The sequence below is a fragment of the Streptococcus sp. IsoGale021 genome (assembly GCF_031142795.1).
In the GTDB taxonomy this organism is placed as follows: Bacteria; Bacillota; Bacilli; order Lactobacillales; family Streptococcaceae; genus Streptococcus; species Streptococcus hominis.
This window is the reverse complement of sequence record NZ_JAKZJH010000003.1, coordinates 173015-214934: the sequence shown is the minus strand read 5'-3', so window position 1 is coordinate 214934 and position 41920 is coordinate 173015. Positions and strand designations below refer to the sequence as shown.

The window sequence follows — 41920 nt, the reverse complement described above, 5'->3', positions numbered from 1 at the left end:
TAATAAAGCTATCTTAAAAAAACAAGGAGACTTATCATGAATGATTATTTACACTTTTTAGATGAGCGTGCATCCGTTCGGCAGTTTGATCCTAATACCATTTTATCAAACGATCTTATTAAGGAAATGCTAAAGCATGCTAGCTATGCTCCATCCAGCAATAATTTCCAGCCTTGGCGAGTTGTAGTTGTAAAAAACAAAGAAAAGCAAAGAGAGTTAAAGAGACTGTCAGCATATCAGCCACAAGTTGAGACAGCTTCAGCGGTATTTCTTCTGTTTGGGGATAAAGAGTCCTATAATTTAGAGCGATGGCAGGCTTTTCATTTGAAAGAAGGAGTCATTACAGAGGATAATGCTGTTGAACGCACTAATAGGATTCGTCAGTATTTTTCTCTTCACCCTGAAGACAAGGAGATTGAGGGATTGCGATTGGATGTTGGTCTATTTGCTATGAATCTCATGCAGGTGGTGCGAGCTTTTGGCTATGATAGCGTACCTATGCGGGGGGTTGATTTTGAGGCAATCAAAATCTATCTCAAAGTACCAAATGATTGGGAACCAATTTTGATGCTGCCAGTGGGAAAGGCCTTACAGGCGGGTTATCCACATGTGAGAAAGTCTGTTGAAGAATTTGCCGAAATCATTGAATAGAATAATGTTGTGAGTAATAAAAACATAATATATATTCAAAGATGACTAACTCAAATATGTGTAAGGCTAGCTTTTGGATTTGTCCGGTTGCTTTATAGATGATAATGCTACAAGATTATTTAATTTCATTATCTTGCAATAATAAATAGACAAAGAGATATGATATCGATAATTGAGAGTATAGGTAATTTAGCTAAGAGTGAAAAAATATTTAGCAAGTTCGACCTATTTACGATAACTTTACAAATTTATTCTATTGAATTAATAAAATGAGACTCCAATCCCTCTAATTTATTTCTTTCAATATAGAGACAAACTACTTTTTCAAGTAATCAAGCTTGCTCAATGTTTAAAAATAGCAACGGAACTCTAAATGGAGTATTCATTATTATTATAAAAAGAAAAACTGAAGAAAAGTCCCTGAAACAGACTCTTCATCAGTTTAAGCTGGAAATTATCTTTCCAGCCTTTTTGCTTATCTTGAACGTTGTTTTCCAGCGTTACGATTTTTCTTTTTATTTTGTTTTCTATTTTCAATAACGGCCTGTGCTTGAGGTGTCACATCTTTTTTACGACCAGAATTTTTAATGGCTTTAGGCGGATTATTTTTATATTCTTCAGCTACGCATTTTCTGAGCTGAGGACGGATGTAATGATTGATAATCAATTGTTGGATAATCATGATGAAACCACCGACTACCCAGTAAAGTGTAACACCTGCTGGAGCTGTGAACGAGAAGATGACAATCATGAGCGGGCTCATGTACATCATTTTCTTCATTTGCTCTTTTTGAACCTCATCAACGCCGACAAGGGTCAAAGCAGATTGAATGAAATACAAAATTCCGACGATAATGGTGAGAAGAATGCTGGCTTTTCCGAGTGGAATTCCTAGGAATACACTCTTAGCCACTCCTTCAGTGTATTGAGCAGAGAAATAAAGGGCAGAGAAAAATGGTAATTGAATCAGGAGAGGAAGGCATCCGATACCTCCGAGCATATTGACACCATTTTCTTTTTGAGCAGCCATGAGTGCTTGCTGAGCAGCCAGTTTTTCTTCTTGTGTTTCCGCATTCTTCATGCGTTCTTGGATCGGCTCAAAAATAGGCTTCAAGTAATTCATCTTTTCAGATTGGTAAGTTGATTTCCAAGACTGATAGAGTCCAAGTGGAAGGATAATCAAGCGCACAATCAAGGTGACGATGATAATGGCCATACCAAAACCAAGTCCCATATTATTAGCAAAATACTGAATGGCAAGGCTCATTGGTCTTCCAATAATATCCCAGACAAATCCAGCAGGCTTGCCATCTTTGACTTGCACACATCCTGAGAGTAGCAGAAGCATAGACAGCCCTAACCCTGAGAATAAAATACGATTTAATTTTTTCACGTTTTTGTTTCCTTTTTCTAAAAAATAATACCTTTCTATTCTACTGTTTTTTTCCTAAATATACAATAGTTCTTGGGACCTAATTTGCAATTTTAAAATCTGAATAGGAATCAAAATTAGCCATTGTGACATCTAAATAGCTGACTTTTGAAAATGGCGTTGGTCCTTTGCGGATTTCTTGGATAAATTTTGCCATGAGTGCAGAATTCTCCGCTTGTGCTAAGATCTCTACAGTTCCGTCTTCATTATTCCAGACACGTCCAGTGATGCCACCGATTTCTGTGGCAAGTGTGTAAACACCCCAACGAAAGCCAACTCCTTGCACGCGACCTTGTGCAATCATTCTTACTTTTTGCATGTGAACCTCCTTTTTGTGATATAATAGTTCTATGAATATTATAACCTCAAAAGCTAATAATGTGGTAAAAAACACCAAGAAATTACTTCAAAAAAAGTATCGGAAAGACTCATACTTAATTGAGGGATGGCATTTATTTGAAGAAGCAGTCCAAGCACAGGCTGAGTTTCGGAATATCTTTGTTTTAGAAGAATTTGTTGATAGAGTGCAAGATTTTCCTCAAGTTCATGTAGTGACGGCAGATATTTTAGCGGATTTGGCTGATTCTAAAACACCACAAGGCATCGTGGCAGAGATTGCTTTTGAGGAAGCGCCGATTCCTGCAGTTCTCAAAGGGAAATATCTCTTTTTAGAAGATGTGCAGGATCCGGGGAATGTGGGCACGATTATCCGAACAGCTGATGCGGCTGGCTATGACGGGGTATTTATTTCGCAGCATTCGGCAGATATTTATAATTTGAAAACCCTACGCTCCATGCAGGGCAGTCATTTTCATTTGCCTGTTTACCGAGTAAAAACAGCAGATTTTCTTGAGCTTGCTAAACAAGTACAATTACCGATATTAGCAACGACGCTTTCAAAAGATTCGATGGATTATCGAGAGTTAGCACCACTGTCGGATTTTGCTCTTGTGTTGGGAAATGAAGGACAGGGTATTAGTCATGAAATGGCAGAAGCAGCTGATAACCTCATTCATATTTCGATGAAAGGACGAGCTGAGAGTTTAAATGTCGCCGTGGCAGCAGGCATTCTCATCTTCGCTTTAAGCTAAAATTTAGAAATGTATTTATAATTAGAAGCACATGGAGGTGGTTCTATGCTTTATAAAGAAGATAAAGAGTATATGGAGCATGTTGGACAATTGATTGCTCAACCACGCGTCCAGAAATTAAAAACCATAACACACCATATTTATTCCAATCGCTTGGAGCATTCGATTCATGTTAGTTATACGAGTTATAAAATTGCGAAAAAATTAGGTTGGGATGCAAAAAGTACCGCACGTGGTGGACTTCTGCACGATATGTTTTATTATGATTGGCGGGAAACGAAATTTAATAAAAGCCATGCTTGGGTACACCCTCGCTTAGCAGTACGAAATGCACGGAAAGTAACCAATTTAAATAAAGTAGAAGAAGACATCATTCTCAAACACATGTGGGGAGCAACATTGGCGCCGCCACGGTATAAAGAAGGCTATATTGTCACTATGGTGGATAAATACTGGGCAATCAAGGAAGCCATGGCGCCAGTTCGGAAAAGAATTGCTAAAAGAAGACTTTTTCATCGAAAAATGTTAAAATCGTAACATATCATAATAAAGGAGAGAGCTTATGAACAATACAGTTATTCAAGAAAATAGTGGTATCAATAGTTTTTACGCTAAAGTTTATTCATTAGTCGGTATGGGGATTGGCATTTCTGCCCTTGTCTCGGCTTTAATGTTAACAATATTTCAAGATGTGATTTATTCAGTAATAATAGCGAATAGTTGGATTTTTTACTTAGCTATTTTTGCTGAGTTGGTTCTTGTATGGGCAGCTTCAGGGATGTCTGCTAAAAACAATCCAGCTGCATTGCCAACTTTTCTAGTTTATTCGGCTTTAAATGGCTTTACGATTAGTTTAGTATTGGCTCTTTACACACAAGCAACGGTTTTAGCAGCCTTCGTTACTTCTTCAGCGATGTTTTTTGCTATGGCATTGATTGGGAAATTTACCAAAAAAGATCTTTCTGGCTTGGGTAGAGCCTTTATTGCAGGTCTGATTGGAGTTATCATCGCTAGTTTGGTGAATATTTTCCTTAGAAGTTCTGGACTAGATTTCATCATTAGCATTATTAGTGTGATTATCTTCTCTGGATTGATTGCTTGGGATAATCAAAGAATCCGCTATGTCTATGAGCAATCAGGCGGAAATGTAGCGGCTGGTTGGGCAGTTTCACTCGCCTTAAGCCTTTACCTTGATTTTATCAATCTGTTCCTCAGTATTCTTCGTATTTTTGGAAGAGATAATTAAAAGTAAGAATTAGAAGTTGGACTGGTTTCAGCTTCTTTTTTTATGATATAATAAAGCAAATGAAAAGAAAGTATGAGGCTTGCTATGAAAGAACCATTTCTCAGTCGCGAAAAGTTAGCTGAAATCACTGCTCAATTTCCAACTCCATTTCATTTGTATGATGAGAAAGGAATTCGTGAGACAGCTCGCGCGCTTCAGGAAGCCTTTTCTTGGAATCAAGGATTTAAAGAGTATTTTGCAGTAAAGGCAACTCCGAATCCGGCTATTTTGAAAATCTTGAAAGATGAAGGCTGTGGAGTAGATTGCGCCAGCTATGTAGAACTTTTGATGAGCCAAAAAGTAGGCTTTTCAGGAAATGACATGATGTTTTCGTCCAATGACACGCCTGCAAAAGAAATGCAATTTGCGCGTGAATTGGGAGCTACTATCAATCTTGATGCTTATGAAGATGTTGCATTTTTACAGGAAGTGGCGAGCATTCCAGAAGTTATTTCTTGTCGCTATAATCCAGGCGGTGTGTTTGAATTGGGAACAGATATTATGGATTCTCCAGAAGAAGCAAAATTCGGGATGACCAAAGAGCAGCTTATTCAAGCTTTTAAAGATTTAAAAAAGTTGGGCGTTAAAAAATTTGGGATTCATGCCTTATTGGCTTCTAACACTGTTACGAATCATTATTATCCTGAATTAGCCCATCAGCTATTTGAATTAGCCGTTGAGATTGTGGCTGAGACCAATGTGGACTTGGATTTTATCAATCTTTCAGGCGGAGTAGGCGTTCCTTACCGTCCAGAAGAAAAAGCAAATGACATTTTAGCGATTGGACAAGGAGTTCGTCGAGTTTATGAGGAAATTTTAACACCTGCAGGCTTAGGAAAGGTTAAAATTTTTACGGAACTGGGACGTTTTATGCTGGCCCCTCATGGATTATTGGTGACGAAAGTATTGCATAAAAAGAAGACTTACCGCACTTACATTGGTGTAGATTCTTCAGCAGTGAACCTGCTGCGTCCCGCCATGTATGGTGCTTATCATCATATTACAAATATGGATCACCCAGACGGACAGACAGAAATAGTGGATGTGGTCGGCAGTCTTTGCGAAAACAATGATAAATTTGCCATTCAGCGCAAACTGCCGATTACCAATATTGGAGATACCTTAGCGATTCACGATACAGGAGCGCACGGTTTTTCAATGGGCTATCAGTATAATGCCAAACTTCGTTCAGCTGAGATTTTACTGGAAGAAGACGGCAGTGTGCGAATGATTCGGCGTGCTGAAATACCGGAGGATTACTTCGCAACTTTGTATGGCTTTGATTTTGAAAAATAGACAATTTTTGATATAATAAGAAGATGTAAAAAGGGAAAAGAGGATTACATATTTATGAATTTACTATTAGCTATTTTGTTGATTATTCTGGCTTTCTTTGGTGGTATGCTCGCTGGAATGTACCTTGTCCGCAAACAAATTGAAAAAGAATTTGCAGACAATCCACGTTTGAATATTGATGCGGTTCGTACAATGCTATCTGCAAATGGACAAAAGCCAAATGAAGCAAAGGTACAACAAGTGTATCGTCAAATTAAAAATCAACAAAAAGCAGCACTTGAAAATGCTAAAAAGAAAAAATAAGTTGTTAAAAACAGTATAAAATTTGATTTTTAAAGAGATAAACGAATGGGGATTTGGGACTTGCACCCAGTCCCTTCTTTAGAAAGAAGAACTTATGGATAATCGACCAATTGGTTTTTTAGACTCAGGCGTGGGCGGTTTGACAGTTGTTCGCGAGCTGATGCGGCAGCTTCCACATGAGGAAGTGATTTATATCGGTGATTCTGCGCGTGCGCCTTATGGACCAAGACCAGCAGATCAGATTCGCGAGTATACATGGCAATTAGTGAAATTTCTTTTAACCCAAAATGTCAAAATGATTGTTCTTGCCTGCAATACAGCTACTGCTGTGGTTTGGGAAGAAATCAAAGAAAAATTGGATATTCCAGTTTTGGGAGTGATTTTACCGGGAGCTAGCGCAGCAATTAAAGCTTCTCAACATGGGACGATTGGCATTATTGGAACGCCAATGACGATTCAATCAGATATTTATCGGCAAAAAATCGAGCGTCTCTTACCAGAAGTGGAGGTGACAAGTCTTTCTTGTCCCAAGTTTGTACCACTGGTAGAATCTAACGAGCTGTCGTCTAGCATTACGAAAAAAGTGGTCTATGAGAGCTTGATGCCGTTAAAAGGCAAGGTAGATACTTTAGTGCTAGGCTGTACGCATTATCCTTTGCTAAAACCAATCATTCAAAATGTAATGGGACCAACTGTGAAATTGATTGATAGTGGAGCAGAGTGTGTGCGGGACATTTCTGTCTTGCTTAATTATTTTGAAATCAATCACAGCAGAGAAGGAGAACTTCCTCAACACCGCTTTTTTACCACAGCAAATGCAAAAAGTTTTGCTGAAATTGCAGAAACGTGGTTAAACAAAGAAATAAATGTGGAGAATGTGACCTTATGAGTAGCAAAATTTATGAGTATAAAGATACCCAAGATTGGTATGTTGGAGAATGGTCTTCTCGTGGCGGAACTTTCCATTTTAAGGATGTTGATTCGGAAGAACTCAGTCGCATGGAAGAAGAGCTCCGTCAATTAGTAGTTGAAGAGCAGTCTTTTTCTGTTGCAGTGATTCAATATAACTCCATGATGTCTTTTGTTCAATTTGTCTTGCAAATGATTAACGAGAACCAAGATTCACAGTTTCAGGCACAATTTCATAAAGGTGCTATTCTGATTACGGAAAAGGGACAGTTAGTTTTAGTGCATTTGCCTAAAAATGGGGTTCAGCTGAATGATTTCTTTTCTCAGAAAGATTTGTCAGGTTTGACAGTCGGAGATACAATCTTAGTCGCTACTCGCAATGAAGGAAAAACTGCTGAATTTCGTAAAATATTTGAAAAATTAGGCTACAAAATTGAAAACCTGAATGACTACCCTGATTTGCCAGAGGTAGCAGAGACAGGAATGACTTTTGAAGAAAATGCTCGTTTGAAAGCAGAGACCATTTCTAAGCTGACTGGCAAAATAGTATTGGCGGATGACTCAGGCTTAAAAGTGGATGCACTAGGTGGTCTGCCTGGAGTTTGGTCTGCTCGCTTTGCTGGAAATGATGCAACAGACTTAGAAAACAATGCAAAATTGCTACATGAATTAGCAATGGTTTTCGACTTGAAAGACCGCTCTGCACAGTTTCATACCACTCTGGTAGTGGCAAGTCCTGACAAAGAAAGTCTGGTCGTAGAGGCTGATTGGTCGGGCTATATCAATTTTGAGCCGAAAGGCGAAAATGGATTTGGCTATGATCCTTTATTTTTAGTAGGCGAAACAGGTAAAACATCTGCTGAATTAACAATGGAAGAAAAAAACGCTCAATCACATCGAGCTCAAGCAGTTCAAAAATTAGTGGAGGTATTTCCAGCATGGAAAAACAAACAATCATCGTAATGAGTGATTCTCATGGCAATCGCGCTATTGTGGAAGAGATAAAACATCGTTATCTTGGGAAAGTAGATGCTATTTTTCATAATGGTGATTCTGAGTTGCCTAGTGATGATGAAGTGTGGCAAGGAATTTACGTTGTGGCTGGGAACATGGATTTCTATGGTGGTTATCCAGACCGTTTAGTGACGGACTTAAACGGAACGATTATCGCACAAACTCATGGTCACCTTCAACAGATTAATTTTGGTTTTCAAAAATTGGACCTCTGGGCACAAGAGGTAAACGCAGATATTTGTTTGTATGGGCATTTGCATATTCCAGATGCGTGGACGGAAGGAAAAACACTCTTTTTAAATCCCGGCTCTATCAGTCAACCACGCGGTGTCATCAATGAGCGACTGTATGCTAAAGTAGAAATTACAGATGATATGTTTAAAGTAGACTATTACACGCGTAGCCATGAACTTTATTCTCGCCTATCAAAGGAGTTTGCTCGATGATTGCTAAGGAATTTGAAGATTTTCTCTTACAGCAAGAAGATACTTTTTTAACACCGGCAGAAAACTTAGCTGTTTTGATTGATACTCACAATGCTGATCATGCTATTTTGTTGTTGAGTCAGATGACCTACTCACGAGTACCCGTGGTGACAGATCAAAAGAAGTTTGTTGGAACTATTTCGCTGACAGACATCTTGTCTTACCAAATGCAGCATGAAATTCCTGATGAGGAATTTATGACAACGGATATTGTTCACATGGCAAAAAAAGATGACCTGACAGTTGGTCCAGATTTTACATTGACAGAAGTGTTGCATAAGTTAGTAGACGAGTCCTTCTTGCCAGTCGTTGATCAGGACAATACATTTCAAGGAATTATTACACGTAAATCTATCTTAAAAGCGGTCAATGCCCTTTTGCATAGTTTTGCGAATGAATACGAGATTCATCCAAAATGAAAGAAGAAATAACAACCTTTTTAGAAGGAAAAAATTTATCTGAGAATTCAAAAACAGCTTATTTTTATGATTTAGAGCAATTCATAGATGTGACCCATGCAAAAATTACAGAGACCAATCTGAGGATTTACCAAGCTTCTATTGCTGACTTCAAACCATCTGTTCAGAAACGAAAACTATCTGCTATCAATCAATTTTTGCATTATTTATACAAGCAACGGTTGATTTCAGACTTTTATCGTTTGGAGTTGCCAAAAGTTGGTATTCCGAAAGAACACGATGCGGAAATTTTGGATTTGTCTGATTTTTATGCAGATACAAATCAATACAACGGTCGCTTGATTGCGCTTCTCATTTTAGAAATGGGGCTTTTACCAAGCGAAATTTTGCAGTTGAAAGTAGCAGATGTCAATCTGGATTTTCAGATTATTCGCATTGAGAAAGCAGGTCAAAAGCGCATTGTGCCCATTCCAGACCAGTTGATTGGAGAACTGGAAACAACTCTGGAAGGAACTTATTTGTTAGAAAAGAATGGGAAAAGCTATTCGCGCCAATGGGGCTTTCGTCAATTAGAAGCTTTTTTGATTGAAAAAAATCAAGCTACTTTATCAGCTCAGAGTTTGCGAGAGCAATATATTTTACGTCAGCGAGAGCAAGGTGTTGAATTGTATGAAATTGCGCGCAATTTAGGCTTGAAAACAATGATGACATTAGAAAAATACAGATAATGGACATAAAAATTAAAGATTTTGAAGGCCCATTGGACTTATTGCTTCATTTGGTGTCAAGATATCAAATGGATATCTATGATGTGCCGATTACAGAGGTCATTGAGCAATATTTGGCTTATGTGGCGACTCTTCAAGCAATGAAGTTAGAAGTGACGGGAGAATACATGGTTATGGCAAGTCAGCTCATGTTGATTAAAAGCCGAAAACTCTTGCCAAAAGTAGCTGATAGCTTAGAAACTGAAGAAGATTTGGAGCAAGATTTGCTTTCTCAAATTGAGGAATATCGGAAATTCAAATTGTTAGGTGAGAAAATGGCGGAGCAACATGAAGAACGAGCTCTTTATTATTCCAAACCTAAAATTGAATTGGTGTATGAAGATGCAACATTGCTCCATGATAAGACAACGATTGATTTATTTTTGGCTTTTTCTAAATTGATGACGCAAAAAAGAGAAGAATTTGCTCAAAGTCATACAACGATTGTCAAAGATGAATATAAAATCGAAGACATGATGGATGTGATACGTGAACGCTGTTATTCTCAAGAAAAAATTGCTCTGCAAGCCATTTTTTCAGAAACAAAAGATATGAATGAAGTGATTACCTTATTTTTAGCGACATTGGAACTAGTAAAAGTCCAAGAAATTCAAGTAATGCAAGAAGAAAATTTTGGGAATATTTATCTAATAGGAAAAAGAAATGAGTAAGTTAGCAGAGATTGAAGCCCTGCTCTTTGTGGCGGGCGAGGACGGCTTGCGTGTCCGTCAACTGGCAGAGCTCCTCTCTATGCCTCCTACGGGAGTGACACAGAGTTTGGAGAAACTGGCAGAAAAGTATCAAAAAGATGAAGATTCAAGTCTTGCCTTGTTAGAGACGTCGAATACTTATAAAATTGTTACCAAGCAAGATTTTGCTGAATTGTTGCGGGAATATTCAAAAGCCCCTATCAATCAAAGTTTATCAAGAGCTGCCTTGGAAACTTTGTCCATTATTGCTTATAAGCAGCCTATTACGAGAATGGAAGTGGATGAGATTCGTGGGGTCAATTCTAGTGGTGCGATTTCAAAGTTGCAGATATTTGACTTGATTCGTGAAAATGGAAAAAAAGAAGTGCTAGGGCGCCCAAATCTTTATGTGACAACGGATTATTTTTTGGATTATATGGGAATCAATAGCTTAGAAGAATTGCCAATAGTAGAAGAAACAGAGTTAATAGCAGAAGAAAGTCAGCTATTTACCGAAAGGATAGAGGATGAGAATCAATAAATATATTGCTCACGCAGGGATTGCGAGTCGTAGAAAGGCAGAAGAGTTGATAAAACAAGGGCTTGTCACTGTGAATGGACAAGTTGTTCGTGAGTTGGCGACGACGATCAAGTCAGGTGATCGTGTTGAGGTCAGTGGTCAGCCGATTTACAATGAAGAAAAAGTGTATTATCTCTTAAACAAGCCTCGCGGTGTCATTTCTAGCGTGACAGATGACAAAGGTCGTCCAACGGTGGTTGATTTGTTGCCAAATGTCACAGAGAGAATCTATCCAGTTGGTCGACTTGATTGGGATACGTCGGGTGCTTTGATTTTGACAAATGATGGCGATTTTACAGATGAGATGATTCATCCTAGAAATGAAATTGATAAGGTCTATGTAGCTCGTGTCAAGGGGGTGGCTGATAAAGAAGTTCTCCGTCCCTTGACAAAAGGTGTGGAAGTTGACGGCAAAAAAACCAAACCAGCGGTTTATGAAATTCTGAAAGTAGACCCGATTAAGAATCGTTCGGTTGTCCAGTTGACCATTCATGAAGGACGAAATCATCAAGTGAAAAAGATGTTTGAAGCGGTTGGTTTGCAAGTAGATAAACTTTCTCGTACGCAATTCGGTCATTTGAATTTAACGGGACTTCGTCCAGGTGAAGCTCGCCGTCTCAATAAAAAAGAGGTCAGCCAGTTACATAACCTAGCTGTGACGAAGAAAAAATGATGAAAAAAATTTTTATCGCACCAGTGCGTTTTTATCAAAAGTTTATCTCGCCAGCCTTTCCACCTTCTTGTCGCTATCAGCCGACTTGTTCAAATTATATGATTCAAGCGATTGAAAAGCACGGTGCTAAAGGTGTCTTAATGGGAACAGCACGTATTTTGCGTTGTCATCCTTGGGCAGAAGGAGGAGATGATCCTGTGCCGGATGTTTTTAGCTTGAAGCGTAATTATGCAGAAGACAAAGAAAGAGGTTGAGACGCATTCTCTATAAAGAGGTCAACCAGAGATTCTTTATAAAATACTATAACTTAATAGTAAAAATATAAAAAACGAACAATTTTGACATTCTAACTAACAGAAAATCAAAATTGCTCGTTTTTTGTATTTCTCGCGGGCCTTTTGTTGCCGGTTCATCTCATATTCAATGAAAATTGAAAAGTTTTAAAGGCATTCGCTGTGTGAAATCTAACTATCTTTTCTATAAAATCAGCTTAGACGAACGATTAAAATATCTTGAATCTACTTCGTGTTTACTCTTCATTTAAAGACTGATATAATAATCATGAAAGCGCTTATAAATTTAATTTTAAAAAGGAGAACAAATGGTTTTGGAAACAAGAAATATTGCTATTCAAGATACTTATGGTAATCGATTCCGGCATTGTTGGGGATGTGGTTCTAAGAATGAGTCAGGCTTGCATTTAAAAACTTATCCTAGTTTAAACGGAACTAGCTGCATTAGCAAGATAACACCAGCTCAACAGTATACCGGTGGTGTTCCAGCTAATCTATTTGGCGGTATGATTGCCATGATTTTTGACTGTCATGGTACCGCTTCAGCAGCCTGGTTTGCTCATCAAAATAAGGGCTTAGATTTGACAGAAGAAACGGTCATTGGACGATTTATCACAGCTCGTTTGGAAATAAATTATAAAAGTCCAACACCCATTGATGAGGAAATTACGGTCATTTCTCGACTTGAAGAACTAGGCCAAAGAAAAGCCATTGTGGCAATGGAGATGACAGTAGCGGGTCAGGTGCGTGCCAAAGCTAGAATGGTAGCAGTCGCAGTGAAAGATAACATGTAGTATGTTTCGAAGATGAGACTATATACTAAATTGTTGTTTCATTTAGTTCCTATACGGTAAATTTTAAAAAAGTGAAAAAATGCTTTTTCTATAATATAATCAGAGTGAAAAATTATGGAATGTTAGTTTGTCTCTAACATTCTTTTTGTGTTTAAATAGAATCATCATAGCTTATCTGATAAGAAGTAGATAGTACACTAATCTCAGTGGAGAATGAGTAAGGGTTATTGTTGCTTTTTGCGATAAACATAATAAACTACTAATCACAAATATCTCACTAGGATTACACACCTAATGAAGACTTTATATTGGATCACATAGTCTTTTAAGCAAGTGTAGCAAAATCATGGAAGGTATTTAAGGATTTATCTATTTAAAATTTTTTTAATTATTTGAATAGTTTTATGTTTAAATGGGGAAGGATAATATCTAAAAGTTCCCATTTTTCTCAGGACATAACCATTGAAATTTTGTTTAAAACGAAGTACACTATCAGAACCATTAAAATGACCAGTAATCCCCAAAAGATTATAGCGTGGAATGCCTCGCTTGATTGATTCTCGCATTACATAATCTTGCAAAAGAGCGGGTGCGTAGAATTTGTTAAATTCAGGATAGGATCCAGAAAAGAGATAGGCCGTTTCTTGGGGAGTGTATATAAAAAGACTGCCAGCTAATATTGTACTTTCGTCTCCATGCTGTTTTAATAGTTGGTATGCTTCGTTTTTTCGTATTTCAAACGTTTCAAATTGACTAGATAGTTCTCGAATTTGATTCAACTTTTTTTCAGGAGAGTGATTGTTTTTTTCTAGATAAGCTTGTAGTTGTTTTATTTTTTTGGGATAATTCATTCTGATTAATTTGTAAATGCTCCAGATAATTTTTGAAATTTATGCTAGCTATGATAAATTCTGCATTGCTTCCAAAGCTATCATAAAATTTTTCATAATAATCTAAAGTCTTATCATTATAGTTGCGACGTTCAGAAGTTGATGAAGTAATCTGCTTAAATTTATAAAGCTCATTACGTTTAATTTTATGCAGTTCTATACCAAATGTTTTAGCTTTTTTTACTGATGATTTCCCTTGTTTGGTAAAAGATTTTAGTAATGTTTCTTCTGTTAAATCATTTAAATCTTTTATAAAATGCCAATCACCCTCACCCCCAGGATAGTCTTTTTGTAATCCATCAAATTGATAATTCAAGTTGGTAAGCATAGATATAAGTTCATTTTTTCTGTACTAATAGGCTCACCTTTACTATTGAACACTTGGTAAATATCATATGGTTTTACAACAAGCTCCATAGCGTTTAATTTTTTTGCATAGATTTTTAATTCTTCATAACATTTAGGCAAGAACTCATAATTAGTGACAACAGGTCCAGAGTTGATTTCTAGGTATAGACCACCTGCCATTTTTGTACTAAATAATAATGCTGATACTTGTAATTGATTGTTAGTAAAGAAGCCAATGAACTCAACATTATACCCTCTTTTTTTCAATAGAATAGACATTTCTACGGATTGAATAAAGGATTTCCATTTTGCCTTTTGATAATGTTGTTTAAATATTTCTTTAGTAATTATTTCTACAGGCATTGTTCTGTACTTCTTAATCATTTGTAGTTTAATAAACAGAGCTGGTGAAGCTAAAGAATAAAATTATTTCTTATTTGAAAACGTTTTTATTTTGAACTATTTTATCACCTAGAATTTAACCCTGTCAAAATATTTGCTCTTGAATTTTAACATTGTGAGACTGTTAACTTACAAAATCTTGTAATTATAAAAGAATATACAAACGAAATCCGTAGGAAATTTAGGTTTCTTACGGATTTTATTTATGACTTAGCTGATAAAAGAAAATAAAAAATTAGCAAAGAAGCATTTCCACTAAAAAAAAGACAAACCTACCAAAATGGTGATTTGTCTACAGTCTGAGATGTTAGTTCTATGACCAGTGAGTTTCAGGCGATATGCTATCGTTTTGACCATGTCTGTGGCATAAAGAGCAGGATCATTGGGTAAATTTCTAAACGCCCTGCGATCATGGCAAGAGAGAGTAGAAGTTTGGACATAGGACCAAAGATTGCAAAGCTATCAGTTGTTCCTAACATTGGTCCAATGTTGTTGAAACAGCTAAGAACAGCACTGACGACTGTCATCAAGTTATTATTGTCTAAACTGACGATAAAAATGAGAAAGATGATAATCATCGTATACAGAACAAGATATTTTAAGATTTTATGCTGGGTGTCTTTGTCAATGACACTATGATTGACGTGCAGAGTCAATACCCGCTTTGGTGAGAGGGTGGACAATACTTGATTTTTAGCAATGCGGACTAAGATTAAGCAACGAACCACCTTTAAACCGCCGGCGGTTGAACCAGCGGACCCTCCTATGCACATGAGAATGAGAAGGATGAATTGAGAAAAGAGTGGCCAAGATGTAATGTCACCAAGCCCAAAACCGGTAGTGGTGATAATGTTAGATACTTGAAAAAGAGAAACTTCTAAGGTCTGGGAAAGATTTTGATAAATATGGAAAACATTGAGACAGATGAATATAGTTGCAGATGTTACAATAATGAGATAAGTTCGCAATTCTTCATCACCAAAAAGGGCTTTGAATTTTCGTAGTAGTAGGAAATAATACAGATTAAAATTCACACCGAAGATGAGCACACCAAAGCTCACTAAATAAGTAATCAATGAGCTGTGATAATGCGCAATACCATCATTGTAAACACTAAAGCCTCCTGTTCCCGCTGTTCCCATGGCAATGATAAAACTATCAAATAAAGGCATTCCTGCCAGATAATAAATCACTACAAAAATAACAAAAAGTGCTAAATACAGCAAATAGAGAATTTGTGCAGTGTCCTTTAATTTAGAGACAACTTTCCCAAAAACAGGACCAGGAACTTCTGCTCGCATCACTTCCAAATGGCTATTTTTATTATTTTCCATAATAGCCAGAGCAAAGACAAGTACTCCCATACCTCCGATTAAGTGGGTAAAACTGCGCCAAAAGAGGAGGGAATGCGACAAAACAGAAACATCTGGTAAGATTGAAGCTCCAGTTGTTGTAAAGCCTGAACTGATCTCGAAGAAAGCATCAATGAGATGAGGAATTTGTCCCGAAAAAACAAAAGGAAGAGCTCCAAAAAAGGACCAAAGTATCCAGCATAAGGCGACAATCAGGACCCCTTCCTTGGCATAAATGTGATGATTTTTAGGTTTAAAAGAAATACCTAAAAATCCGACTGCTAAGAGAATACCAATTGTGGTGCAAATTGAGAGCAGGTTTTGATTGGGTTCATGATAGATAAACGCTACAATGAGTGGAATTAGCAGTAATCCTGCTTCAATGATTAACAATTTTGAGAGGAGGAAACGAATCATACTTCTATTCATGGCTTACCTCTCTAACAAATCATATATTTGTGTGATATTTTGGATCAGAGTTGTGACGATAATTTGGTCACCGATTTGAATGTGGTCTTCCCCCGTTGGGAAAACAGGTTTTCCATTTCGGATAATGGCAGCAATCAAGACACCTTTTTTCAGTTTGAGGCTGGAAAGTGGTCTTCCAGTCATTTTATTTTCTTCCTTTATTTGAAATTGCAGAGTTTCAAGTTGTCCATTGGCAAGGTGGTGCATGGCCTGTAAATCAGAATATTGAGCATTCATACGTCCGCGGACAAAGTGCATAATCGTGTCAACAGCAATTCTCTTTGGTGTTACAATGCTTGAAAATTCCTGACTGTCAATGATTTCAAGTAAACTAGTCCGATTGACTTTCGTGATATTTTTTTGAACCCCCATGCTTTCAAGGAACATAGAAGAAATGATATTTTCTTCGTCTACACCAGTCAGGGTCGCAACTGCATCATAGTGTTGAGCACTTTCTTCTAGTAAAATGTCTTTTGCAGTACCATCACCTTGAACAATATGTAAATGCGGAAATTCTTGACTAAACCATTCAGCATGTCTCGGATTGATTTCAATCACCTTCAGTTTTATTTTGCTATTTTTTAAAATATTAAGTAGATAGTAGGCGATTTTTCCTGCACCAATGAGCATCAAACTTTTAATGACTTTGGGTCGCACGAAATTATGGAAAAGAATGACTTCTACCCGATTTCCGGTGACATAGATAATATCATTCTGCAAAATGGTAATTTCACCGTCTGGAATGAGCAATTGTCCATTGCGGTTAATGGCACAAATCAAGACATTGCCAAATTTTTTGCGAAATTGAGACATGGTCATCTGACAGAGGTCACTATTTTGCTTAACTTTAAATTCCATTAAGCTGACGCGTCCATTGGAAAATCGCTCAACAGAGAGCGCATTTGGAAACTCAATGATATTTGCAATATAGCGTGCTGCTAGTAATTCAGGATTGACTATGAGAGAGAAACCAAGGATATTTTTTTCTTTAAAATAAGAATTAGAATACTCTGGATTGCGCACTCGGACAATCGTTTCTTTTGCTCCCATTCTTTTCGCCAACACAGCTGATACCATATTGACTTCGTCGTGCTCTGTCATGGCAATGAAAATATCGCAATGCTCTACATCAGCTTGCTCTAAAATTTTAAAATTGGCACCGTTACCAACAATGCCCATAATATCATAACGCTTGGTGATGCGATTCAGTACGGCTTCGTTTTGCTCAATGAGAATCACATCGTGTTTTTCAGCCACAAGTGAACGACAAAGTGCAGAGCCTACTTTACCGCCACCAACGACAATAATTTTCATGTTATACCTCCCAAGTATACCCCTCTATCATACCCTTTTTTTGCAAAAATTTCATCGTTTTGAAGAAAGAAAAAGAGATATTTTATTCAGAAGAGTCTAGTAATTGAAAATAAAAAGATAAAACTTGAAAATTCGTCATATAAATCTAGAAAATATGAAAAAATAAAGCTTTTTTTGTTGACATGTGCTAAGAAAGTGATATACTAAGAAAGTACCCTCATTGATTTACCTCAAACCTGTTGTGATGTAAGTTAATGAGCCTTAAACCACGCTGTCTGCTGAGCTTGACTCCGGGTAGTGTGGCTATTTTTTTGCTTGGTAGCAATCACAGTTCACTAAGATAGATGAGAAGGCTATAACATATGACAACATTTCAAAATCACATTGTTCTTTTTGAACCACAAATTCCTCAAAATACAGGAAATATCGCACGGACTTGTGCGGCGACCAATTCGCCTCTTCATATCATTTTACCAATGGGATTTCCGATTGATGACCGTAAGATGAAACGAGCTGGCTTGGATTATTGGGATAAGCTGGACATTACTTATTATGACAATTCAGAAGAGTTCATGAGTAAAATGGACGGACAATTGTATTTGATTTCTAAGTTTGCGGAGAAAGTTTATGCAGAAGAAAATTTTGCAACTGCTGGAAATCACTATTTCATGTTTGGGCGTGAGGATAAGGGCTTGCCAGAAGATTTTATGCGTGATCATTCTGAAAAAGCCCTGCGGATTCCTATGAATGATGAACATGTCAGAAGTCTGAATTTGTCAAATACAGTCTGTATGCTGGTGTATGAAGCCCTGCGGCAACAAAATTTTGCAGGTTTGGAGCTAGTACATCACTATGCACATGACAAATTAAAATAGGATTTCTTAAAAGAATGGACGACATCGGATAAAATGCTTGCTCTAGCAGGCTTTTTTTGTTATGATTAAAGGGTCTTCAGGGCAGGGTGAAATTCCCGACCGGCGGTAATTTGCAGCCGTTGACAATCTTTTGTTTTTATATAGCGTTGTAGTTTCTTTGTGTACCTTTGAAACGCCACTTCATTTAAAAACAAAATCTTTGCCAACTGGATAGCTGTTTTAAGTCCGCGAGCGTAAGCTGATGTGGTGCAATTCCACAACCGACAGTACAGTCTGGATGGGAGAAGACGAAAGGCAATGAAGAAGGTCTAAAAGTACAGCTTTTAAATTTTATTTAAGGAGATTTTCTTATACTATTTCAAAGGTTCCGTTGATTTAGAGAAATCGTTCTTCAGCAAGCCTTCCAGCTTCTCTAATTTTTATAAATTGGAGGAACCTGTTATGACACATACACGCAAAATGGCTGTTGTTGCCATTCTTTCAGCAATTTCATTTTTGCTGATGTTCTTTGATTTCCCGATTTTACCGGGGGCTAGCTTTTTAAAGCTAGATTTCAGTATTTTACCAATCCTACTGGGATTAGTGGTGCTGGACTTAGGTGGTGCTTTGAGCATTTTATTGGTTCGTTCGGCGCTCAAACTACTGCTGAACAATCAAGGTGTCAATACTTATATTGGCTTGCCGATGAATATCATTGCGGTTGCTGTTTTCGTAATTGCTTTTGCCTTGATTTGGAAAAAAGAGCAAACCACCGTTCGTTTTCTAATCGCTTCTGTGGCGGGGACACTGGGATTGACTGTGGCAATGCTTCTTTTGAATTATATCTATGCAATTCCGCTATACGCAACGTTTGCTAATTTTGATATTTCAAAGATTCTGGGCGTGGCAAACTATCTATTTGCAATGGTCATTCCATTTAATCTATTAGAAGGTGTGGTTTTTGCAGTTGCCTTCTGGCTCATTCATTTGCTTTTAAAACCGATTTTAATCAAATATGAAAAATAAACAAACTTTTTTAACCAAGGGCTCTTTTGCCCTTTTGCTTTTTGTAATTCTAGGATACGTTGTTAAGTTTCATTCAGGTCAATTAAAAGGAATTGATAATCTACTTCAAACGACTTTGCGTGGCAATTTGCCACATGCATTGACCGTGTTTTTTTCTAGCTTGACTAGTCTGATCAATACTCCTGTTGTTGTGACTTGGGTTGTAGTTTTAGTTGGTCTTTTCCTTTATAAAAAATGGTGGAGTGAGGCAATTCTTTTGGCTGGAAATCTTGCTTTGACGGGAATTTTAGTGGCTCTTTTGAAAAATGTCTATCAACGTCCTCGTCCTACGCTCCAACATTTAGTAGAAGAAGGTGGATTTTCTTTTCCGAGTGGACATGCCTTGGCTTCGACTTTAATCTTTGGTACTTTGTTGATTATTGTTAGCCAACGAGTGCAAACCGTACAGACAAAACGTTTATTGCAAGGTTTATTGATTACGATGATTCTTCTCATTGCAATGTCACGTGTTTATCTGGGTGTGCATTATCCGACAGATGTTTTAGGAAGCCTTTTATTAGGAGTGGGGATTTTATATATTGAATTTCCATACTATGATAAGGTGCGCTTCCAATGGCGTTTTGCAGGAAAGCAAAAATAGATTATTAGCAGACAGTTTAGAGGAGGCAGGGTGGTAAAAGTTTTAGATAAACGTCTGATTCTTCAAATTTTGTCAATAGTTGAGCAGATTTCTGTAGGAGAAGTGGCTACCTATAGACAAATTGCACATTTGATAGGGCGAGAAAGAAATGCTCGTTTAGTGGGGCGCGTGCTGTCTCAAGCAGAACTTTATGGGAAATTTCCTTGCCACCGTGTGGTCAATGCAGCAGGACGCTTAGCACCAGCATGGGAAGATCAGCGACATCTCCTCTGGGCTGAAGGAGTGACTTTTAAAACGAATGGCTGTGTGGATTTGAAAAAGCACCAATGGAAGCCAATTGACATGAATAAAGTGTAAATGGAACTCCGAGCGCGAGTTCTGTTTTATTTTGTGGTACAATGGAGGTTATGAAACCATATAATTCGTTAAATGCTTATTATCGAAAACTATTTGGAGAGAAGACCTTTAAAGTTCCGATTGATGCGGGATTTGATTGCCCTAATCGAGACGGAACGGTAGCTCATGGTGGCTGTACTTTTTGTACGGTATCTGGTTCAGGTGATGCCATTGTAGCACCAGAAGCACCGATTCGTGAGCAATTTTACAAGGAAATTGATTTTATGCATCGAAAGTGGCCTGAAGTCAAGAAATATCTAGTTTATTTTCAAAATTTTACCAATACCCATGATAAGGTGGAGGTCATTCGTGAGCGATATGAGCAAGCTATCAATGAGCCAGGGGTTGTCGGTATCAATATCGGAACTAGGCCAGACTGTCTACCTGATGAAACGATTGACTATTTAGCAGAATTGTCTGAACGCATGCATGTGACGGTAGAGCTGGGCTTGCAGACGACTTATGAAGCTACTTCGCAATTGATTAACCGCGCACATTCCTATGAATTATATGTTGAAACGGTTCAACGCCTGCGGAAATTTCCAAAAATCGAGATAGTTTCCCACTTAATCAATGGCTTACCTGGTGAAACTCACGAGATGATGATAGAAAATGTTCGCCGCTGTGTGACAGACAATGACATTCAAGGGATTAAATTACATCTTTTGCATTTAATGACCAACACACGGATGCAACGAGATTATCATGAAGGACGCTTGCAGCTGCTTAGCCAAGATGAGTATGTTTCTATTGTTTGTGACCAATTAGAAATAATCCCTGAGCATATCGTCATTCATCGGATTACAGGCGATGCACCACGGGACATGCTAATTGGGCCCATGTGGAGCCTCAACAAATGGGAAGTGCTCAATGCGATTGAGCAAGAAATGAACCGTCGCGGCAGCGTTCAAGGGTGTAAAGCAAAGGAGCAACGATTTATATGTTAAGACCATTACAAATGGCACATGCTTTTTTAGAGGAAGTAGTGACTGATGAAGACATCGTCGTTGATGCCACTATGGGCAATGGGCACGACACGCTTTTCTTGGCACGATTAGCTAAAAAAGTGTATGCTTTTGATATTCAAGAGCAAGCCATTGAGCAAACCACCAAGCGCTTGGCAGAAGCTAAATTGGACAATGTTGAACTGTTTTTGACAGGTCACGAAAATGTGGATCAATATGTTGAAAGCATTAAAGCAGCTATTTTCAATTTAGGCTATCTTCCGTCGGCAGATAAAACAGTGATTACGCAGCCACATACAACTATTCAGGCTTTGGAAAAATTATGTCAGCGTTTAGTAACTGGTGGTCGGATTGCAATCATGATTTATTATGGGCATGAAGGTGGTGATGTGGAGCGAGATGCAGTTTTAGACTTTGTCAGTCAATTGCCGCAGCAGGAATTTACTGTCGCCCTTTATAAAACAATCAACCAAATCAATCAGCCCCCCTTTTTAGTGATGATTGAGAAATTAAAAATGACTTAAGTGGAGAGAAAAATGGATAAGCAATATCTACATGAAAAATTGAACTGCTTACGCAGTCAATATCTAGATTCAACCAATGGAGAAATCTTAGCAAAGCAAGTAAATGATGTGCAGATGAGCAAAAAAATGCTTCGGATTAAGAAAAAATTAGTCAATCTTGAAATGGAGCGCTGTCAAAAAATGATTGAACATCGTGATTTATCGAAAATTGAGCAAAAAATCTCCGAGCAGAAGATGCTTTTTGAAAAATGCTGTAAACAAAAATAAAGGAGGAAAATGTGGATTTACTCCTTTATATTATTATCTTTTTATCTGTTCTGATTGTTTCAAATGCCACCAACAAGCTATTTCCAAGCTTGCCAACGCCACTTATACAAATTCTATTAGGGATTGGCTTGGGATTTTTCATTCCAGTTGGAACGTTTCATTTAGAGACGGAGCTGTTTCTAGCTTTAATCATTGGGCCGCTACTGTTTCGAGAAGCAGAAGAAAGCGATATTACCAGTATTCTTAAGCACTGGAAGATTGTTGTTTATCTGATTTTTCCAGTTATTTTTCTATCAACTCTGAGTCTTGGCTTTTTGTCACATTGGCTATGGGTGTCCCTTCCTCTTGCAGCTTGTATCGCGGTTGGAGCCGCCTTGGGTCCGACTGATTTAGTGGCTTTTGCGTCCTTATCTGAGCGCTTTACCTTTCCAAAACGTGTAGAAAATATTTTGAAAGGGGAGGGCTTGCTAAATGATGCGAGCGGGTTGGTTGCCTTTCAATTTGCCCTGACGACTTGGACAACAGGGAAATTTTCAGCTCAGGAAGCCAGCGCCTCACTTATCCTTTCAATCATTGGCGGTTTTATTGTGGGTGGTCTAACTGCTTTTTTAAATCGTCAGTTGCAAAAGCTGCTGTATACGGTGCGAGCCTCAGACACAGCAGGAGAGTTGTTGTTAGAATTAAGTTTACCGTTGCTGACATTCTTCTTAGCCGAAGAACTCCATGTATCAGGGATTATTGCAGTTGTCGTGGCAGGAATTTTTAAGGCTAGTCGTTTTAAAAGGATTACTTTATTAGAGGCTCAAGTTGATACCGTGACAGATACGATTTGGCAAACTGTCACATTTATGCTGAATGGAGCGGTCTTTGTCATTTTAGGAATTGAGTTGGAAACGATAGCTGAACCCATTTTGAAAAGTCCGGTTTATGATAATCTCTGGCTCCTTCTGACGATTCTTTTGCTGACGATTGTGCTATTTGTCATTCGTTTTGTCATGATTTATGGCTTTTATTTCTGGAGAAGCCTATGTTTGAAAAAGAAAATGTCGAAATATTGGAGAGATATTGCTCTGTTAACTTTTTCAGGCGTAAAAGGAACCGTATCCATTGCAACCATTCTCTTGATTCCAACAGCTTTAGAGCAGGAATATCCTCTTTTGCTTTTCTTGGTGGCTGGAGTTACATTGCTTAGTTTTTTGACAGGACTGGTAGTGTTGCCTCGTTTATCAGAAAATAAGGAAGAATCATCAGACTACCTCATGTATATTGCTATTTTAAATGACGTTGTCCAAGAATTAGAAGAAGATTTGAAGCATACCAAAGTCAAAGCTCCGCTTTATGCGGCTATTGATAATTATCATGGACGAATCGAGCATCTTATTCTGGAGCAGGAAGGCAAATCTGTTCAAAAAGATTTGACAGATTTACAATTGCTGATGCTGAGTATTGAAAGTGACGGTTTGGAACAAGCCTACGAAGAAAGAAAAATGAGTAACCGTGCCTATTCCATTTACCAACGTTATTTATGGAATATGGAGCAAAGAATCAACCGCAATCTTGCTTCGCGCTTAACTTATTTTTTGATTAGCTTTTTCAGAATGACTCGCTTATTGCTACATGAGATTGTTACGTTTGGCTCTACTTTCCGTAATTGGCTCAATCAAGATAGAGCAAAGCCTAGTAAGGCTGAAAGAGAAGAGATTGCCGAACTGTATCTAGCCAATACAGAAGTGATTATCGGCAGTTTAGAAAATCTGAAGGGCGTTTATAATACTGCGCTTATCAATTTCTTGCAAGATTCGCGTATCCGTGAGACAGCAATTATTGAAAGCGGTGCTTTTATTGAGCGAGTTATCACGCGTATCAAACCGAATAATATCAAGGAAATGCTACGAGGCTATTATTTGGAGCGGAAGATTATTTTTGAATATGAACACGAAAAGCTGATTTCAGCTAGTTATGCAAAATTTCTCCGTCAAAATGTCAATAATTTAGAAAATTATTCTCTCAAAGAAACCGCCAATACATTACCATACGACATGATGAACTATGTCAGACAGAAATAAAACGGGAGTGGATTGAGCACTTAGTTGCGAATTCACTCTTTTTTAAACAAAAAAATAAGCCTTGACAGGCTTATTTAGTTGGGATGGATATTTCAATGAGGTTTGTTGAATAGAGTGTCTTAATTCGAGAAGCATCAATCGATTTTGTATCAATTTTTCGTTTCAAAAAAAATTCTCGAATTTTTTCAACTTCTTGTTCGCGAATGGCGCGGTGTTTATTTGAAATCAGAATTTCATAATGAAAAGGTGCTTGCGTAAAGACGACGTCTGTATTTCCAGCGGAAAAAGTCTCAACTAGTGTAGCATCTGTACTTTCTAATTGACTTTGTACAAGGCGTGCATGGCTGTTTGTCGTGTTAATAAGCTTCATCTGACTTCCTCCTATATTCTATTCCTATTATAGCACTTTTTCATAAAAAATGTGAACAATTTCTCATACTTTATGATTCTTTTTCCACATTTCAATTCCCCATTTATGACTGCCACGTTTTAATTTGGAAATAGCTTCTTCGATTGGAAACCAGGCGAGCTGATTAAAATCTTCTAAAGGTGCATGCGATTGCTTATATTGGCTTACTTCATAAATGTAAGCAGGGTTATAAAAATAGGTATCGCGGTGGCGAGAATAAAAATATTCATCTGCTTGTCCGTAATATTGACCGATTTGAGCGGTAAAACCAAGCTCTTCAATCAGTTCACGTTTTAAGGCAGTCAAGTGATCTTCGTCTTGCTCAATCTCGCCTCCGGGCAAGAACCAAGCGCCGTTGGGAGCCTGCACTAAAATTATCTTTTCTTGCTTTTCATCTGGAATAACTGCATAAACGCCATAGCGATTCACATATTGCACGTCTTCTTGCTTTTCTCCAAAAGTTGCGACTGTCATATCATTTCCACTCTTTCTTATATGCTACTAATATCATAATGCAGAAATCAAGCGCTGTCAAGGCTTTCAAGCATTTTAAGGTTCAAATTTGAAAATATCTGCTGTGTATAAATTGAGTACTTTTTCAAAGAGAAGACGGAAAAGAATGGCAACGACTGTTGGGATGACAAGCCAAGCTAGAATTGCCAGTCCCATGGGAAGTCCGCCTGTAACAGAAGCGAAGAGTCCTGTCAGACCAACGAGTCCAAAACCTGCTGATGCAGGAGTCCCAGTAATAGTGAATAGTGGAACCAACAGCCCAGTTACAGCAGAAGTTGCAACGATAGGAACATAAGAGATTGGATGCTCAAAGACATTGGTCATCATCATTTTCATTGAACCAAGGGCGACAGCAGCAGTTACACCAGGTTTATTGACAAAGAATGAATGAACAACAAGTACGATACAAGTTGTTCCGACTCCCATAGCAGAAGCACCAGCAGCTAGTCCATTTAGTCCAATGGCAAGACCGATTGCAACAGTTGAGATTGGAGCCACGATTAAGATAGCAAAAGTAACACAGATGAGAACACTCATTAGGTAAGGCTGAAGATCCGTAAAGTAGATGATTCCTTGCCCGATTAAGCTAGAAATCATTTTGACATAAGGAAGTGTGAACAACCCCACAGTCGCAAGAAGCGATCCAACGATTGGAAGAAGAACAAAATTAAAGGATTCAAATTTTCCTTCTAGCCAGAGCAATACGAGGACGCTGAGGGCACAAATTAGCATGACATTGATAATGTCCCCTGTACCAGTCGTGTAGAATCCAGTAACCATTTTGTTTGCAGTTGCGGTAATTTCAGCAGGGGCTTTTTGCTTTTGGAGATATCCTAATAACTCCGTTGCTCCAGCTAGTTTGCTAGAAGCACCAGAACTAACAAAAGCAATGGCTGCTAGAAGCGCAGCTTTCATTCCTTTGAAATTAAATTCCAAGGCAACCAGCGTTCCAATTACGGCAGATAAAGTGGCCTGGAAAAGAACGTTAGCCACATTCCAAGTTGCAAAGAAAGCATTATTTTTGAAAAAGTCTAAAGAGAAAATAATGGCAAAGATACAGTTAGGCAGCAAGGCTACGATAACACCAATTGCGGTTCCGTTTAGAACTTTATGCAAAAATGATTTAGGGGTAAGTGATGCGGTTGTGTTTTCTTTTGTCATAAAAAACTCCTTTATTTTTGAAAAATAAAATCCGCCCTATCCCAAATGAGAATAAGGCGGAGTCATGTAAAAACGGAGATGATTATCCCATTTTAAAACGGTAGCTACGCCTTGATAAAATACTATAAATAATGATAATAATAGCTATCATCAACATAACGTAACTCCTTTTTTATTTTTCTTGTTGTCTATTATAACATCTTATTCCAAAAAAACAATAGAAAAATTGAAATTTTCTGATTATTTTGAAAAAACAGAATATCTATTATAAAAAATATGGGAAAACAGAAGAAAAATCTTCAAATAAATTTTACTTTTATATAAAAGTTGACATCAAGCGACAAGTTTCTTTTGTTATACTCATGATAGAAAAATGAAAGGAGCAAACAAATGAAATATGAATGGAGAAAATTAGATAAAAAACTTTATCAAGTTCCAAAAAATTCTGTGGTCATTGAACACCCTGTGCAGTCATTTATCATGTTAAATGGTCAAGGAAATCCAAATAAAGCTGACTTTTCAGAAAGGGTTTCTGCTCTTTATTCCCTCGCTTATGCGATTAAAATGGAGTATAAAAAAACTGTTCATCATCAGGAATTTACTGATTTTACCGTTTACCCTTTGGAAGGGATTTGGCAGCAAACAGAATCAGAGAAGACTTTGGTAAAAGACGACTTAGTTTATACGATTATGATTGCCCAGCCAGAGTTTATTACAAATGAAATAGTTGAAACAGCTCTCGTAAAAGTAAAAGTGAAAAAACCAAATCCGTTTTATAATGAGATTCGCTTTGAACGAATAAGCGAAGGAAGCAGCGTTGCAATGCTTCATGTAGGACCATTTGACGATGAGCCACAGACCTTCGCGAAAATGGATGCTTTCTGTCAAGAAAATGGGTTAAAACGCTGTACAGCATATCATCGTGAAATTTATTTGAACAATAAAAATCGCACCGCTCCAGAGAGACTAAAGACAATTTTGAGATACAGTGTTCAGTAACTAAAAATTCACTCCCTAGACTTCTAAGGAGTGAATTTCATGTTTAATTAGCATTGTCATCTGCTGCTGGTGTTTGGATTTCTTTGTTGGCTTCATTTTCAGCTTTTTTAGTTGATTTGATGACAATTTTACCGTTGCTTGTCATGACAGCCTTGAGTTCTTTTTCACTTGGGTGTTCAAGGTAGTAATCAGTAATGGCGTCTTCGATGTGATCTTGGATTGTCCGACGGAGCGGACGAGCTCCCATTTTCGGATCGTAACCCAAATTAACTAATTTTTCTTTGACTTTGTCTGTCACGTCGAGGTGAATGTCATTTGTTGCAAGCCGTTCATTGACATCTTCAAGCATCAAGTCTACGATTTTTAGGAGATTTTCCTTATCAAGGGACTTGAATTCGATAATACCGTCAAAGCGGTTCATAAATTCTGGACTGAAGAAGTTGCCTAATTCACCGAGAACAGAGTTAGTCCGTCCTTCACGCGCTGCTCCAAAGCCAACATTTGCTTCGACTTTGCCAGTACCAGCGTTTGAAGTCATAATGATAATCGTATCTTTAAAGCTAACTGTGCGCCCTTGTCCGTCTGTCAGACGTCCGTCGTCAAGAACTTGCAGGAACATGTGCATGACATCTGGGTGCGCTTTTTCTACTTCGTCAAGTAAAATGAGAGAGTAAGGATTGCGGCGTACGCGCTCTGTCAATTGTCCGGCTTCTTCGTAGCCAACATAGCCTGGAGGTGCTCCAACGAGTTTGGCTACGCTGTGTTTTTCCATATATTCACTCATATCAAAGCGAATCATGCTGTCAGCTGAACCAAAGAGCTCAATCGCTAATTGTTTAGAAAGTTCTGTTTTACCGACACCGGTTGGTCCGACAAAGAGGAAGGAACCAATTGGTCGATTAGGAGAGCCAAGCCCGACACGATTACGGCGAATGGCTTTGGCAATTTTATCAACGGCATTATCTTGACCGATGACATGAGCTTTCAAATCATCAGCTAGACTAATCAGTTGCGATTGTTCCTTTTCTTTTAGGTCACCAACTGGGATATTTGTTTTTTGCTCAATGATATGCTCAATGGTTTTTTCACTGATAATAGGTGTATCTTGGTCTGCCATTTTATTTTGCTGCATTTCTTTGTATTTGGCAATTTGGTCACGGAAATAGGCAGCTTTTTCAAAATCTTCATCACGAGTAGCTTGTGCCTTGAGATTTTCAGCTTCTACCAAGCGTTGATCAATAACTTTGGGATCAACAAAATTAAGTGTCAAATTCATTTTAGAACCTGCTTCGTCTAGCAAGTCAATAGCCTTATCTGGCAAGAAACGATCTTGGATATAACGATTGGATAAGACAGCTGCCGCTTCAATGGCATCATCTGTATATTTAACGTGATGATAGTCTTCGTATTTTTTTTGAATGCCCTTTAAAATAGTAATGGTTTCTTCAACCGTTGGTTCATCCACTTTTACTGGCTGCATCCGGCGTTCCAGTGCTGCATCTTTTTCGATAATGCGATACTCATTGAGAGTTGTGGCACCAACTAATTGAAGCTCACCGCGAGCAAGAGCGGGTTTTAAGATGTTGCCAGCATCCATATTGCCATCTCCAGCTGCACCAGCTCCAACGATTTCATGGATTTCATCAATGAATAAAATCACATCCTGACAAGAACGGATTTCTTCCATGAGTTTTTGCATTCGTTCTTCAAATTGACCACGGATACCAGTTCCTTGCACTAGGCTGACTACATCTAAACGGATGACTTCTTTTCCTTGGAGTTTATGTGGAACATCACCGTCCACAATCTTCTGGGCCAAGCCTTCTACAACAGCTGTTTTACCGACACCGGGCTCTCCGATGAGGACTGGATTGTTCTTTGTTCGACGGTTGAGAATTTCAATGACGCGGACGATTTCCTCATCACGACCGATGACAGGGTCAATTTCACCGCGCCGAGCAAATTCGGTTACATTGATACCAAATTCTTCTAGGAGACCTTTAGGCTGTTGCGGAGCTTGCTGGCGTGCACCTCCACCTTGATTGGAACCGTAACCTCCATTGCCGTAACCGCCTCCAGATTGAGTCGGAGGGGTTTGTGGTTCTTGATGATTTTGAAAATTCCCGAGATTACTAAAGAAGTCATCAAAAGGATCTAAGTTGTTTTGATTATTCATATTGGTCATTCCACGAAATAGAGCATTATTGGGGTCTGTTTTCATGATTTGATAACAATTTTGACAGAGGTCAACTTGGTGTTGTTTTCCATTCACATTCGTGTAAAGATGAATGGTAGATTCATTTATTTTACAGTTTTGACAAAGCATACGCTACCTCTTTCTTTTAAAATTTGCTTGACGGAAATCAATTGGTCAATAATAGTCAAATTTCTTATTTTCATTATAGCAGTATTCTAAAACATTGCAAGAATAAAGTGTTAAAAGACAGATTTTTGTACTGAAGCGTTTTATTTTGTGTTAAATTTATCAAAAACAGGGCTTTTACTGGTATTTCATCTTTCATTTGTGGTAAAATAGTAACGTATAAATGAATAGGAGAAGGAAAATGGAATCACATTTAGTAAGAATTATCAATCGTTTAGATGCTATGACAAAAGATGGCGGCAATTTGAAACGCAATTTTGAGCGTGATGGAGTTGTTGTAGCAGAAGTAGCTTATAGCTATGACGAAGAAAATGGCTCAGTATTCACTCTTCGCGATGTAGCAGCGCGTGAAACCTATACTTTTGATAGCATTGATTTGATTGCTATGGAAATTTATGAATTGTTGTATTAATTTGCTAGTCTCTAATAAGATATCCTCTAGGCACCTGCTTAGGGGTATTTATTTTGCAATAATTTTTGCCTATCTACCTTAGAATTGTCAGAAATTCTTAGAAAAAAGTGGTATACTAATGGTGATAGTAAGCATATTTCTTGACAAACAGAAAAGGAGATAGTATGGATTTATCTCGGATAACATTATTAACAGAATATGAAATTGTCGGAATCGATCTGGAGGAAGCGAGCGTCCGTCATTTAGCAGATTTAGGGATTAAGATAGGCAGTTTTATTCAAATCATTTCAAAAACAAATGATACAGCCATTCTCTTAGTTCGAGCTGCTAGGATTGCTTTGGACAAATCTATTTTGGAAAAGTTGGACGTTGTTCTGAAAGATAGCAATCGCTCAGCTCTTCCTTTATCTGAGTTAGCTGTTGGAGATGTGGCGTATATAGAAGCAATTCATGCAGAGGGTGCTTTAAAACGGAGGCTGATGGACATGGGATTGACGAAAAATACAAAAGTTCAGTTGCAGAAGGTTGCACCATTAGGTGATCCACTAGAAATTAAGTTGAGAGGCTACGATTTGACATTGAGAAAGTCAGAAGCGAGTCTGGTTAGTGTTGTGAAAGGTGAAAAGGAAGCAAAAGGATGAAAGAATTAGCGCTTGCGGGAAATCCGAATAGTGGAAAGACTAGTTTATTTAACATTCTAACCGGTAGTAGCCAGCATGTGGGAAATTGGCCTGGGGTAACGGTTGAAAAGAAAAGTGGGTTATTTCGCAAAAATAAAGAAATCATTATCCAAGACCTACCGGGAATTTACTCCTTGTCTCCTTATACATCAGAGGAAATGGTCAGTAGAAATTATCTTTTAAGCGGTAATGCAGACGGGATCTTGGATGTAGTTGACGCAACCAATTTGGAACGAAATCTGTATTTGAGTTTGCAATTGATTGAGACGGGGATTCCGGTTGTGCTGGCTTTAAATATGAGCGATGTCGTTGAAAAACAAGGAAAATGGATTGATACAGAAAAATTAAGCTACCAACTGGGTGTGCCGGTCGTAGCGACTAGTGCTTTGAAAAAGACAGGGATTGACCAAGTCATGCAGCAGGCCATGCGAGTGATGAACCAGGCAGAGGAGGAAGTTTATCCAGCTTACGACAATCATTTTGAAGCGGCTTTGTCAGAAATTATCCGTATTTTGGGGAATGCAGTACCTCAAAAACAAGCTCGTTTTTATGCCATTAAGCTTTTTGAACGTGATAAAGAATTATCTGAACAGCTGGCATTGTCTGATTTTCAAAAAACAGAGATTGAAGATGCGATTCGGATTACGGAAGAAATCTACACAGAAGACGCAGAGAGTATTGTTGTTAATGCGCGCTATGAGTTTATTGAATCGGCAGTCAAAATGGCGCTGCAAGCCGATGTTACTAAATTAAGTTTGTCGGATAAGATTGACCGTATTGTGACCAATCGTTATTTAGCCTTGCCGATTTTTGCGCTTGTTATGTGGTTGGTGTATTTCCTCTCTATTCAAACGATTGGAACGATGGGAACCGATTGGACAAACGATGTCCTCTTTGGAGAATGGATTCCAAATGGTATTAAATCACTGCTAGAGCAATTAGCTGTAGCCGACTGGCTTCAATCTTTAATTATTGATGGGATTATCGCAGGCTGCGGAGCTGTGCTAGGCTTTGTGCCTCAGATTTTCGTCTTGTTTGTCTGCTTGGGCATCTTGGAAGACATCGGCTATATGAGCCGGATTGCTTTCGTCATGGATCGTCTATTTAGACGGTTTGGATTGTCTGGAAAATCCTTTATCCCCATGTTGATTTCGACGGGATGTGGCGTTCCTGGTGTCATGGCGAGTAGAACCATTGAAAATGAGCGTGATCGTAGAATCACTATTATGACAACGACCTTTATGCCTTGTTCTGCCAAATTGCCAATTATTTCCTTGATTGCGGGAGCTTTCTTTCCCGGCAATCCTTGGATTGCACCAAGTGCTTATTTTGTTGGAATGGGAGCCATTGTCTTATCAGGGATTGCTTTGAAAAAGACAACGAGTCTCGGTGGAGCAGTAGCGCCCTTTATCATGGAGTTGCCGAGTTACCACCTGCCACAAGTCAAGACGGTTTTGCGCTATGCTGGTCAAAAGGCTTTGAGCTTCATTAAGCGTGCTGGAACGATTATCTTTGTGACCAATATTTTCATTTGGTTTGCTAGTTCCTATAACTTTGGCTTGCAGGCGGTTGAAACAGAAGATAGTATCCTAGCGGCATTAGGAAAAGGGCTGGCTTGGATCTTTAGCCCTCTTGGCTTTGGCAATTGGCGAGCAACGGTTGCGGCTATTACGGGCTTATTGGCTAAGGAAACGGTGATCTCGACTTTTGGAATCTTGTATAAAGTGACAGATGCGACAGAGACTACGAAAGAACTATGGAGCAATCTCCAACAGCATTATACGGCACTTTCCGCCTACTCATTCCTTATCTTTAATCTGCTCTGCGCTCCTTGTTTTGCAGCGATTGGTGCTATTCATCGGGAAATGGGCAATGCTAAATGGACGTGGATTGCTATTTCCTTCCAAACCCTACTGGCTTATAATGTCAGTCTTGTGATTTACCAATTCGGGCAAGTCTTGCTGTATGGAAAAGGAATTTCAGTTTGGAGTATTTTTGCACTTATCGTTATGGTAGCTGGTCTGTACTTCATCTTTAGAAAAACGCGCAAAGAAAAAGTAGAGGTTATCACTTTAGATAGTCTGGCACATCAAACAGTATAGGAGAAATTATGTCCACGATTATTGTATTTATCATTATTTTAGTTTTAGCTGGCGCAGCGCTGCACCACATCATTAAGGGAAAGGGGAACTGTGGTGATTGTGACTGTCAATGTGAAATCAAAGAAAAAATGAGACATAAATAATATACCTGAGTGATTGGGTAAGTTAAATCAATATAGTTTCATCTCATCCGCCGAGCTGATGGATTAAACTAGAAGTCGTTCACCTCGTCCTCCGGGCTGACAGAGTAAATCAAAAGAGTTTCACCTCGTCCGCCGGGCTGACGGAATAAACCAAAAGAGTTTCACCTCGTCCGCCGGGCTGACGAAGCAAACTAAAAGAGCTTCATCTTTTCGACCGGGTCGACAGAGCCAATCCAAAGCGGTTCATTTTATCGACCAAGTCGACAAAGCGAACCTCACGTCATTTCATCCGAGAGTCAGTCTAGCTGTCTATAAAATAAATCGGTCCGTCAACTTAGCTGACGGACCGATTTTGTCTGAACTCATTGATATCTTATTTGCTGTTATCTCCCATTAGTAAGTCTTTTGGTTGCTTACTAAGGAGCGTGATTGAAGCAATGAGGACGGAAACGATGATAATCGCAAGTCCAAAGATGACCACCTTGGTCATATCATCAGGAGATACATGTACATTGAGGCTAGTGAGGGTCTTGTTAAAGCCATCCACTTCAGCCCCGCCTCCAAGATTGGCGCTCTTACCTTCTCGAGCTAGTTTTTCAGCAATACCACTGGTAACTTGTTTTAAAATGCTATTTCCCATCACCTTGCTGACAGCACTACCTGCAAAGTAAGCACCAATGAAGCTAAATATACTTACAAAGAGAACTTCTGTGATAAATTGGAAGAAAATCTTTGTTTTGCTAATTCCCATTGAAAGCATGATTCCCATTTCTTTTCTACGACCATTGATCCATAAGAACAAGACTAGCGTAAGAACAATCGCTCCAAAGATTAGAGTTCCGATTAAGAGGTTTCCAGTAACGCCGTAAATACCGTTAATAGAAGATTGAAGTGCTGGGAAGTTGCTTGTGCTCTTAACAAGGGTGTAGGCTTCCCAATCAATAGATGATATTTCTTTTACTTTCGCCATTACTTTATCAATATCTTGGCTACCATTTACAAAGAAAGTAGCATCTTGATAAATAGCGTTTTTATCTGTTGAACCTTGTAAAGTTTTAGTCGTTTCTAAGTCTGTGATAAAGGTATTTTCATACAATTCTTGAGGACTAGAAACGCCTCCTTTATTTTTCCCGTCAAAAATCCCGATAACTGTCACTTTAGTCGTTTTATTAGCTTTACGAACGTTATCATAGTCATAAGTATTCGATTTTATATTAATCGTATCGCCGACTTTAAGTTTGTTCTTTTCTGCAAAATCTTTATGAATTAAAGCAACATTTTTGTCATTTTTGTTGATATGTCTACCTTCAACTAGTTTGAAGGTTTCTGCGGTAAATTTATCATCTTTCGATGAATCGTTGATACCTGTTGCCATAATGGCACGGCCGAATTTTTGTTTTCTATCTTCGCTTTCAAAGTCGGTTTCTCCAGATTCAACCAATTGGTGATCAATTAAGTCAGCGACAACATTCATTCGTTTGATGTAGCCAGAGATACCTTTAACTTTTTCCACAGCTTCGATATCTTCGCCTTTAAGATTTCCTGCTCCGCGAGGGGTACCTTGGTTCACTTCGCGGTTAATCTGCATTGAGAAACTGCTAGTGATATTTTTAAAAGTCTCTTTTGAAGCGGCGTCTGTTGCATTTTTAACAGCAATACTGCCAAGTGTTAAAGTAGAGATGGCTAACAGGATTAAAAAGATAATCAGTGTTTTTATTTTTTTGCGCCATACATAGGCAAGAGCGTTCTTTATCGTTAACATATAATTTCTTCTCCTTGGAGGTCTTATTTATAATTCTTAGTGACTTCGACTAAGTTCTTATTGCTTAACTCTAAGACGACGTCTGCTTTATTAGCTAACTCTTTGCTGTGTGTCACCACAATCACACATTTATTTTTTTGTTTAGCTGATTTAATTAGGACTTCAATGATGTCCATGGCAGTACCTTCATCTAAGTTCCCAGTTGGTTCATCTGCTAAGATAATTGGTGCTGTAGATGCAAGAGCGCGTGCAATAGCAACCCGTTGCTGCTGGCCACCTGATAATCGTAATACGTTACGATGGATTTCTTTTTCGTTGAGTCCAAGTTGTAGTAAGCTATCTTTATTTGCTTGAGAATTTACGAGTCGAACATTCTCCATCGGAGTTAAGTAATCGATTAAATTATAATTTTGGAAAACCAGGGAGATTTGTTTCCGTCTGTGATGGTTATAGCCTTTTTGAGCGATGTCTTGATCTTCAAAGAGGATTTTTCCTTTTGTAGGAGTATCAAGTCCTGCAAGAAGGGAAAGCAAGGTTGATTTTCCTGCACCAGATTTCCCTATAATAGCATAAAATTTTCCTTCTTCAAATGAAGCTGTGATCTGATTCAATACATTTTCTTGTAGGCTATTGTATTGGTAACTAACTGAATCCATTTTTAAAATTGTCATGTTTTGTCTCCTTAACTTATATCGGTTAAAATATCTTTTGGTTTTTTATGTAGGATAATAGAAGATGAACCTACTACTGCAAGTAAAATAATGATGAGCAGTATTCCATAAGTCATCAGAATAGTAGAGGCATGTAAGTGCGGAACGATATTTTCAAAAATAGCGGATGAGCTATCTTGTTGTTGACCGCCTTTTATAAACCCTTTGAATACCATAGTGGAAATATAAGAGCCACTAATAGAAGCTAGTGCCATACTAAATACTGATATGATAACCAGTTCCAGTATGAATTGAGAGATAATCATCGCTTTTGAAATACCGAGAGATAATAGTACTCCGATTTCATAAATCCTTTCTCTCAACCAGAACATGAGAATCAAGGAAAGAACGATGATACTTCCAATAATGATACTGAAAGTTAAAACATTAATAATCTGTTTGAAACTGGTAACAGAAGAAGAAACTGCTTCAAAAGCCTTAGAATTTTTAACAAGATCAGTTTGCTTCCAATCAATTTTTGACTTTTTGACTGTATTGATGACTTTATCAATTTGATTTGGATTTGATACGAAATAAACGGCTGCAGATAATTTATAATCAGCTGGTTTGTAACCTTGTAAGTGTTGGCTCGATTCATAGTCCATATAGACAGTATTTTCTGTCGCATCTGAGCTTAAACCTGTTTGTTTCTCTTCTTTTTTTCCAGAGAAGATACCAGCAATTTCAAACTCTACTTCATGGAGTTGTTTAGCATCCTCATCCTTTAAGGAGGTTCCCTTTAGTTTTAGTTTATCTCCAACTTTTAAATGATTCTTTTTAGCTAATTTTTCATGGATGAGAATCTTGGATTTATCGCCTTTACGAATTGGCTTTCCTTGTTCAAGTTTGAAAACACCACTTGCAAAGGTTGTTTCTAGAGTAGAATCACTTGTTCCTAATGCAGCAACCAGATTGTTGAGGACAGGGTTTTGATTGTCTCTTGTGACACCTTGTTTTTTCTTAACAACAGTTTTATCTGTCAAACTTGCTAAAGCATCGTATTTGAAGTTGAATTTTGAAATTTCTTTATTCTCAAGTAATTTTTCTGCTGTTTTTAGTGAAAGTGGTCGTTCAAGTGTTTTGCTAGTTATTGTAAAGCCAGTATTTGATGCGTCATAGATTTTCTTTTCGATATTATTAGTCGTTCCCATAATAGAAAAGCTACTAGTTAAGGCAGTTGAAATGAGAGTAAGTATCAGAAATACAAGAAGAGTTTTAACTCTTTTTCTACTGATGTAATTCAAAGCCTGCTTGGCTATTTGCATAATTTTCTTCCCTTCTATATATTTTAAACTAAATCGGTACCGTGTTCTATGTTAAAGCAGTTACCTTAAAATAGTTTTAAGGTTTAAGGTAATTTTAAGTTTTTTGGCTCCTTTTTTTCTGTTTTTTGTGTAAATTTTCATAAAATGGTAGAAAAAGGGGGAAAGACAAGGTTGGTTTCGCTCTATAACTTTCTATAAAATAAGTCTATAGGGCAAATGAATGAATTTCTGCTATAATAGAATGAAGAAAATAGAAATGAGAGTTATATGGCAAAAATAATTGACGGAAAAGCTTTGGCAGAAAAATTACAAGCACAATTAGCGGAGAAAGTTCGTAAACTAAAAGACCAAACAGGCTTGGTACCTGGACTTGTAGTGATTTTAGTGGGCAATAACCCAGCTAGTCAAATCTATGTGAGAAATAAAGAGCGGTCAGCTTTGGCTGCAGGACTGCGAAGTGAAGTGGTGCGTCTGCCAGAAACAACAACCCAAGAAGAGCTGCTGATTTTGATTGAAAAGTACAATCAAGATCCAGATTGGCATGGGATTTTAGTTCAATTGCCGCTGCCAAAGCATATTGATGAAGAGGCGGTACTGTTAGCAATTGACCCTGATAAAGATGTGGATGGCTTTCACCCAATGAATATGGGACGCCTTTGGAGTGGTCATCCTGTCATGATTCCCTCCACACCTGCTGGCATTATGGAAATGTTTCATGAGTACGGTGTAGAATTAGAAGGTAAACGTGCTGTTGTCATTGGACGGAGTAACATTGTCGGAAAGCCCATGGCACAGCTTTTACTTGCTAAAAATGCAACAGTAACTCTGACGCATTCACGGACACATCACTTGTCAGAGATTACAAAAGAAGCTGATATTTTAGTTGTCGCTATCGGCCGTGGGCATTTTGTGACGAAAGATTTTGTCAAAGAAGGCGCGGTCGTGATTGATGTTGGCATGAACCGTGATGAAAATGGTAAATTGATTGGTGATGTGAAATTTGATGAAGTATCTGAAATCGCGAGTCTCATCACTCCTGTACCAAGAGGGGTTGGTCCGATGACCATTACTATGCTCATGGAGCAAACCTATCGAGCGTGCAAGCGGAGTTTGAAGAAATAGAATGCGACACGTCTATTTCTTTTATGGTAAAACAAAGGTAAACAAGGGTGTCACTTCTCTACTGGCATAGGTGAAGGGAGCAAACATGGAAGTAGTAGACTATACATTATTGAAAAAGATTATTCAGCCACGTGCGCTCAATAGTCACAAGGGAGATTATGGTCGTTTGTTGTTGATTGGCGGGACGTATCCTTTTGGTGGAGCGATTATCATGGCAGCCTTAGCGGCAGTTCATAGCGGAGCTGGTCTAGTGATGGTTGCGACGGATAGAGAAAATATTGTAGCTGTTCACGCTCATTTACCAGAAGCGATGGCTTTTGATGTACAAGATAAAAAGCTATTGACCGAGCAAGTCCAAAAAGCAGATGTAGTATTGATTGGACCAGGTTTAGCTGAAAGTAAACTTGAAAAATCCGTTTTGCAGCTAGTAGTGGAACTTGTCAGTGAACATCAAGTCTTCATCATGGACGGTGGGGCTATTTCCCTCTTTAGCAAAGAAGCTCTGCCATTTTCGAAAGCGCAGATGATTTTTACCCCGCATCAAAAAGAGTGGGAGCGGTTGAGCGGACTAAAGATAGCTGAGCAAACGGTTGAAAAAAGCCAAGAAGCTGTTAATTCCTTTCCTGTTGGAACTATCGTTGTTCAAAAGAAGCACGGAACGATTATTTTCCAAAGTGGAAATGCAGATTATTTCCAACTGAACATAGGCGGCCCTTATCAAGCAACGGGTGGCATGGGAGATACTCTTGCAGGCATGATTGCAGGCTTTGTAGGGCAGTTCAATAGTAGTTCTTTACTGGAACGTGTAACTGCCGCAGTCTATCTGCATTCAGCCATTGCTGAGGAGTTAAGTAAAGAAAACTATGTAGTCTTGCCAACAGAAATCAGCAAAGAAATCCCTAAGTGGATGAAGAAGCTAGCTAAAAATGAAAATATGTTATAATGAAAAAGTCTGCAGAAGCATTTAAAAATTAGAAAATTTAGCTCTTCTTGTCTGCTTATTGGAGTAATGAATTTGATATTTAGCTCATGAGGCTTAACTACAAGTTGAAAGGAAGAATAATCTTTTTCAATATCCACTATCTTATGAAAAACCATTGTATTTAATGAGGTTGAGATTTCTTATCTTGACTTTATTTTTTTGCCTTACAAAAATGTCACTTTTCTTTCTGAAAATGTAAGTTTATGTAATGGAAAGAACGGGAAATTTTCGATAAGATAATGCTTGTTGAAAAAAATGAAATAGAGATTTTATGATGTTACAATCTTTAAAGAAAGTGTCAAATGCAACGAACTTGAAATTTTTAGCTATTTGTCTTATGTTTTTAGATCATATCCACGAAATGTTTAGTGCTTCTGGTGCTCCGATATGGCTAACAATGCTAGGACGCGTAGTTTTTCCTCTTTTTATGTTTCTGGCAGCTGATAGTTTTTATTATACGCATAATCGAAAAGCTTATTTGAAACGGTTGCTCTTTATGACATGGTTTATGATTATTGGGAACATGATTGTCAGTCACTTTTTCACTAATGGTAAAGTTTGGCTGGCGAATAATGCTTTTGGCGCCTTTTTCTTAGTGGGCATATCTATCTGTGCTTGGGATTTGATGGTTGAGGGTATGAAAGAAAAGAAACTTTATTCATTCTGGAAAGGATTGGGCCTTTTTCATTTACCGATTCTTCTGGCTCTGCCGGCTTTGTTTTTATCGAGTTATCTAACGAGTGAGAATGTATCACCTCTTATGGTTCAAATTATTGCTTTTTTTATCATGGCTATTCCGAACATTCTCGTGGTTGAAGGAGGGGATGTCATGGTTTACCTTGGTCTTTTCTTTTATATCTTCCGCAGACACCGCATAGCACAAATGGTGATATTAGCACTAGTCTCTTTATTTGTTTATTTAACAGATCCAACGTCTGTGCAATGGATGATGGTTTTTGCGGTTATTCCAATGTATTTTTATAATGGTGAAAAGGGTCGTGGTATGAAGTTATTTTTCTACATTTTCTATCCTGCGCACATCTATCTTTTGTATATTTTGGCAAGTTTGTTGGGCTAGGCTCTGCTTAAGATATGGGAAACTAGTCTTTCCTTTTTCGTTGAGGGCTGGAAATGATTTTTTATAGATTGTTTGGTATAATAAAAATTATGAATAAAGAAGCATTACAGGAAATGAAAGGAGAGGAATGTCTGAGTATTTATCCGTGTCAAGCTTGACCAAATACTTAAAATTAAAGTTTGATAAAGATCCTTATTTAGAACGAGTTTATCTGACGGGGCAAGTTTCTAATTTTCGTAGGCGACCTAATCACCAATATTTCTCTCTCAAAGATGAAAAAGCTGTCATTCAGGCGACAATCTGGGGTGGTGTTTATAAGAAGTTAGGTTTTGACTTGGAAGAGGGCATGAAGATTAATGTCATCGGTCGTGTTCAACTCTATGAACCGAGTGGATCTTATTCTATTATCATTGAAAAAGCGGAGCCAGACGGTATCGGAGCTTTGGCGATTCAGTTTGAGCAGCTCAAGAAAAAGCTAGGCGAGGAAGGGCTTTTTGAGGAGCGCTTTAAGCAAGCTTTACCGCAATTTCCAAAGAAAATTGGAGTAGTGACCAGTCCTAGTGGAGCAGTGATTCGCGATATTATCACAACTGTTAGTCGCCGTTTTCCAGGAGTTGAGATAATTCTTTATCCGACGAAGGTGCAAGGCGAAGGAGCGTCTGCTGAAGTAGCTGAAAATATTCGTCGTGCTAATGAGCGAAATGATTTAGATGTCCTTATTATCGGTCGAGGTGGTGGCTCAATTGAAGATCTCTGGGCGTTTAATGAGGAAGTGGTTGTCCGTGCAATTTTTGAATCTCACATTCCGATTATTTCGAGTGTAGGGCATGAAACGGATACGACCTTGGCAGATTTTGTTGCGGATAGACGGGCTGCAACGCCGACAGCGGCTGCGGAATTAGCAACACCTGTAACAAAGTTGGATCTCCTAGCACACTTGCAGCAGCAACAAAATCGGTTAGCAGCCGCCATGTCTAATCGTCTTACTTACAATCGTGAGCGACTAGCTAAGCTGAGTCAGTCCGTCATTTTTCGACAACCAGAACGACTATATGATAGCTACCTGCAAAAATTAGATCAACTAAATTTACGGATCAAGCAAAAAATTCGCGAATATTATAACGAGGAAGTGCAGCGAGCAAGGCTTTTACAACATCGTTTGGAGGCTCTAGCTCTTTTAAGTCAGGTTCAGATTTATCAAGAGCGTGTAGCTCAGTTGGAACGGCTTCTGCGCAGCAATATGGCAGTTGTTTATGACCATAAAGTGGCTGAAGTCAAGCGTCTGTCTGACGCTTTGCTCATGCTGGATACTAGCCGAATTGTGGCTCGGGGTTATGCTATTGTCAAAAAAGATAAACAGGTGTTAGAATCTATTGAGAAAGTCAATAAAAAAGATCAATTAACCATTTTGATGCGAGATGGTCAGATAGAAGTTGAGGTAAAAAATGTCGAAAGAAAAGAAATTTGAAGAAAATTTAGCAGACTTAGAAGTCATTGTACAAAAGTTAGAAAACGGAGATGTTCCTTTGGAAGAAGCGATTTCTGAGTTTCAAAAGGGGATGCAGCTTTCAAAAGAATTGCAAAAAACACTAGATCAGGCAGAAAAAACGCTGGTAAAAGTTATGCAGGCTGATGGCACAGAAACGGAAATGGAATGAAACAAGACGAAAAATTAGCTAGAATTGGGCAAGCTATTGAGACTTTTTATGCTAAAAAAGCAGTATCTGCTGATTTGATAGAAGCGATTCTTTACTCAGTTAATGCAGGCGGTAAGCGAATTCGTCCTCTTTTACTTTTAGAATTGTTAGAAGGTCTAGGACTTGAACTGACAGAAGCACATTTCCAAGTGGCAGCAGCACTTGAAATGATTCATACAGGTAGCTTGATTCATGATGATTTGCCGGCTATGGACGATGATGATTATCGTCGTGGTCGCTTGACCAGCCACAAGAAATTTGGCGAAGCAATGGCTATTTTAGCGGGAGATTCTCTCTTTTTGGATTCTT

At 38.3% G+C, this 41920-nt stretch carries 46 protein-coding genes, 1 pseudogene and 1 riboswitch (1 of these 48 only partly in view); of the genes and pseudogenes, 35 read left to right on the top strand and 12 right to left on the bottom strand.

Annotation, left to right across the window (positions count from 1 at the left end; translation table 11 throughout):
• The first annotated feature begins 36 nt into the window (after positions 1–36).
• The gene (locus RG565_RS04035; RefSeq protein ID WP_247936926.1) at positions 37–651 is read left to right on the top strand and encodes a nitroreductase family protein; all 615 of its coding nucleotides are present in this window, start codon (positions 37–39) and stop codon (positions 649–651) included.
• Positions 652–1126: 475 nt separating this feature from the next.
• On the opposite strand, the gene yidC is transcribed toward RG565_RS04035, so the two are convergent.
• The gene (gene yidC, locus RG565_RS04030) at positions 1127–2044 is read right to left on the bottom strand and encodes a membrane protein insertase YidC (protein WP_247936927.1); all 918 of its coding nucleotides are present in this window, start codon (positions 2042–2044) and stop codon (positions 1127–1129) included.
• A 79-nt stretch (positions 2045–2123) separates the two neighbouring features.
• Positions 2124–2402, bottom strand: a complete 279-nt coding sequence (locus RG565_RS04025; RefSeq protein ID WP_003029956.1) for an acylphosphatase — start codon at positions 2400–2402, stop codon at positions 2124–2126.
• A 31-nt stretch (positions 2403–2433) separates the two neighbouring features.
• Between RG565_RS04025 and RG565_RS04020 the strand changes: the two genes are divergently transcribed.
• From RG565_RS04020 to RG565_RS03950, 15 genes are all read left to right on the top strand, one after another.
• On the top strand, positions 2434–3174 hold the full coding sequence (locus RG565_RS04020; RefSeq protein ID WP_247936928.1) for an RNA methyltransferase: 741 nt from the start codon (positions 2434–2436) through the stop codon (positions 3172–3174).
• A gap of 45 nt (positions 3175–3219) precedes the next feature.
• Positions 3220–3711 (top strand): HD domain-containing protein, encoded by a 492-nt coding sequence (locus tag RG565_RS04015; protein ID WP_126407599.1) that lies wholly within the window; start codon positions 3220–3222, stop codon positions 3709–3711.
• Between the two features lie 25 nt (positions 3712–3736).
• Positions 3737–4420, top strand: a complete 684-nt coding sequence (locus RG565_RS04010; protein WP_268732210.1) for a Bax inhibitor-1/YccA family protein — start codon at positions 3737–3739, stop codon at positions 4418–4420.
• Between the two features lie 84 nt (positions 4421–4504).
• Positions 4505–5755, top strand: a complete 1251-nt coding sequence (locus RG565_RS04005) for a diaminopimelate decarboxylase (RefSeq protein ID WP_268732209.1) — start codon at positions 4505–4507, stop codon at positions 5753–5755.
• Between the two features lie 54 nt (positions 5756–5809).
• Positions 5810–6058 carry a YneF family protein gene (locus RG565_RS04000; RefSeq protein WP_003023631.1) on the top strand — a complete coding sequence of 83 codons (249 nt, stop codon included), beginning with the start codon at positions 5810–5812 and terminating at the stop codon, positions 6056–6058.
• 94 nt (positions 6059–6152) lie between these two features.
• On the top strand, positions 6153–6947 hold the full coding sequence (gene racE, locus RG565_RS03995; RefSeq protein ID WP_268730379.1) for a glutamate racemase: 795 nt from the start codon (positions 6153–6155) through the stop codon (positions 6945–6947).
• Positions 6944–7930, top strand: coding sequence for a nucleoside-triphosphate diphosphatase (locus tag RG565_RS03990; RefSeq protein ID WP_143876660.1), 987 nt, complete (start codon positions 6944–6946; stop codon positions 7928–7930). The genes racE and RG565_RS03990 overlap by 4 nt, the downstream gene beginning before the upstream one ends.
• The gene (locus tag RG565_RS03985; RefSeq protein WP_268732208.1) at positions 7906–8427 is read left to right on the top strand and encodes a metallophosphoesterase; all 522 of its coding nucleotides are present in this window, start codon (positions 7906–7908) and stop codon (positions 8425–8427) included. The genes RG565_RS03990 and RG565_RS03985 overlap by 25 nt, the downstream gene beginning before the upstream one ends.
• Positions 8424–8885, top strand: coding sequence for a cyclic-di-AMP-binding protein CbpB (gene cbpB / locus RG565_RS03980; protein WP_003023640.1), 462 nt, complete (start codon positions 8424–8426; stop codon positions 8883–8885). Before RG565_RS03985 ends, cbpB begins: the two co-directional genes overlap by 4 nt.
• Complete coding sequence (gene xerD, locus RG565_RS03975) at positions 8882–9613, top strand: site-specific tyrosine recombinase XerD (protein WP_003029966.1); 732 nt, start codon at positions 8882–8884, stop codon at positions 9611–9613. Before cbpB ends, xerD begins: the two co-directional genes overlap by 4 nt.
• Positions 9613–10323, top strand: coding sequence for a segregation/condensation protein A (locus RG565_RS03970; RefSeq protein WP_049507869.1), 711 nt, complete (start codon positions 9613–9615; stop codon positions 10321–10323). Before xerD ends, RG565_RS03970 begins: the two co-directional genes overlap by 1 nt.
• Entirely contained in the window at positions 10316–10882 is a 567-nt protein-coding gene (gene scpB, locus RG565_RS03965) for an SMC-Scp complex subunit ScpB (RefSeq protein WP_247936932.1), read from the top strand. Before RG565_RS03970 ends, scpB begins: the two co-directional genes overlap by 8 nt.
• A complete protein-coding gene (locus RG565_RS03960; protein ID WP_106083598.1) occupies positions 10869–11594 on the top strand; it encodes a pseudouridine synthase in 726 nt (241 codons plus the stop codon). The genes scpB and RG565_RS03960 overlap by 14 nt, the downstream gene beginning before the upstream one ends.
• The gene (gene yidD / locus RG565_RS03955) at positions 11594–11848 is read left to right on the top strand and encodes a membrane protein insertion efficiency factor YidD (RefSeq protein ID WP_247937032.1); all 255 of its coding nucleotides are present in this window, start codon (positions 11594–11596) and stop codon (positions 11846–11848) included. The genes RG565_RS03960 and yidD overlap by 1 nt, the downstream gene beginning before the upstream one ends.
• A gap of 347 nt (positions 11849–12195) precedes the next feature.
• Positions 12196–12681 carry a thioesterase family protein gene (locus RG565_RS03950; RefSeq protein ID WP_247936933.1) on the top strand — a complete coding sequence of 162 codons (486 nt, stop codon included), beginning with the start codon at positions 12196–12198 and terminating at the stop codon, positions 12679–12681.
• A gap of 365 nt (positions 12682–13046) precedes the next feature.
• Here the strand turns inward: RG565_RS03950 and RG565_RS03945 are convergent.
• The 3 genes and pseudogenes from RG565_RS03945 to trkA all read right to left on the bottom strand — a co-directional run bounded on the left by RG565_RS03945 (position 13047) and on the right by trkA (position 17455).
• Positions 13047–14282, bottom strand: a pseudogene (locus RG565_RS03945) (aminoacyltransferase).
• A gap of 380 nt (positions 14283–14662) precedes the next feature.
• Positions 14663–16102, bottom strand: coding sequence for a TrkH family potassium uptake protein (locus tag RG565_RS03940; RefSeq protein WP_247936934.1), 1440 nt, complete (start codon positions 16100–16102; stop codon positions 14663–14665).
• Between the two features lie 3 nt (positions 16103–16105).
• Positions 16106–17455, bottom strand: a complete 1350-nt coding sequence (gene trkA, locus RG565_RS03935) for a Trk system potassium transporter TrkA (RefSeq protein WP_247936935.1) — start codon at positions 17453–17455, stop codon at positions 16106–16108.
• Positions 17456–17817: 362 nt separating this feature from the next.
• Here trkA and RG565_RS03930 point away from each other — a divergent pair, with 362 nt between their 5' ends.
• The 8 genes from RG565_RS03930 (at position 17818) to RG565_RS03895 (ending at position 24193) form a co-directional block, all read left to right on the top strand.
• Positions 17818–18330, top strand: coding sequence for a tRNA (cytidine(34)-2'-O)-methyltransferase (locus tag RG565_RS03930; RefSeq protein ID WP_247936936.1), 513 nt, complete (start codon positions 17818–17820; stop codon positions 18328–18330).
• A 68-nt stretch (positions 18331–18398) separates the two neighbouring features.
• A riboswitch (FMN riboswitch) is annotated at positions 18399–18623 on the top strand.
• 148 nt (positions 18624–18771) lie between these two features.
• Positions 18772–19335 carry an ECF transporter S component gene (locus RG565_RS03925; protein ID WP_049534573.1) on the top strand — a complete coding sequence of 188 codons (564 nt, stop codon included), beginning with the start codon at positions 18772–18774 and terminating at the stop codon, positions 19333–19335.
• Positions 19325–19975, top strand: a complete 651-nt coding sequence (locus RG565_RS03920) for a phosphatase PAP2 family protein (RefSeq protein WP_247936937.1) — start codon at positions 19325–19327, stop codon at positions 19973–19975. Before RG565_RS03925 ends, RG565_RS03920 begins: the two co-directional genes overlap by 11 nt.
• Before the next feature lie 30 nt (positions 19976–20005).
• Positions 20006–20332, top strand: a complete 327-nt coding sequence (locus RG565_RS03915) for an MGMT family protein (protein ID WP_247936938.1) — start codon at positions 20006–20008, stop codon at positions 20330–20332.
• 41 nt (positions 20333–20373) lie between these two features.
• A complete protein-coding gene (locus RG565_RS03910; RefSeq protein ID WP_151380522.1) occupies positions 20374–21318 on the top strand; it encodes a TIGR01212 family radical SAM protein in 945 nt (314 codons plus the stop codon).
• The gene (locus tag RG565_RS03905; protein WP_247936939.1) at positions 21312–21860 is read left to right on the top strand and encodes a class I SAM-dependent methyltransferase; all 549 of its coding nucleotides are present in this window, start codon (positions 21312–21314) and stop codon (positions 21858–21860) included. The genes RG565_RS03910 and RG565_RS03905 overlap by 7 nt, the downstream gene beginning before the upstream one ends.
• 12 nt (positions 21861–21872) lie before the next feature.
• Complete coding sequence (locus RG565_RS03900; RefSeq protein WP_003041513.1) at positions 21873–22127, top strand: hypothetical protein; 255 nt, start codon at positions 21873–21875, stop codon at positions 22125–22127.
• Positions 22128–22138: 11 nt separating this feature from the next.
• The gene (locus RG565_RS03895) at positions 22139–24193 is read left to right on the top strand and encodes a sodium:proton antiporter (RefSeq protein ID WP_247936940.1); all 2055 of its coding nucleotides are present in this window, start codon (positions 22139–22141) and stop codon (positions 24191–24193) included.
• Positions 24194–24263: 70 nt separating this feature from the next.
• Here the strand turns inward: RG565_RS03895 and RG565_RS03890 are convergent, their stop codons facing one another.
• The 3 genes from RG565_RS03890 to RG565_RS03880 all read right to left on the bottom strand — a co-directional run bounded on the left by RG565_RS03890 (position 24264) and on the right by RG565_RS03880 (position 26276).
• Positions 24264–24563, bottom strand: coding sequence for a DUF1827 family protein (locus RG565_RS03890; RefSeq protein ID WP_003023675.1), 300 nt, complete (start codon positions 24561–24563; stop codon positions 24264–24266).
• 63 nt (positions 24564–24626) lie between these two features.
• Complete coding sequence (locus tag RG565_RS03885; protein ID WP_268732206.1) at positions 24627–25076, bottom strand: NUDIX hydrolase; 450 nt, start codon at positions 25074–25076, stop codon at positions 24627–24629.
• Between the two features lie 75 nt (positions 25077–25151).
• Entirely contained in the window at positions 25152–26276 is a 1125-nt protein-coding gene (locus tag RG565_RS03880; RefSeq protein ID WP_247936942.1) for a PTS sugar transporter subunit IIC, read from the bottom strand.
• A gap of 390 nt (positions 26277–26666) precedes the next feature.
• On the opposite strand from RG565_RS03880, the gene RG565_RS03875 reads away from it, so the two are divergent.
• Positions 26667–27275 carry a GyrI-like domain-containing protein gene (locus RG565_RS03875; RefSeq protein WP_247936943.1) on the top strand — a complete coding sequence of 203 codons (609 nt, stop codon included), beginning with the start codon at positions 26667–26669 and terminating at the stop codon, positions 27273–27275.
• 43 nt (positions 27276–27318) lie between these two features.
• Here RG565_RS03875 and RG565_RS03870 read toward each other — a convergent pair whose 3' ends face one another.
• Positions 27319–29601 carry an ATP-dependent Clp protease ATP-binding subunit gene (locus tag RG565_RS03870; protein ID WP_247936944.1) on the bottom strand — a complete coding sequence of 761 codons (2283 nt, stop codon included), beginning with the start codon at positions 29599–29601 and terminating at the stop codon, positions 27319–27321.
• A gap of 238 nt (positions 29602–29839) precedes the next feature.
• Here RG565_RS03870 and RG565_RS03865 point away from each other — a divergent pair, with 238 nt between their 5' ends.
• From RG565_RS03865 to RG565_RS03850, 4 genes are all read left to right on the top strand, one after another.
• Positions 29840–30070 carry a DUF1797 family protein gene (locus RG565_RS03865; protein WP_003023686.1) on the top strand — a complete coding sequence of 77 codons (231 nt, stop codon included), beginning with the start codon at positions 29840–29842 and terminating at the stop codon, positions 30068–30070.
• A gap of 164 nt (positions 30071–30234) precedes the next feature.
• On the top strand, positions 30235–30711 hold the full coding sequence (locus RG565_RS03860; RefSeq protein WP_003030197.1) for a ferrous iron transport protein A: 477 nt from the start codon (positions 30235–30237) through the stop codon (positions 30709–30711).
• Complete coding sequence (feoB, locus tag RG565_RS03855; RefSeq protein WP_268732205.1) at positions 30708–32852, top strand: ferrous iron transport protein B; 2145 nt, start codon at positions 30708–30710, stop codon at positions 32850–32852. The genes RG565_RS03860 and feoB overlap by 4 nt, the downstream gene beginning before the upstream one ends.
• An 8-nt stretch (positions 32853–32860) precedes the next feature.
• Positions 32861–32995 carry a FeoB-associated Cys-rich membrane protein gene (locus RG565_RS03850; protein WP_009569163.1) on the top strand — a complete coding sequence of 45 codons (135 nt, stop codon included), beginning with the start codon at positions 32861–32863 and terminating at the stop codon, positions 32993–32995.
• 373 nt (positions 32996–33368) lie between these two features.
• Here the strand turns inward: RG565_RS03850 and RG565_RS03845 are convergent, their stop codons facing one another.
• From RG565_RS03845 to RG565_RS03835, 3 genes are read right to left on the bottom strand one after another with little or no spacing between them, the layout of a single operon-like run.
• Positions 33369–34757 carry an ABC transporter permease gene (locus tag RG565_RS03845; RefSeq protein ID WP_003068202.1) on the bottom strand — a complete coding sequence of 463 codons (1389 nt, stop codon included), beginning with the start codon at positions 34755–34757 and terminating at the stop codon, positions 33369–33371.
• A 23-nt stretch (positions 34758–34780) separates the two neighbouring features.
• Complete coding sequence (locus RG565_RS03840; protein WP_003030192.1) at positions 34781–35428, bottom strand: ABC transporter ATP-binding protein; 648 nt, start codon at positions 35426–35428, stop codon at positions 34781–34783.
• Positions 35429–35439: 11 nt separating this feature from the next.
• Positions 35440–36732: an ABC transporter permease gene (locus tag RG565_RS03835; protein ID WP_247936947.1), complete on the bottom strand. Its 1293-nt coding sequence runs from the start codon at positions 36730–36732 to the stop codon at positions 35440–35442.
• A 267-nt stretch (positions 36733–36999) separates the two neighbouring features.
• Here RG565_RS03835 and RG565_RS03830 point away from each other — a divergent pair, with 267 nt between their 5' ends.
• The 6 genes from RG565_RS03830 to RG565_RS03805 all read left to right on the top strand — a co-directional run.
• Complete coding sequence (locus RG565_RS03830) at positions 37000–37854, top strand: bifunctional methylenetetrahydrofolate dehydrogenase/methenyltetrahydrofolate cyclohydrolase (protein ID WP_070670119.1); 855 nt, start codon at positions 37000–37002, stop codon at positions 37852–37854.
• A gap of 85 nt (positions 37855–37939) precedes the next feature.
• The gene (locus tag RG565_RS03825) at positions 37940–38797 is read left to right on the top strand and encodes an NAD(P)H-hydrate dehydratase (protein ID WP_247936948.1); all 858 of its coding nucleotides are present in this window, start codon (positions 37940–37942) and stop codon (positions 38795–38797) included.
• 310 nt (positions 38798–39107) lie between these two features.
• The gene (locus RG565_RS03820; protein ID WP_247936949.1) at positions 39108–39914 is read left to right on the top strand and encodes a TraX family protein; all 807 of its coding nucleotides are present in this window, start codon (positions 39108–39110) and stop codon (positions 39912–39914) included.
• Between the two features lie 127 nt (positions 39915–40041).
• Positions 40042–41382 carry an exodeoxyribonuclease VII large subunit gene (gene xseA, locus RG565_RS03815; RefSeq protein ID WP_247936950.1) on the top strand — a complete coding sequence of 447 codons (1341 nt, stop codon included), beginning with the start codon at positions 40042–40044 and terminating at the stop codon, positions 41380–41382.
• Positions 41360–41572, top strand: coding sequence for an exodeoxyribonuclease VII small subunit (locus RG565_RS03810; protein WP_003041167.1), 213 nt, complete (start codon positions 41360–41362; stop codon positions 41570–41572). Before xseA ends, RG565_RS03810 begins: the two co-directional genes overlap by 23 nt.
• On the top strand, positions 41569–41920 hold the beginning of the coding sequence (locus RG565_RS03805; RefSeq protein WP_247936951.1) for a polyprenyl synthetase family protein. Its footprint extends 551 nt past the window's final position; the window shows 352 of its 903 coding nt (coding positions 1–352); its start codon is at positions 41569–41571; its stop codon lies beyond the right edge, outside the window. Before RG565_RS03810 ends, RG565_RS03805 begins: the two co-directional genes overlap by 4 nt.

Excerpts from the sequence above, each read along its gene's own strand:
- RG565_RS04035 (WP_247936926.1), top strand. The coding sequence starts at position 37 with ATGAATGATTATTTACACTTTTTAGATGAGCGTGCATCCGTTCGGCAG.
- RG565_RS04025 (WP_003029956.1), bottom strand. The coding sequence starts at position 2,402 with ATGCAAAAAGTAAGAATGATTGCACAAGGTCGCGTGCAAGGAGTTGGC.
- RG565_RS04020 (WP_247936928.1), top strand. The coding sequence starts at position 2,434 with ATGAATATTATAACCTCAAAAGCTAATAATGTGGTAAAAAACACCAAG.
- RG565_RS04015 (WP_126407599.1), top strand. The coding sequence starts at position 3,220 with ATGCTTTATAAAGAAGATAAAGAGTATATGGAGCATGTTGGACAATTG.
- RG565_RS04010 (WP_268732210.1), top strand. The coding sequence starts at position 3,737 with ATGAACAATACAGTTATTCAAGAAAATAGTGGTATCAATAGTTTTTAC.
- RG565_RS04005 (WP_268732209.1), top strand. The coding sequence starts at position 4,505 with ATGAAAGAACCATTTCTCAGTCGCGAAAAGTTAGCTGAAATCACTGCT.
- RG565_RS04000 (WP_003023631.1), top strand. The coding sequence starts at position 5,810 with ATGAATTTACTATTAGCTATTTTGTTGATTATTCTGGCTTTCTTTGGT.
- racE (WP_268730379.1), top strand. The coding sequence starts at position 6,153 with ATGGATAATCGACCAATTGGTTTTTTAGACTCAGGCGTGGGCGGTTTG.
- RG565_RS03990 (WP_143876660.1), top strand. The coding sequence starts at position 6,944 with ATGAGTAGCAAAATTTATGAGTATAAAGATACCCAAGATTGGTATGTT.
- RG565_RS03985 (WP_268732208.1), top strand. The coding sequence starts at position 7,906 with ATGGAAAAACAAACAATCATCGTAATGAGTGATTCTCATGGCAATCGC.
- cbpB (WP_003023640.1), top strand. The coding sequence starts at position 8,424 with ATGATTGCTAAGGAATTTGAAGATTTTCTCTTACAGCAAGAAGATACT.
- xerD (WP_003029966.1), top strand. The coding sequence starts at position 8,882 with ATGAAAGAAGAAATAACAACCTTTTTAGAAGGAAAAAATTTATCTGAG.
- RG565_RS03970 (WP_049507869.1), top strand. The coding sequence starts at position 9,613 with ATGGACATAAAAATTAAAGATTTTGAAGGCCCATTGGACTTATTGCTT.
- scpB (WP_247936932.1), top strand. The coding sequence starts at position 10,316 with ATGAGTAAGTTAGCAGAGATTGAAGCCCTGCTCTTTGTGGCGGGCGAG.
- RG565_RS03960 (WP_106083598.1), top strand. The coding sequence starts at position 10,869 with ATGAGAATCAATAAATATATTGCTCACGCAGGGATTGCGAGTCGTAGA.
- yidD (WP_247937032.1), top strand. The coding sequence starts at position 11,594 with ATGAAAAAAATTTTTATCGCACCAGTGCGTTTTTATCAAAAGTTTATC.
- RG565_RS03950 (WP_247936933.1), top strand. The coding sequence starts at position 12,196 with ATGGTTTTGGAAACAAGAAATATTGCTATTCAAGATACTTATGGTAAT.
- RG565_RS03940 (WP_247936934.1), bottom strand. The coding sequence starts at position 16,102 with ATGAATAGAAGTATGATTCGTTTCCTCCTCTCAAAATTGTTAATCATT.
- trkA (WP_247936935.1), bottom strand. The coding sequence starts at position 17,455 with ATGAAAATTATTGTCGTTGGTGGCGGTAAAGTAGGCTCTGCACTTTGT.
- RG565_RS03930 (WP_247936936.1), top strand. The coding sequence starts at position 17,818 with ATGACAACATTTCAAAATCACATTGTTCTTTTTGAACCACAAATTCCT.
- RG565_RS03925 (WP_049534573.1), top strand. The coding sequence starts at position 18,772 with ATGACACATACACGCAAAATGGCTGTTGTTGCCATTCTTTCAGCAATT.
- RG565_RS03920 (WP_247936937.1), top strand. The coding sequence starts at position 19,325 with ATGAAAAATAAACAAACTTTTTTAACCAAGGGCTCTTTTGCCCTTTTG.
- RG565_RS03910 (WP_151380522.1), top strand. The coding sequence starts at position 20,374 with ATGGAGGTTATGAAACCATATAATTCGTTAAATGCTTATTATCGAAAA.
- RG565_RS03905 (WP_247936939.1), top strand. The coding sequence starts at position 21,312 with ATGTTAAGACCATTACAAATGGCACATGCTTTTTTAGAGGAAGTAGTG.
- RG565_RS03900 (WP_003041513.1), top strand. The coding sequence starts at position 21,873 with ATGGATAAGCAATATCTACATGAAAAATTGAACTGCTTACGCAGTCAA.
- RG565_RS03890 (WP_003023675.1), bottom strand. The coding sequence starts at position 24,563 with ATGAAGCTTATTAACACGACAAACAGCCATGCACGCCTTGTACAAAGT.
- RG565_RS03885 (WP_268732206.1), bottom strand. The coding sequence starts at position 25,076 with ATGACAGTCGCAACTTTTGGAGAAAAGCAAGAAGACGTGCAATATGTG.
- RG565_RS03880 (WP_247936942.1), bottom strand. The coding sequence starts at position 26,276 with ATGACAAAAGAAAACACAACCGCATCACTTACCCCTAAATCATTTTTG.
- RG565_RS03875 (WP_247936943.1), top strand. The coding sequence starts at position 26,667 with ATGAAATATGAATGGAGAAAATTAGATAAAAAACTTTATCAAGTTCCA.
- RG565_RS03870 (WP_247936944.1), bottom strand. The coding sequence starts at position 29,601 with ATGCTTTGTCAAAACTGTAAAATAAATGAATCTACCATTCATCTTTAC.
- RG565_RS03865 (WP_003023686.1), top strand. The coding sequence starts at position 29,840 with ATGGAATCACATTTAGTAAGAATTATCAATCGTTTAGATGCTATGACA.
- RG565_RS03860 (WP_003030197.1), top strand. The coding sequence starts at position 30,235 with ATGGATTTATCTCGGATAACATTATTAACAGAATATGAAATTGTCGGA.
- feoB (WP_268732205.1), top strand. The coding sequence starts at position 30,708 with ATGAAAGAATTAGCGCTTGCGGGAAATCCGAATAGTGGAAAGACTAGT.
- RG565_RS03850 (WP_009569163.1), top strand. The coding sequence starts at position 32,861 with ATGTCCACGATTATTGTATTTATCATTATTTTAGTTTTAGCTGGCGCA.
- RG565_RS03845 (WP_003068202.1), bottom strand. The coding sequence starts at position 34,757 with ATGTTAACGATAAAGAACGCTCTTGCCTATGTATGGCGCAAAAAAATA.
- RG565_RS03840 (WP_003030192.1), bottom strand. The coding sequence starts at position 35,428 with ATGACAATTTTAAAAATGGATTCAGTTAGTTACCAATACAATAGCCTA.
- RG565_RS03835 (WP_247936947.1), bottom strand. The coding sequence starts at position 36,732 with ATGCAAATAGCCAAGCAGGCTTTGAATTACATCAGTAGAAAAAGAGTT.
- RG565_RS03830 (WP_070670119.1), top strand. The coding sequence starts at position 37,000 with ATGGCAAAAATAATTGACGGAAAAGCTTTGGCAGAAAAATTACAAGCA.
- RG565_RS03825 (WP_247936948.1), top strand. The coding sequence starts at position 37,940 with ATGGAAGTAGTAGACTATACATTATTGAAAAAGATTATTCAGCCACGT.
- RG565_RS03820 (WP_247936949.1), top strand. The coding sequence starts at position 39,108 with ATGATGTTACAATCTTTAAAGAAAGTGTCAAATGCAACGAACTTGAAA.
- xseA (WP_247936950.1), top strand. The coding sequence starts at position 40,042 with ATGTCTGAGTATTTATCCGTGTCAAGCTTGACCAAATACTTAAAATTA.
- RG565_RS03810 (WP_003041167.1), top strand. The coding sequence starts at position 41,360 with ATGTCGAAAGAAAAGAAATTTGAAGAAAATTTAGCAGACTTAGAAGTC.